Origin of the sequence: Microbacterium sp. 1.5R (assembly GCF_007667425.1) — a bacterium.
In the GTDB taxonomy this organism is placed as follows: domain Bacteria; phylum Actinomycetota; class Actinomycetes; order Actinomycetales; family Microbacteriaceae; genus Microbacterium.
Genome location: NZ_VDRC01000001.1, coordinates 281,226 through 337,389 on the forward strand (window position 1 = coordinate 281,226; position 56,164 = coordinate 337,389).

The 56,164-nt window shown below is 67.9% G+C and carries 54 protein-coding genes and 2 tRNA genes (2 of these 56 only partly in view); 14 read left to right on the forward strand and 42 right to left on the reverse strand.

Features of this window, described 5'->3' with window-relative positions; genetic code table 11:
* The 3 genes in view from FSY98_RS01430 to FSY98_RS01440 are tightly spaced (at most 37 nt apart) and all read right to left on the reverse strand, a layout consistent with a single transcriptional unit that may run on beyond the window.
* Positions 1-499, reverse strand: the 5' portion of a protein-coding gene (locus FSY98_RS01430; protein ID WP_144873147.1) for an ABC transporter permease. The gene continues 314 nt to the left of window position 1, outside the view; the window shows 499 of its 813 coding nt (coding positions 1-499); the start codon lies at positions 497-499; its stop codon lies off the left edge, out of view.
* On the reverse strand, positions 496-1,464 hold the full coding sequence (locus FSY98_RS01435; RefSeq protein ID WP_260857207.1) for an ABC transporter permease: 969 nt from the start codon (positions 1,462-1,464) through the stop codon (positions 496-498). Before FSY98_RS01435 ends, FSY98_RS01430 begins: the two co-directional genes overlap by 4 nt.
* Before the next feature lie 37 nt (positions 1,465-1,501).
* Positions 1,502-3,112, reverse strand: a complete 1,611-nt coding sequence (locus FSY98_RS01440; protein WP_144873153.1) for an ABC transporter substrate-binding protein — start codon at positions 3,110-3,112, stop codon at positions 1,502-1,504.
* A gap of 168 nt (positions 3,113-3,280) precedes the next feature.
* On the opposite strand from FSY98_RS01440, the gene valS reads away from it, so the two are divergent.
* Together valS and FSY98_RS01450 are read left to right on the forward strand one after the other, a co-directional pair.
* On the forward strand, positions 3,281-5,887 hold the full coding sequence (valS, locus tag FSY98_RS01445) for a valine--tRNA ligase (RefSeq protein WP_144873156.1): 2,607 nt from the start codon (positions 3,281-3,283) through the stop codon (positions 5,885-5,887).
* Entirely contained in the window at positions 5,887-6,102 is a 216-nt protein-coding gene (locus tag FSY98_RS01450; RefSeq protein WP_144873159.1) for a hypothetical protein, read from the forward strand. Before valS ends, FSY98_RS01450 begins: the two co-directional genes overlap by 1 nt.
* An 80-nt stretch (positions 6,103-6,182) precedes the next feature.
* Here the strand turns inward: FSY98_RS01450 and FSY98_RS01455 are convergent, their stop codons facing one another.
* Both FSY98_RS01455 and FSY98_RS01460 read right to left on the reverse strand, forming a co-directional pair.
* A complete protein-coding gene (locus FSY98_RS01455) occupies positions 6,183-6,401 on the reverse strand; it encodes a hypothetical protein (RefSeq protein ID WP_144873161.1) in 219 nt (72 codons plus the stop codon).
* Complete coding sequence (locus FSY98_RS01460) at positions 6,398-6,994, reverse strand: helix-turn-helix domain-containing protein (protein ID WP_144873163.1); 597 nt, start codon at positions 6,992-6,994, stop codon at positions 6,398-6,400. The genes FSY98_RS01455 and FSY98_RS01460 overlap by 4 nt, the downstream gene beginning before the upstream one ends.
* Before the next feature lie 128 nt (positions 6,995-7,122).
* Here FSY98_RS01460 and FSY98_RS01465 point away from each other — a divergent pair, with 128 nt between their 5' ends.
* Positions 7,123-9,171: a M3 family metallopeptidase gene (locus FSY98_RS01465; RefSeq protein ID WP_144873165.1), complete on the forward strand. Its 2,049-nt coding sequence runs from the start codon at positions 7,123-7,125 to the stop codon at positions 9,169-9,171.
* 88 nt (positions 9,172-9,259) lie between these two features.
* On the opposite strand, the gene FSY98_RS01470 is transcribed toward FSY98_RS01465, so the two are convergent.
* The 11 genes from FSY98_RS01470 to FSY98_RS01520 all read right to left on the reverse strand — a co-directional run bounded on the left by FSY98_RS01470 (position 9,260) and on the right by FSY98_RS01520 (position 19,203).
* A complete protein-coding gene (locus FSY98_RS01470; RefSeq protein WP_186307517.1) occupies positions 9,260-9,790 on the reverse strand; it encodes an NUDIX domain-containing protein in 531 nt (176 codons plus the stop codon).
* A gap of 2 nt (positions 9,791-9,792) precedes the next feature.
* Complete coding sequence (clpX, locus tag FSY98_RS01475; protein ID WP_144873169.1) at positions 9,793-11,061, reverse strand: ATP-dependent Clp protease ATP-binding subunit ClpX; 1,269 nt, start codon at positions 11,059-11,061, stop codon at positions 9,793-9,795.
* 232 nt (positions 11,062-11,293) lie between these two features.
* Positions 11,294-12,145, reverse strand: coding sequence for an aldehyde dehydrogenase family protein (locus FSY98_RS01480; RefSeq protein ID WP_144873171.1), 852 nt, complete (start codon positions 12,143-12,145; stop codon positions 11,294-11,296).
* A complete protein-coding gene (locus FSY98_RS01485; protein WP_144873173.1) occupies positions 12,142-13,584 on the reverse strand; it encodes an aldehyde dehydrogenase family protein in 1,443 nt (480 codons plus the stop codon). The genes FSY98_RS01480 and FSY98_RS01485 overlap by 4 nt, the downstream gene beginning before the upstream one ends.
* A gap of 9 nt (positions 13,585-13,593) precedes the next feature.
* A complete protein-coding gene (gene deoC / locus FSY98_RS01490) occupies positions 13,594-14,595 on the reverse strand; it encodes a deoxyribose-phosphate aldolase (protein ID WP_144873176.1) in 1,002 nt (333 codons plus the stop codon).
* Positions 14,592-15,527, reverse strand: coding sequence for a sugar-binding transcriptional regulator (locus FSY98_RS01495; RefSeq protein ID WP_260857208.1), 936 nt, complete (start codon positions 15,525-15,527; stop codon positions 14,592-14,594). Before FSY98_RS01495 ends, deoC begins: the two co-directional genes overlap by 4 nt.
* A 153-nt stretch (positions 15,528-15,680) precedes the next feature.
* On the reverse strand, positions 15,681-16,322 hold the full coding sequence (locus FSY98_RS01500) for an ATP-dependent Clp protease proteolytic subunit (protein ID WP_144873180.1): 642 nt from the start codon (positions 16,320-16,322) through the stop codon (positions 15,681-15,683).
* 19 nt (positions 16,323-16,341) lie between these two features.
* The gene (locus FSY98_RS01505) at positions 16,342-16,932 is read right to left on the reverse strand and encodes an ATP-dependent Clp protease proteolytic subunit (RefSeq protein ID WP_144873183.1); all 591 of its coding nucleotides are present in this window, start codon (positions 16,930-16,932) and stop codon (positions 16,342-16,344) included.
* An 81-nt stretch (positions 16,933-17,013) separates the two neighbouring features.
* Positions 17,014-17,508, reverse strand: coding sequence for a tetratricopeptide repeat protein (locus FSY98_RS01510; RefSeq protein WP_144873187.1), 495 nt, complete (start codon positions 17,506-17,508; stop codon positions 17,014-17,016).
* 77 nt (positions 17,509-17,585) lie between these two features.
* Positions 17,586-19,067, reverse strand: a complete 1,482-nt coding sequence (tig, locus tag FSY98_RS01515; RefSeq protein WP_144873190.1) for a trigger factor — start codon at positions 19,065-19,067, stop codon at positions 17,586-17,588.
* Between the two features lie 62 nt (positions 19,068-19,129).
* Positions 19,130-19,203: transfer RNA gene (locus FSY98_RS01520), tRNA-Pro, on the reverse strand.
* Between the two features lie 120 nt (positions 19,204-19,323).
* Here FSY98_RS01520 and FSY98_RS01525 point away from each other — a divergent pair.
* Both FSY98_RS01525 and FSY98_RS01530 read left to right on the forward strand, forming a co-directional pair.
* Positions 19,324-19,394 (forward strand) — tRNA-Gly (locus FSY98_RS01525).
* A gap of 113 nt (positions 19,395-19,507) precedes the next feature.
* A complete protein-coding gene (locus tag FSY98_RS01530) occupies positions 19,508-20,713 on the forward strand; it encodes a hypothetical protein (RefSeq protein ID WP_144873193.1) in 1,206 nt (401 codons plus the stop codon).
* A gap of 88 nt (positions 20,714-20,801) precedes the next feature.
* Here the strand turns inward: FSY98_RS01530 and FSY98_RS01535 are convergent, their stop codons facing one another.
* From FSY98_RS01535 to FSY98_RS01585, 11 genes are all read right to left on the reverse strand, one after another.
* Complete coding sequence (locus tag FSY98_RS01535; protein WP_144873196.1) at positions 20,802-21,155, reverse strand: RNA polymerase-binding protein RbpA; 354 nt, start codon at positions 21,153-21,155, stop codon at positions 20,802-20,804.
* Positions 21,155-21,403, reverse strand: coding sequence for a preprotein translocase subunit SecG (gene secG, locus FSY98_RS01540; RefSeq protein ID WP_050723792.1), 249 nt, complete (start codon positions 21,401-21,403; stop codon positions 21,155-21,157). Before secG ends, FSY98_RS01535 begins: the two co-directional genes overlap by 1 nt.
* Positions 21,404-21,488: 85 nt before the next feature.
* Complete coding sequence (gene tpiA / locus FSY98_RS01545) at positions 21,489-22,280, reverse strand: triose-phosphate isomerase (RefSeq protein WP_144873199.1); 792 nt, start codon at positions 22,278-22,280, stop codon at positions 21,489-21,491.
* Complete coding sequence (locus tag FSY98_RS01550; RefSeq protein ID WP_144873202.1) at positions 22,271-23,485, reverse strand: phosphoglycerate kinase; 1,215 nt, start codon at positions 23,483-23,485, stop codon at positions 22,271-22,273. The genes tpiA and FSY98_RS01550 overlap by 10 nt, the downstream gene beginning before the upstream one ends.
* A gap of 10 nt (positions 23,486-23,495) precedes the next feature.
* The gene (gene gap, locus FSY98_RS01555; RefSeq protein ID WP_144873205.1) at positions 23,496-24,506 is read right to left on the reverse strand and encodes a type I glyceraldehyde-3-phosphate dehydrogenase; all 1,011 of its coding nucleotides are present in this window, start codon (positions 24,504-24,506) and stop codon (positions 23,496-23,498) included.
* Positions 24,507-24,621: 115 nt separating this feature from the next.
* Positions 24,622-25,248, reverse strand: a complete 627-nt coding sequence (locus FSY98_RS01560) for a superoxide dismutase (protein WP_144873208.1) — start codon at positions 25,246-25,248, stop codon at positions 24,622-24,624.
* 182 nt (positions 25,249-25,430) lie between these two features.
* On the reverse strand, positions 25,431-26,408 hold the full coding sequence (gene whiA / locus FSY98_RS01565) for a DNA-binding protein WhiA (RefSeq protein ID WP_144873211.1): 978 nt from the start codon (positions 26,406-26,408) through the stop codon (positions 25,431-25,433).
* Positions 26,409-26,476: 68 nt separating this feature from the next.
* Entirely contained in the window at positions 26,477-27,349 is an 873-nt protein-coding gene (gene rapZ, locus FSY98_RS01570; protein ID WP_144873214.1) for an RNase adapter RapZ, read from the reverse strand.
* 44 nt (positions 27,350-27,393) lie between these two features.
* Positions 27,394-29,298 (reverse strand): excinuclease ABC subunit UvrC, encoded by a 1,905-nt coding sequence (gene uvrC / locus FSY98_RS01575; RefSeq protein WP_144873217.1) that lies wholly within the window; start codon positions 29,296-29,298, stop codon positions 27,394-27,396.
* Positions 29,298-32,186 (reverse strand): excinuclease ABC subunit UvrA, encoded by a 2,889-nt coding sequence (uvrA, locus tag FSY98_RS01580; RefSeq protein ID WP_144873220.1) that lies wholly within the window; start codon positions 32,184-32,186, stop codon positions 29,298-29,300. Before uvrA ends, uvrC begins: the two co-directional genes overlap by 1 nt.
* Before the next feature lie 189 nt (positions 32,187-32,375).
* Positions 32,376-32,816 (reverse strand): MarR family winged helix-turn-helix transcriptional regulator, encoded by a 441-nt coding sequence (locus FSY98_RS01585; RefSeq protein ID WP_144873223.1) that lies wholly within the window; start codon positions 32,814-32,816, stop codon positions 32,376-32,378.
* Between the two features lie 44 nt (positions 32,817-32,860).
* Between FSY98_RS01585 and FSY98_RS01590 the strand changes: the two genes are divergently transcribed.
* Positions 32,861-33,100: a hypothetical protein gene (locus FSY98_RS01590; RefSeq protein WP_144873225.1), complete on the forward strand. Its 240-nt coding sequence runs from the start codon at positions 32,861-32,863 to the stop codon at positions 33,098-33,100.
* A 37-nt stretch (positions 33,101-33,137) separates the two neighbouring features.
* Here the strand turns inward: FSY98_RS01590 and FSY98_RS01595 are convergent, their stop codons facing one another.
* From FSY98_RS01595 to rpsA, 11 genes are all read right to left on the reverse strand, one after another.
* On the reverse strand, positions 33,138-33,473 hold the full coding sequence (locus tag FSY98_RS01595; protein ID WP_222119104.1) for a TfoX/Sxy family protein: 336 nt from the start codon (positions 33,471-33,473) through the stop codon (positions 33,138-33,140).
* A 13-nt stretch (positions 33,474-33,486) separates the two neighbouring features.
* On the reverse strand, positions 33,487-35,559 hold the full coding sequence (gene uvrB / locus FSY98_RS01600; protein WP_144873229.1) for an excinuclease ABC subunit UvrB: 2,073 nt from the start codon (positions 35,557-35,559) through the stop codon (positions 33,487-33,489).
* Positions 35,560-35,621: 62 nt separating this feature from the next.
* A complete protein-coding gene (locus tag FSY98_RS01605) occupies positions 35,622-36,851 on the reverse strand; it encodes an MFS transporter (protein ID WP_144873232.1) in 1,230 nt (409 codons plus the stop codon).
* The gene (gene coaE, locus FSY98_RS01610) at positions 36,848-37,447 is read right to left on the reverse strand and encodes a dephospho-CoA kinase (RefSeq protein WP_144873235.1); all 600 of its coding nucleotides are present in this window, start codon (positions 37,445-37,447) and stop codon (positions 36,848-36,850) included. Before coaE ends, FSY98_RS01605 begins: the two co-directional genes overlap by 4 nt.
* 30 nt (positions 37,448-37,477) lie before the next feature.
* Entirely contained in the window at positions 37,478-38,059 is a 582-nt protein-coding gene (locus FSY98_RS01615; protein ID WP_144873240.1) for a CoA-binding protein, read from the reverse strand.
* Entirely contained in the window at positions 38,056-39,360 is a 1,305-nt protein-coding gene (locus tag FSY98_RS01620; RefSeq protein WP_144873243.1) for an O-acetylhomoserine aminocarboxypropyltransferase/cysteine synthase family protein, read from the reverse strand. The genes FSY98_RS01615 and FSY98_RS01620 overlap by 4 nt, the downstream gene beginning before the upstream one ends.
* Complete coding sequence (acs, locus tag FSY98_RS01625) at positions 39,357-41,363, reverse strand: acetate--CoA ligase (RefSeq protein ID WP_144873246.1); 2,007 nt, start codon at positions 41,361-41,363, stop codon at positions 39,357-39,359. Before acs ends, FSY98_RS01620 begins: the two co-directional genes overlap by 4 nt.
* Positions 41,360-42,220 carry an ABC transporter permease gene (locus FSY98_RS01630; RefSeq protein WP_144873249.1) on the reverse strand — a complete coding sequence of 287 codons (861 nt, stop codon included), beginning with the start codon at positions 42,218-42,220 and terminating at the stop codon, positions 41,360-41,362. Before FSY98_RS01630 ends, acs begins: the two co-directional genes overlap by 4 nt.
* A complete protein-coding gene (locus tag FSY98_RS01635; protein WP_144873252.1) occupies positions 42,217-43,263 on the reverse strand; it encodes an aliphatic sulfonate ABC transporter substrate-binding protein in 1,047 nt (348 codons plus the stop codon). Before FSY98_RS01635 ends, FSY98_RS01630 begins: the two co-directional genes overlap by 4 nt.
* On the reverse strand, positions 43,260-44,114 hold the full coding sequence (locus FSY98_RS01640; RefSeq protein WP_144873255.1) for an ABC transporter ATP-binding protein: 855 nt from the start codon (positions 44,112-44,114) through the stop codon (positions 43,260-43,262). Before FSY98_RS01640 ends, FSY98_RS01635 begins: the two co-directional genes overlap by 4 nt.
* A gap of 147 nt (positions 44,115-44,261) precedes the next feature.
* The gene (gene rpsA / locus FSY98_RS01645) at positions 44,262-45,716 is read right to left on the reverse strand and encodes a 30S ribosomal protein S1 (RefSeq protein WP_144873258.1); all 1,455 of its coding nucleotides are present in this window, start codon (positions 45,714-45,716) and stop codon (positions 44,262-44,264) included.
* Between the two features lie 210 nt (positions 45,717-45,926).
* Between rpsA and FSY98_RS01650 the strand changes: the two genes are divergently transcribed.
* Complete coding sequence (locus FSY98_RS01650; protein ID WP_144873261.1) at positions 45,927-46,865, forward strand: 5'-3' exonuclease; 939 nt, start codon at positions 45,927-45,929, stop codon at positions 46,863-46,865.
* Positions 46,866-46,876: 11 nt separating this feature from the next.
* Here FSY98_RS01650 and FSY98_RS01655 read toward each other — a convergent pair whose 3' ends face one another.
* Together FSY98_RS01655 and trpD are read right to left on the reverse strand one after the other, a co-directional pair.
* Positions 46,877-47,863 (reverse strand): PHP domain-containing protein, encoded by a 987-nt coding sequence (locus FSY98_RS01655; RefSeq protein ID WP_144873265.1) that lies wholly within the window; start codon positions 47,861-47,863, stop codon positions 46,877-46,879.
* 8 nt (positions 47,864-47,871) lie between these two features.
* Positions 47,872-48,936 (reverse strand): anthranilate phosphoribosyltransferase, encoded by a 1,065-nt coding sequence (gene trpD / locus FSY98_RS01660; RefSeq protein WP_144873268.1) that lies wholly within the window; start codon positions 48,934-48,936, stop codon positions 47,872-47,874.
* Between the two features lie 191 nt (positions 48,937-49,127).
* Between trpD and FSY98_RS01665 the strand changes: the two genes are divergently transcribed.
* The 7 genes from FSY98_RS01665 to FSY98_RS01695 all read left to right on the forward strand — a co-directional run bounded on the left by FSY98_RS01665 (position 49,128) and on the right by FSY98_RS01695 (position 55,040).
* On the forward strand, positions 49,128-49,781 hold the full coding sequence (locus tag FSY98_RS01665) for a heme-copper oxidase subunit III (protein WP_091234540.1): 654 nt from the start codon (positions 49,128-49,130) through the stop codon (positions 49,779-49,781).
* A gap of 20 nt (positions 49,782-49,801) precedes the next feature.
* Positions 49,802-50,605 (forward strand): c-type cytochrome, encoded by an 804-nt coding sequence (locus FSY98_RS01670; protein ID WP_144873272.1) that lies wholly within the window; start codon positions 49,802-49,804, stop codon positions 50,603-50,605.
* Between the two features lie 36 nt (positions 50,606-50,641).
* The gene (locus tag FSY98_RS01675; protein ID WP_144873275.1) at positions 50,642-51,718 is read left to right on the forward strand and encodes a ubiquinol-cytochrome c reductase iron-sulfur subunit; all 1,077 of its coding nucleotides are present in this window, start codon (positions 50,642-50,644) and stop codon (positions 51,716-51,718) included.
* On the forward strand, positions 51,715-53,532 hold the full coding sequence (locus FSY98_RS01680; protein ID WP_144873278.1) for a cytochrome bc complex cytochrome b subunit: 1,818 nt from the start codon (positions 51,715-51,717) through the stop codon (positions 53,530-53,532). The genes FSY98_RS01675 and FSY98_RS01680 overlap by 4 nt, the downstream gene beginning before the upstream one ends.
* Positions 53,533-53,608: 76 nt before the next feature.
* Positions 53,609-54,022 carry a RidA family protein gene (locus FSY98_RS01685; RefSeq protein WP_144873281.1) on the forward strand — a complete coding sequence of 138 codons (414 nt, stop codon included), beginning with the start codon at positions 53,609-53,611 and terminating at the stop codon, positions 54,020-54,022.
* A 5-nt stretch (positions 54,023-54,027) separates the two neighbouring features.
* On the forward strand, positions 54,028-54,528 hold the full coding sequence (locus tag FSY98_RS01690; RefSeq protein WP_144876552.1) for a GNAT family N-acetyltransferase: 501 nt from the start codon (positions 54,028-54,030) through the stop codon (positions 54,526-54,528).
* 92 nt (positions 54,529-54,620) lie between these two features.
* Positions 54,621-55,040, forward strand: a complete 420-nt coding sequence (locus FSY98_RS01695) for a rhodanese-like domain-containing protein (RefSeq protein ID WP_144873284.1) — start codon at positions 54,621-54,623, stop codon at positions 55,038-55,040.
* 87 nt (positions 55,041-55,127) lie between these two features.
* Here the strand turns inward: FSY98_RS01695 and FSY98_RS01700 are convergent, their stop codons facing one another.
* Entirely contained in the window at positions 55,128-55,562 is a 435-nt protein-coding gene (locus FSY98_RS01700; protein WP_144873287.1) for a cytochrome c oxidase subunit 4, read from the reverse strand.
* Between the two features lie 3 nt (positions 55,563-55,565).
* Positions 55,566-56,164, reverse strand: the final stretch of a protein-coding gene (gene ctaD / locus FSY98_RS01705) for a cytochrome c oxidase subunit I (protein ID WP_186307518.1). The gene runs 1,135 nt beyond the window's last position; 599 of the gene's 1,734 nt are visible here — the last part of the coding sequence; its start codon lies beyond the right edge, outside the window; the stop codon is at positions 55,566-55,568.

Genomic DNA, 56,164 nt, shown 5'->3' on the forward strand with positions numbered 1-56,164 from the left:
CGGCCTCGACGTGTTCCGCACCGCGCAGCACGCGGGTCTGCACCCGGGCGAGACGGATGTACACGGGCACCGCGGCGAGCGTCACAGCGATGGCGATGTTGACCGCACCCGGTCCGAGGACCGCGATGACGACGAGCGCGACGAGGAACTCGGGGAAGGCCATGAGCACGTCGTTCACCCGCATCAATCCCGTGTCGACGGCACGAGGCGCCACCCCGGCGAGCGCTCCGAGGATCAGCCCCGCAGCGAGCGCGATGCCGGTGGCGAGCACTCCGATCCCGATGGAGCGCCCCGCGCCGAAGACGACCCGCGAATAGACGTCGCGGCCGCTCTGGTCGGTGCCGAAGAGGTGCGCGGCGCTCGGCGCCTGCAGCGCCGCTCTCACGTCGGTCTGCAGCGGATCATGGGTCGACAGCAGCCCGGGGAACAGCGCGGCGAAGGCCAGCGCCACGAGGACGGCGACCGCGCACCAGAGCAGCGCGGTCTGAGCACCCCTCACCGGAGAACCGCCGTCGCGGGGCGACGGGTCGCGCGCAGCCGCTGCGTCCGCAACCGCGGGTCGAGGAGCGGGTGCAGCAGCTCGACGATGAGGTTGACGACGACGAACACGACGGCGCTGAACAGGATGATGCCGGTGATCACGGGCAGATCGCGATTGCTGATCGCTGCGAGAGTGACCCGACCGAGGCCGGAGCGCGCGAAGACGGTCTCGACGAGCACCGCACCTCCGAGGACCGAGCCCGTGAGGTACGCGGCGAGCGTGATCGACCCGGCCGCCCCGTGGCGGAGTCCGTGCCGCAGCGTGAACCATCCGGGGCCTGCCCCGCGCGCACGGACGGTCTCGGCGAACGGCATCCGCTCCGCCTGCGCGAGTCCGTCACGCAGCACCTGACTGAGCAGCGCCGCGACCGGCAGTGCGAGCGTGATCGCCGGGAGCACGATCGTCGCGGGGTTGCGAGCACCCGACACGGGGAACCACCCGAGACCGAACGCGAAGACGCTGAGCAGGACCAAGCCGATCCAGAACACCGGCGACGACAGGATGACGAGTTCGATGCCGGCGGCGATGGACCGTGCCACCCGGCCGCGCACCAGCACGGCGACGGCGAGCGCGAGCAGCACGGCGATCAGCAGAGCCAGTGCCGACAGCTGCAGCGTGGCGCCGAGCTGCCGGCCGATCACCTCGGTCACCGGCATCCGGAGCTGGTACGACTCCCCCAGGTCTCCCCTCGCGAGCTGGCCGATGAAGGCGACGTACTGCTCGAGGGGCGGACGGTCGAGCCCGAGCTCCGCCCGGATGCCGTCCTTCACCGCCTCGCTCACCTGGGCCTGCGGCCCGAGCATCACCGACACAGGGTCGCCCGGGACCACTCTGAACGCGAGGAACGCGAGAGTCGCCGCTCCCCACAGCACCACCACGATGGATGCCGCGAGTCCCGCGATCCGGAACAGCGCAGCCTTCACGTTCGTCGTGCTCCGCTCGCTCAGCGACCGACCCAGCTCAGTCGACGCTCACATCGTAGAACAGGGGCCGCCCGTACAGGTCGTACTCCAGGCCGCTGACCCGGTCGCCGACTGCGGTGATCGCGGAGGGGACGTACAGCGGCACGATCGCCTGGTGGTTCGCGTTCCAGTTCTGCAACTGCATGTACAGCGTGTCGCGCTGGCCCTGATCGCTCGTCGCGACGGCCTGCTCGAGCAGGGAGTCGACCTCGGGGTCCGACACCTGGGAGGCGTTCTGGAAGCCGTCGGTGTGCAGATGGTTGCGCAGCAGATCGGGGTCGACGCCCGAGAAGCCCCAGTCCGTGAGGTCGAAGGTCTTGGGCCCGTACTGCTCGTTGTAGGCGCCGGGCTCGAGGACCTCGCGCACGACGTCGATGCCGATCGCCTTCAGGTCGGACTGGATCGCGTTGGCGAGAGCCGCGCGGTCGTCGGGAACGGGCGTATAGGCGATCCAGCGCACCGAGAGGGGCTGGCCGTCCTTCATGCGGATGCCGTCGGCGTCGCGCTCGGTCCATCCAGCTTGGTCGAGCAGAGCGTTCGCCGCCCCGGGATTGTAGAGCGAGCTGTTCTCCAGCGCCGCGTCATAGCCGGGCGTGGTCGGGCCGAGGATACTCCAGGCGCGCGGGAACTGGCCGAAGAAGATCTCCTCGACAGCGGCATCGATGTCGATACCCCAGGCGAATGCCTGGCGCACCCTCTGGTCGGCGAACACGCCGTACTTCTCGTTCAGGTACAGCGAGTACGGGAGACCGGGGTATTCGACGGAGTCGACCGTGACGTCACCGCCCAGGTCACCCGCGAGGTTCGGCGGGATGTTGCTCGCGATGTCGGCCTCGCCGCTCTGCACCACACCGGTGCGCACCGACGCCTCGGGCTGGATCTCGACGCGCAGCGTCTCGACCCCCGGTGCCTTCTCGCCGTGCGGACCCCAGGCATAGTCGTCGTTGCGGGTGTACACGATCTCCTGGTCGGGGGTGTACTCCGCGAGCTCGTAGGGCCCGGTGCCGACGGTGATCCCGGGGCCGCCCGCCTTGAGCTGTCCGGCCGACTCCTGCAGGACCGCCGGCGAGTAGAACCCGAGCTGCGGAGTGCTGGCTGCCTGCAGGAACGGGGCGTACGGCTGGGTGAACGACACCTTCACGGTGTGCTCGTCGACGACCTCGGTGCCGTCGTAGAAGTCGGCTCCGAGCATGCTCGCGGCCTGTGCCGACTCGGTCTCGGGATCGACGATGCGGTCGAAGTTCGCTTTGACCGCCTCGGCGTCGAAGGGCTCGCCGTCGGTGAACGTCACGTCGTCGCGCAGGACGAAGGTGTATTCGGTGCTGTCGGGAGACACCGTCCATTCCTTCGCGAGCCACGGCGTGAACGAGCCGTCCTCCTCCTGGAACACGAGGGAGTCGAGCACGGCGCGCTGCACCATTCCCGAGACGTCGAGCTGGCTCACTTGCGGGTCCATGTGGCCGGCGGCGAGGTTCGCTCCCTCGATCGACCAGACCAGCTCTCCTCCATCGGAGCCGGACGAGCCGGCGGAGCAGGCGCTGAGCGCGAGTGCGGCCACGGCGCTGAGCGCCACGAGGGGAAGGACGCGACGTGCGGGGTGTGCGGGCATGACTGTTCCTCGGAAGAGCGGGTCGGGATACTGCAAGTCTATGGCGGATTCTTGGACTCGGTCGATGTGTGCGCCGGGCGCCCGTGCGACCGCGGTCGGTACACTGGACCCACACCCACACTCAGGCACGCTCACACAGTGCCGCATACATCGCTCGAGGAGACCTCCATGTCCGAGTCCGCACCGTCTCAGATCCCTGACAAGCCCGTGCTCGAAGGCCTCGAAGCGAAGTGGGGTGACACGTGGTCGGAGCAGGGCACGTACCTGTTCGACCGCATCCGCGCCGCGCAGTCCGGCCGCGAGGGCGTCTTCTCGATCGACACTCCCCCGCCGACGGCCTCAGGCAGCCTGCACATCGGTCACGTGTTCTCGTACACCCACACCGACGTCAAGGCTCGCTACGAGCGCATGCGCGGCAAGACCGTGTTCTACCCGATGGGCTGGGACGACAACGGCCTGCCCACCGAGCGTCGCGTGCAGAACTACTACGGCGTGCGCTGCGACCCGTCACTCCCCTACGACGCCGACTTCACTCCCCCGTTCGAGGGAGGCGACAACAAGTCGAGCCGCGCCGCCGACCAGGTGCCCATCAGCCGCCGTAACTTCATCGAGCTGTGCGAGCGCCTGACCGTCGAGGACGAGAAGCAGTTCGAGGCGCTGTTCCGTCAGCTCGGCCTCAGCGTCGACTGGACCCAGACGTACCGCACGATCTCCGACGACACGATCCGTCAGAGCCAGCTCGCATTCCTCCGCAACCTGGAGCGCGGCGAGGCCTATCAGTCCCTCGCGCCCACGCTGTGGGACATCGACTTCCGCTCGGCGATCGCGCAGGCGGAGCTCGAGGACCGCGACCAGCAGGCCGCGTACCACACGATCGACTTCCCCTTCGCGGACGGCTCCGGCTCGATCACGATCGAGACCACCCGTCCTGAGCTGCTCCCCGCGTGCATCGCGATCGTGACGCACCCGGAGGGCCCGCACAAGCACCTGATCGGCACGAAGGTGCGGACGCCGTTCTTCGGCGCGGAGATCGAGATCCACGGCCACCACCTCGCCCAGCCCGACAAGGGCACCGGCGCCGCGATGGTCTGCACCTTCGGCGACGTGACCGACATCATCTGGTGGCGCGAGCTGCGCACGGCCGACGGACGCGACCTTCCCAACATGACGACGATCGGTCTCGACGGACGCTTCCTCCCGACCGCCCCGTCGATCGTCGCGAATGCGGAGGCCGCCGACTGGTACGCCGCCGAACTCGCCGGCAAGACCGTGTTCTCCGCGCGCAAGGCGATCGTCGAGAAGCTGCAGGAGACCGGCGACATGACCGCCGTCGGCAAGCCGTTCACGCACGCGGTGAAGTTCTTCGAGAAGGGTGACCGCCCGCTCGAGATCGTCTCGACGCGTCAGTGGTACATCCGCAACGGTGCTCGCGACGCCGAACTCCGCGACGAGCTGCTCGCCCATGGCACTGAGCTGTCGTGGCACCCCGACTTCATGCGCGTGCGCTACGAGAACTGGGTCGGCGGCCTCACCGGCGACTGGCTCGTGTCGCGCCAGCGCTTCTTCGGCGTGCCGATCCCGCTGTGGTACGGCCTCGATGAGAACGGCGAACGCGACTATGACCGGGTGCTCACGCCCGATCACGCCGCGCTGCCGATCGACCCGACCACCGACGTGCCGGCCGGCTACTCCGAGGACCAGCGCGGCGTTCCCGGAGGGTTCGAGGCCGAGGCCGACATCCTCGACACCTGGGCCACGTCGTCCCTGACGCCGCAGCTCGCCGGAGGATGGCAGCGCGACGAGGAGCTGTGGTCACTCACGGCGCCGTTCGACCTGCGCCCCCAGGGGCAGGACATCATCCGCACCTGGCTGTTCTCGACCATGCTGCGCTCGACCCTCGAGGACGCGCGCTCGCCGTGGCGCAACGCCGCGATCTCGGGGTTCATCGTCGACCCCGACCGCAAGAAGATGTCGAAGTCCAAGGGCAACGTGGTGACCCCGGCCGACATCCTCGACGCCCACGGATCGGATGCCGTGCGCTACTGGGCCGCGTCCAGTCGCCTCGGCATGGACGCGGCGTTCGACCCGCAGAACCCCACGCAGGTGAAGATCGGGCGCCGCCTGGCCATCAAGGTACTCAACGCGGCGAAGTTCGTGCTGTCCTTCCCCGTGCCGGAGGGCGCACAGGTGACGCACGCACTCGACGCGTCGATGCTGACGGCTCTCGACGCCGTGGTGGTCGAGGCGACCAAGGCGTTCGACAACTACGACCAGGCCAAGGCGCTCGAGGTCACCGAGGCCTTCTTCTGGACCTTCTGCGACGACTACCTCGAACTCGTCAAGGAGCGCGCCTACAACCAGGCCGATGTGGGACAGGCCTCGGCGGCGCTCGCGCTGCGTCTCGCCCTGTCGACGCTGCTGCGCCTGCTGGCGCCCGTCATCTCGTTCGCGACCGAAGAAGTGTGGTCGTGGTTCGAGGAGGGCTCCGTGCACACGGCCGCATGGCCGGAGCCGCTGCATATCGAGGGCGACACCGCGGTTCTCTCCGCTGCCAGCGAGGCGCTCATCGGCATCCGTCGGGCGAAGACCGAGGCGAAGGCCTCGCAGAAGACGCCGGTGTCTCGTGCCGAGATCGCGGCGCCCGCTGCGAAGCTCGACGCGCTCCGCGCCGCCGCAGACGATCTGCGAGCCGTGGGGCGGATCGCCGAACTCGAGTTCACCGATGCGGCGGACTTCGCCGTGACGATCGAGCTGGCACCGGTAGAGGGGCCGTGATGCAGCTGGGCACCCGCTGGTCCACCGGCTCGGAGCCACCGGCGTCCGTCCCCTCGGCGCTCCGTCCCGCGATCGCAGAGGTGGAGTCGCGGGGGCTCACCGGTCACTGGACGCTGACCTGGCTCGAAGGACGGGCGATCGCCGAGCTCGACGCCGGCTGGGAGGTCGTGCAGACGGCATCCGGCGACATCGTCGCGCGCCCGTTCGACGACTGACCCGCAGCCCGAAATGGCCCGCGCCACCCGCGGGTCGTCGAGCGCGCTCAACGGACGACACGCGCCGCCCCACCCGTGACTCAGCTCCCCGGCACACCCATCTGCGCCAGCAGGTGCTCGACGGCGCGAGAGTCGTGCCGGTGCGTCTGCCGCTGGTGCAGCAGGTCGAGCGCGATCTCTCGACGCTCCGCACGAGCCGCGATGCGGTGTTCGACGAGCGCCGTGAGGTGCCGGGCAAAAGTGAGGATGCGGCGCTCGACGACGGTCGGAGCCGAGAGGTGCAGGGCCGCGCTGGTCATGATTTCTCCGTTCGTGCGTCGGCGGGCAGGTCGAAGAGCTCCGTGCGGAGCGTCACGCGCCGCACATCCGGCCCCGACTGACCCTGGTATCGGTCGACTATCCGGTCGACGACGGCCGTCAACTCGGTCTTGAGTTCACTCATCTGCTCGGCCGTGAGGTCGAGGTAGGTCGTCATGATGACGCCGGCGTCTCTCCACTCCTCGGGAACGCCGATGTCGGAGCGATTGAGGTAGGCCATGAGGGTCTCATGCCGCAGCCGGAAGAACTCCGCCGTCACGATCTGAGCCGACGCGCGATTCGAGGGGGTCATCGAGTCGTCGGGACCCGGAAGGTCGATCCGTCCTTTCGGGCGCTCCCACCATCGTTCCCGCGCCGTGCCACGACCTTCCACCTCACGGATGAGATCGTGCGCGGCAAGCGCTCGGAGGTGATAGCTCATCGACCCGGAGGTCTCTCCGACGAGTGCGGCAAGGGTGCTCGCTGTCTGCGGTCCGCGCTCGCTGAGGAGGTCGAAGATGCGCACCCGGAGGGGATGCGCCAGCGCTTTGAGCGCGCCGGCATCCAGACTGCGGGTCTCTCGCTGCGTGGCCATAGTGCAAAGATAGCTTTGCAACACATTCTTTGCAAGCCTTTCTTTGCAATAGATCTCCCGCAAAACGGTGGGCCTGCTGGGGCGGCCCGCCGCCCGTGGCCGTGGGGCACGATGGCTAGGCTCAGGGGATGACCGAGGCCACGAACCCGCTGCTGCAGCCGTCGACACTCCCGTATGGACTCCCCGACTACGCCCGCATCCGGCCGGAGCACTATCTGCCGGCCTTCCGCGCCGCGTTCGACGACCATCGCCGGGAGATCTCCCGCATCACGATGGTCCGCTCGATGCCGACGTTCGAGAACACGGTCGAGGCACTCGAGCGGTCGGGCGAGCTGCTCGATCGCGTATCGCACGCGTTCTACACGGTGAGCTCGGCGGATGCGACGCCCGAGATCCAGGCCGTCGACGAGCAGCTCGCTCCGTTGATGTCGGCGCACCACGACGCCGTGACGCTCGACAGCGCCCTCTATTGGCGCGTGCAGCAGGTCCACTCGCAGCTCGACGAGCTCGACCTCGAGCCGGAGCAGCGGTACCTCGTGGATCGCCTCCACCGTGAGATGACGCACGCCGGTGCAGCGCTCGACGACGAAGCGAAGGCGAGGCTGACTCTTCTCAACCAGCAGCTGTCGACGCTCAGCAACACCTTCGAACGCAACCTGCTGAACGACACCAACGACCTGGCCGTGGTGTTCGAGAGCGCCGACGAGCTCGCCGGACTCGGCGCAGGCGAGCTGTCCGCCGCAGCGCGCTCCGCGGCAGATCGTGAACTCGACGGCTACCTCGTCTCACTTCCCCTCTTCACGGGGCACCCCTACTTGGCACAGCTCCAGAACCGTGATTCACGTCGACGCATCATGGACGCCTCTCGCAGCAGAGCCTCGCGGAGCAACGCGAACGACAATCGTCCCGTGCTCGTCGAGATCGCCCGGCTTCGCGCCGAGCGAGCGGCGCTGCTCGGCTATGCCTCGCATGCGGCGTACGTCACGGCCGACGAGACGGCCGGCACACCGGAAGCCGTGGAGCGGATGGTGCGCGAGCTCGCCGCCCCGTCGGCCCGCAACGCAACGACGGAACGCGATGCGCTCCAGGCGATCGTCGACGAACTCGAGCCCCAGCCCTTCCCTGTCGAGGCCCACGACTGGGCGTTCTACACCGAGAAGGTGCGCGCGGCGCGGTACGACATCGACACCGCCGCACTGCGGCCGTGGTTCGAGGCCGAGCGGGTGCTGCAGGACGGCGTGTTCTACGCCGCCACCCGGCTGTACGGCGTGACGTTCGCGGAACGTGCCGACCTGGTGGCGTATCACCCCGGCGCACGCGTGTTCGAAGTGCGAGATGCCGACGGCTCGGAGCTCGGGCTCTACGTGCTCGACCTGTACACGCGCGACTCGAAGCGGGGCGGCGCATGGATGAACCCCATCGTGAGTCAGTCACGACTCCGGGGCACGCGCCCGGTCGTCGTGAACAACCTCAACGTGCCGCAGCCGGCAGACGGCGAGCCGACACTGCTCACGCTCGACGAGGTCACCACGCTCTTCCACGAGTTCGGTCACGCCCTGCACGGGCTGTTCGCGGTGGTCACCTACCCGCACTTCGCCGGGACCAACGTGTTCCGCGACTTCGTGGAGTTCCCCAGCCAGGTGAACGAGATGTGGATCCTCTGGCCCGAGGTGCTCGACAACTATGCCCGCCATCACGTCACGGGAGAGCCGCTGGATGCGGCGATCGTCGAGCGCCTGCGCTCCGCCGAGACGTTCGATCAGGGACACGCGACGAGCGAGTACCTCGCCGCCGCGTGGCTCGACCAGGCCTGGCATCGGATCGGTCCGGACGAGAGTGTGACCGACGCGGCGGCATTCGAGGCATCCGCCCTCTCCGACATCGGTCTCGACGACCCCGCCGTACCCACCCGCTATTCGTCCGCCTATTTCGCGCACGTGTTCTCCGGCGGATACAGCGCCGGGTACTACTCGTACATCTGGAGCGAGGTGCTCGACGCCGACACTGTCGACTGGTTCCGGGAGAACGGCGGTCTCAGCCGAGAGAACGGCGACCGATTCCGACAGCGGCTGCTGGGCGTCGGTGGGTCGAAGGATCCACTCGACGCGTACCGGGACTTCCGGGGGCGGGATGCCGAGATCGCGCCGCTGCTGAAGCGCCGCGGCCTGGACGTGTGAGCGGAACGACCCATCCGTCCGCCCTCCGAGTGACGGCCAGCGGTGATCTCCCGCGCCTCGATGTCGCGCGGCTGGCGGCTGAGGGACCTCAGCCGTTCAGGTACTCCCTGGCCTTGAACCACGTCAGTTGGTGGTAGCTCTGCCGCAGCTGGGCGCCCACGGTCTCCATCGGCAGGATCTGCACGGCGATCGTCTCGTTCTCATCGGGTTCCGGTTCGCCGACCACTCGGCATCCGCGCGCGAGGAAGTGGTGCACCCGATTCGTGTGGCTGCCGAAGTTCGCCCAGGTCGCTCCGAGGTCGACGATCTCGGCGGCGGCGTAGCCGGTCTCTTCACGGAGCTCCCGAGCTGCCGCAGCGGCTGGGGCCTCCCCGACGGCGACTCCGCCCCCGATCGTGCCCAGCGCCACCACGCCGGCACCGTGCCGGTACTCGTCCACCACGATCGCTCCCCCGCTCTCGTGGAGCGCGAGGACGGAGACCCAATCGGCGTACTCGAGCACATAGTAGGGCGAGATCGAACGGCCGTCGGTCGCAAGACAGTCATCGGCGCGGAGGTGGATCCACTGATCCTCGACGAGCACGCGCCGGGACACGACCTCCCACGGCTCGGGTCGCACGGTCAGGCGCTCTTGCGCTTGCGCTCCATCACGATGGTGGGAGGTGCGCCCTCGTCGACCGCCGCGCGCGTGACGATGACCTTGGCGACGTCTTCGGCAGACGGGATCTCGAACATGATCGGTCCGAGGACGTCTTCGAGGATGGCTCGGAGACCGCGGGCGCCGGTCTTGCGCTCGACCGCGAGGTCGGCGATCGACCGGAGCGCGTCGTCCTCGAACTCCAGCTCCACGCCATCGAGCTCGAACATCCGCTGATACTGCTTGACCAGTGCGTTGCGAGGCCCGGTGAGAATGTCGATCAACGCATCCTGGTCGAGCGGCGACACGTTGGTGACGACCGGAAGACGACCGATGAACTCGGGGATCAGGCCGAACTTGTGCAGGTCCTCGGGCAGCACCTCGCTGAACAGATCGAGGTCCTTGCCCTTGTCATGCAGCGGGGCGCCGAAGCCGATGCCGTGCTTGCCGACGCGGGCCGACACGATGTCCTCGAGGCCGGCGAATGCCCCGGCGACGATGAACAGAACGTTCGAGGTGTCGATCTGCAGGAACTCCTGGTGCGGGTGCTTGCGGCCACCCTGCGGCGGGACGGAGGCGACGGTGCCCTCGATGATCTTGAGCAGCGCCTGCTGCACGCCCTCGCCCGAGACGTCGCGCGTGATCGACGGGTTCTCCGCTTTGCGCGCGATCTTGTCGACCTCGTCGATGTAGATGATGCCCTGCTCGGCGCGCTTGACGTCGTAGTCGGCGGCCTGGATGAGTTTGAGGAGGATGTTCTCGACGTCTTCGCCGACGTAACCCGCTTCGGTGAGCGCCGTCGCGTCAGCCACCGCGAACGGGACGTTCAGTCGCTTCGCGAGAGTCTGCGCGAGGTACGTCTTGCCGCAACCCGTCGGCCCGATGAGCAGGATGTTGCTCTTGGCGATCTCGACGCTCTCGGCCTTCTGCTCGGCCGGCTGCAGGGTGCCGTGCGCACGGATGCGCTTGTAGTGGTTGTAGACCGCGACGGCCAGGGCCTTCTTCGCCGGCTCCTGCCCGACGACGTACTCCTCGAGGAAGGAGAAGATCTCGCGGGGCTTGGGCAGCTCGAAATCGGCGGTCCCTTCGGCGGACGATTCCGCCATCCGCTCCTCGATGATCTCGTTGCACAGCTCGACGCATTCGTCGCAGATGTACACACCGGGGCCAGCGATGAGCTGCTGCACCTGCTTCTGGCTCTTTCCGCAGAACGAGCACTTGAACAGGTCAGCGCTTTCACCGATACGGGCCATGCGCGTCCTCCTCGAGGGATCCAGAGATCGTCTACTGAGCCTAACCGCTGCATCGGACACCGGGGCGTATTGGCGCGGTGTCCCGCGATCCCCGGCCTCTACGCAGCGTCCCCCGAACGCCGCCGACACGTGGGCGCCCCATCTGCGCGTCGACGCCCCATCGGAGACACATCCCTCAGATGGGGTGCGGACTCTCAGATGGGGCGTCGGCGGAGGCGCGGAGCGCGTCGGATCAGACCATGCTCTTCGTGTGCCAGACCGTCTTCACCTCGGTGAAGGCGGCGATGCGCTCGGGAGAGGCCGTCACAGCGCCGGGGGCGATGACGCGCTTGAGGGTCTCTGCGGCAGCCATCTGCATGTCGACCCAGTCGAGGTCGCCGGCACCGGCGAGGTCGAGAGCGTTGACATCCTGGTGCGATGCGAGCCACGGGGCGATCTCGGCCGGCGAACCGGTGAGCACGTTGACGACTCCGCCCGGTACGTCGCTTGTCGCGAGCACCTCGGCGAGGCTGATGGCGGAGAGCGGATGCCGCTCGCTCGCGATCACGACGACCGTGTTCCCGGCGACCAGCGCCGGTGCGACGACCGAGACGAGACCGAGCAGTGCGGAATCCTGCGGAGCGACGATCGCGACGACGCCCGTGGGCTCCGGCACCGAGATGTTGAAGTACGGCCCGGAGACGGGGTTCGCGTTGCCGGCGACCTGCGCGTACTTGTCGCACCAGCCCGCGTACCAGACCCAGAGATCGATCGCCTCGTCGACCTGAGCTGAAGCGGACGATGACGACACACCCTCCTGCGCGGAGATCTCGTCGATGAACTGGGCACGGCGACCCTCGAGCACCTCGGCGACGCGGTACAGCACCTGGCCGCGGTTGTACGCGGTGGCCCCGGACCAGCCCTTCACCGCCGCGCGGGCGGCGACGACGGCATCCCTCGCGTCCTTCCGCGACCCCTGGGCCGCGTTCGCGAGGAAGGCGCCCTTGGCCGACAGCACCTCGTAGGTGCGTCCGGATTCGCTGCGAGGGAAGGCGCCGCCGATGGCGAGCTTGTACGTCTTCGGAACGGTCAGTCGCTTGCTCATGCTGCGGCTCCCTTCAGGTACGCGGTGAGCCCCTGGCGTCCGCCTTCGCGGCCGTAGCCGGACTCCTTGTAGCCGCCGAACGGGCTCGACGGGTCGAATCGGTTGAACGTGTTGGCCCAGACGACGCCAGCGCGCAGGCGGTCGGCAACCGCGAGGATGCGCGAGCCCTTGTCCGACCAGATTCCGGCGGACAGGCCGTACGGCGTGTTGTTCGCCTTCGCGATCGCCTCTGCCGGAGTGCGGAATGTGAGCACCGAGAGGACCGGTCCGAAGACCTCGTCGCGGGCGATCCGGTGGGATGCCTCGACACCCGTGAAGATCGTCGGGGCGAACCAGAACCCCTTCTCGGGGATGGCGCAGTCCGCTGTCCACCGTTCTGCACCCTCCGCCTCGCCGATGTCGCTGAGTTCGCGGATGCGTGCGAGCTGGGCGGCCGAGTTGATCGCGCCGATGTCGGTGTTCTTGTCGAGCGGGTCTCCCAGGCGCAGGGTCGACAGGCGGTTCTTGAGCCGGTCGATCACCTCGTCATGGATCGACTCCTGCACGAGCAGACGGCTGCCGGCGCAGCACACGTGCCCCTGGTTGAAGAAGATGCCGTTGACGATGCCCTCGACCGCCTGGTCGATGGGGGCGTCGTCGAACACGATGTTCGCGGCCTTGCCGCCGAGCTCGAGCGTGAGCCTCTTGTTCGTGCCGGCGACGGCTCGGGCGATATCGCGCCCGACGCCCGTCGACCCGGTGAACGCGACCTTGTCGACGTCGGGGTGGCGCACGAGCGCCGCACCCGTGGGGCCTGCGCCGGTCACGATGTTGACGACGCCGGCGGGGAGATCGGCCTGCTGCAGGATCTCGGCGAAGATCAGCGCCGTGAGCGGCGTCGTCTCGGCGGGCTTGAGCACGACCGTGTTGCCGGCCGCGAGGGCCGGGGCGAGCTTCCACGCGAGCATGAGCAGCGGAAAGTTCCACGGGATGACCTGCCCGGCCACGCCGAGCGCGCGAGGGTTCGCACCGAGGCCCGCGTAGTCGAGCTTGTCGGCCCAGCCCGCGTAGTAGAAGAACCAGGACGCGACGAGTGGAACGTCGACGTCGCGGCTCTCCTTGATCGGCTTGCCGTTGTCGAGACTCTCCGCCACCGCGAGCTCGCGGGCGCGCTCCTGCACGAGGCGTGCGATGCGGAACAGGTACTTGCCCCGGTCCCGGCCGCTCATGCGCGACCATGTCCTGTCGTAGGCGCGACGGGCGGCGGCGACCGCCCTGTCGATGTCCTCGTCGGTGGCCGTGGCGATCTCCGCGATGCGGGTCTCGTCGGCCGGAGAGATCGTGGTGAAGCTCGCGCCGGAGCCGTCGACGAACTCGCCGTCGATGAACAGCCCGTAGCTGTCCTTGAGGTTCAGCACGGCCTTCGACTCCGGCGCCGGAGCGTATTCCAGGAATGACATATCTCGTCCTCAGTCGATCGTGACGTAGTCGGGGCCGGAGTAGTGGCCGGTGGTGAGCTTCTGTCGCTGCAGCAGCACGTCGTTGAGCAGGCTCGATGCGCCGAATCGGAACAGGTGCGGCTGCAGCCACTCCTCCCCCACGGTCTCGGCCACGGTGACGAGGTACTTCACCGCGTCCTTCGAGGCACGGATGCCGCCGGCCGGCTTCACGCCGATGCGCTCCCCCGTGCCGCGATACCAGTCGCGCACCGTCTCGAGCATGAGCAGCGTCGTCGGCAGCGTCGCGGCCGGCTGCACCTTTCCGGTGGACGTCTTGATGAAGTCGCCCCCGGCGAGGATGCCGAGCCACGAGGCTCGTTTGATGTTGTCGTAGGTGTTCAGCTCGCCCGTCTCGAGGATGACCTTGAGCGACGCGTACGAGCCGTCGTCGCGACGGCAGGCTTCCTTGACCTGTGCGATCTGGTCGAAGACGAGACCGTAGCGGCCGGAGAGGAACGCCCCGCGGTCGATGACCATGTCGATCTCGTCGGCGCCGGCGGCCACCGCTTCGGCGGTGTCGGCGAGCTTGATGGCGAGCGATGAGCGTCCGCTCGGGAAAGCGGTGGCGACGGCCGCGACCGAGATCAGTCCGTCGTCGGGGTCGCCGTGCAGCGCACCGAGCGCCTCGACCGCGTCCGGGACCATGTCGCCGTAGACGCAGACCGCGGCGACCCGGGGCGTGCTCGGGTCGGCGGCATCCGGGTTCTTCGCCTTCGCGACCAGCGAGCGGACCTTGCCCGCGGTGTCCGCGCCTTCCAGCGTGGTGAGGTCGATGAGCTTGATGATCGTGTCGAGCGCCCACGCCTTCGAGGTCGTCTTGATAGATCGGGTGCCGAGCCCCGCGGCGCGCTGCTCGAGTCCGACGGCATCGACGCCGGGGAGTCCGTGCAGGAAGCGACGGAGGGTCGCGTCGTCGGGCTCACCGCCGAGTACGTCCACCGCCGTTCTGCGGCTGAGTTCTTGGGTCGTCATCGTTCCTCCAACAATGCTCGTGCTGTGGTCTCGTCTGTCACCAGGACGCCGCACAGGCCGTTGGCCACGACCGTGCGTGCGATGTCGTGCTTGGCCGCGCCCGCGGTGACGAAGATGGCTCGCTCCGCGCCTCGCAGCCGCGCGAGGTCGACGCCGACCGTGCGCGAGTCCAGCTGCGGGTCGACGATGTTGCCGTCGGCGTCGATGTATCGTCCGAGCAGGTCTCCCACGGCACCGCGACGCGCGAGTTCCTCGACGTCGGATGCCGTCAGGTAGCCGTTCTCCACGTGCGCCGACGTCGCGTCGCACGGGCCGGCGGTGAAGAGGAACGCCTGCGCCTGGCCCGCTTCTTCGAGCACGGCCGCGACGGTGCGGTCGGACTCGATGGCCTGCTTTGTCTCGACCCTCTCGAGGATCGCCGGGCTCGGCAGCAGCGACACGTGCCCCGAGGCGCGCTGGGCGATCGTCACGGCCAGGCCCGCTGCACCGCCCGAGCGGCGGTTGAGGCTGACGCCGCCGTTGAGCTGGATGACGGTGACCCCGGTGGCCCACCCGTCGGGCAGGGCTTCGGCCACCGCTCGCAGGGTGCGCCCCCAACTGACCCCCAGAGTGCGGGGCACCGGGCGCATGGCGCTGAGGTAGTCGGCGGCGGCCTGCGCTACGCGCTCCAGGGTGCCGTCGTCGCCGTCCGGCGCCGGAACCACCACGGCGGCGGTCAGTCCGTACTGCTCGACGAGCTGGCGCTCGAGTCCGAGCCGCCTGGCGCGAGGGTGGATGATCTCGATGCGGACGATGTCCCGCTCTCGGGCCTGAGTGAGCAGACGCCCGACCTTCCAGCGGGAGAGCTTGAGGAGGGCGCCGATCTCGTCCTGCGTCTTGTCCTCGTCGTAGTACAACTCGGCGACCCGGACCATCGTCACATCGTCTTCCACGGCATCCTCCTTCCCTCCCCAGGGTACGACGGGATCACCGTTCGCGCATCTCAATGCTCATATGAGCAATCACGCCGACGCCCGCCGCGCATCCGCCGGAACGACGAGAGGACGCCGACCCGAAGGTCGACGTCCTCTCTGAGAAGACCGGGGTCAGGCGCGCTTGCGCGAGCTGAGCACCTGGTCGACGATGCCGTATTCGTGAGCCTCGGTGGCCGACAGGATCTTGTCGCGGTCGATGTCGCGGTTCACCTGCTCCACCGGCTTGCCCGTGTGGCGGGCCATGGTCTCCTCGAGCCAGGTGCGCATACGGAGGATCTCCGCCGCCTGGATCTCGATGTCGGAGGCCTGACCGTGTCCTGCCTCGCCCATCGCCGGCTGGTGCATGAGCACGCGGGCGTTGGGGAGGGCGAGGCGCTTGCCCGGCGCTCCCGCGGCGAGGAGGACGGATGCCGCGGACGCGGCCTGCCCCAGCACGACCGTCTGGATCTGCGGCGCGACGTACTGCATCGTGTCGTAGATCGCGGTCATCGCGGTGAACGAACCACCGGGCGAGTTGATGTACATGGTGATGTCGCGCTCGGCATCCTGACTCTCGAGCACGAGCAGCTGCGCCATGACGTCGTCGGCCGACGCGTCGTCGACCTGCACGCCGAGGAAGATCACGCGGTCTTCGAACAGCTTGTTGTACGGGTCCTGACGCTTGAAACCGTACGCGGTGCGCTCCTCGAACTGCGGGAGCACGTAGCGGCTGGAGGGCAGGTCACCGGCGGAGCGGAAGGTGGGTGTGTACATGAAGATTCCTCTCGCTCTCTCAGTTGGCGTCCGTGCCGCCGCCGCCGACGACGTCGGTGGCGGACTCGCGGATGTGGTCGACGAAGCCGTATTCGAGGGCCTCGTCGGCGGTGAACCAGCGGTCGCGGTCACCGTCTTCGTTGATCTGCTCGACCGACTTCCCGGTCTGAGCGGCGGTGATCTCGGCGAGGCGGTTCTTCATCGAGACGATCAGCTGAGCCTGCGTCTGGACGTCGCTGGACGTCCCGCCGAATCCTCCGTGCGGCTGGTGCAGCAGCACGCGGGCGTTCGGGGTGATGTAGCGCTTGCCCTTGGTGCCGGCGGTCAGCAGCAGCTGCCCCATCGAGGCCGCCATGCCGATGCCCACAGTGACGATGTCGTTCGGCACGAACTGCATCGTGTCGTAGATCGCCATTCCCGCGGTGATGGAACCGCCGGGAGAGTTGATGTAGAGGTAGATGTCCTTTTCCGAGTCCTCTGCGGCGAGAAGAAGGATCTTCGCGCAGATCTCGTTGGCGTTGTCGTCACGCACCTCTGATCCCAGCCAGATGATGCGGTCCTTCAACAGCCTGTCGAAGACGCTCGTCGCGAGGAGGGGTTCTGCAGCCATGTCAGCTCCTGATTCCGTGTTTCAGTGATTCGAATCTACCGGCGGCGACCGGGCGCCCAGGCCGTGTTCGCCGTCGGCATATCAGGTGTCGAGATCGGCGATCTCGTGGGCGTACGCGGTCATCGAGCGGTGGTACCGCGGCAGGTGCGGCACGAGGGCGAGCAGCGCCACCGACAGGCCGGCGGCAGGCCTGCCCGCGCTCGCGAGGATGAGCGCGCGCACCGTTGCGACAGCATCCCGGTACGGCCCGTCGGCCGACAGCCGCTCCTCGGCCGTGATCACGTCGAGAGCGTGCTCGTACTCCCCCAGGTTGCGCAGCGAGCTCGCGAGCTGGATCACGCACTGCGGCCGGTGCTCGTCGTCGAGCCCGAGCTGCAGTGCCCTCCGATAGAGCGTTACCGCCTCTGCCGGTCTGCCGGCGGAATCCCGCGCCCCCGCTCGCTCGAACTCCGCCCGGGCGTCGTCGCTGCCCCGCTCTGCGGCGAGGGCGTCGATGCGGGCGATGGTGTCGTCACCGACCTCCTCGCCCGATGCGTTAGCCCAGACCTCGTCGATCCGCTCATCCCAGCTCTTCATGTCTTCTCCTCGCAACCGGTCCAGTACGAGAAAGGGGCGGATGCCGCAGCATCCGCCCCGCTCGGGATCGTGTTCGATCACTCGCCCTTGTCGGCAGCCTTCTTGGCCGGTGCCTTCTTGGCGGCGGTCTTCTTCGCGGGCTTCTCGTCGGCGTCGGCGTCGTCGTCCTTCTTGGCCGCGGTCTTCTTGGCCGGCGCCTTCTTGGCCGGAGCCTTCTTGGCCGGCTTCTCCTCAGCGGGGGCCTCAGCGACCTCGGCCTCGGTGTCATCGGCGGTCTCATCGTCCGTGACGACGAAGTCCGACAGATCGACGGCCTTGCCGTTGGTGTCGACGACCTTCACCTTGCCGAGCGCGATGGCGAGAGCCTTGTTGCGCGCGACCTCGCCGACGAGGGCGGGGAGCTGGTTCGACGACTGCAGCGCCTCGACGAACTCCTGCGGAGCCATGCCGTACTGCGCAGCGGACTGGATGAGGTACTGCGAGAGCTCCTCCTGCGACACCTGCACGTCGGCCTGCTCGGCGATCGTGTCGAGCAGCACCTGGGTGCGGAACTGCTTCTCGCTCGCCTCGGTGACCTCTGCGCGGTGAACGTCGTCCTCGAGGCGGCCTTCGCCCTCGAGGTGGTTGTGCACCTCGTCCTCGATGAGCTGCGGCGGCACGGGGATCTCGATCTGCTCGAGCAGCGTCTCGACGAGCTTGTCGCGGGCAGCGGAGCCCTGCGTGAAGACGCCCTGCTGCGCGACGCGCTCGGCCAGGCTCTCACGGAGCTCGGCGATCGTGTCGAACTCGCTCGCGATCTGTGCGAAGTCGTCGTCGGCCTCGGGGAGCTCGCGCTCCTTGACCGCCTTGACCGAGACGGCGACCTCGGCCTCGGAGCCGGCGTGGTCGCCACCGACGAGGGTCGAACGGAACGTGGTGTCCTCACCGGCGGTCAGCGACTCGATGGCGTCGTCGATGCCCTCGAGCAGCTCGCCCGAACCCACCTCGTACGAGACGCCCTCTGCGCGGTCGATCTCGGCGCCGTCGATGGTGGCGACGAGGTCGAGCTCGACGAAGTCGCCCTTGGCGGCCGGGCGGTCGACGGGAACGAGCGTGCCGAAACGGCCGCGCATGTTCTCGAGCTCGGCATCCAGCGCCGCCTCATCGGCCTCGACCGCGTCTACGGTGACCGTGATGCCCGAGTAGTCGGGGAGGTCGATGTCGGGACGGACGTCGACCTCGACATCGACGAGCAGGTCGCCCGAGAAGTCCTTCTCGTTCGGCCACTGCGTGATGTCGGCCGAGGGGCGGCCGACGACGCGGAGCTTGTGCTCGGCGGTCGCGTCGCGGAAGAAGCGGTCGAGGCCCTCGTTGACGGCGTGCTCGATGACCGCGCCGCGACCGATGCGCTGATCGATGATCGGAGCGGGAACCTTGCCCTTGCGGAAGCCGGGGATCTGCACGTCCTGCGCGATGTGCTCGTACGCGTGCGCGATGCTGGGCTTGAGGTCTTCGGGGGTGACCGTGATGCTGAGCTTGACCCGGGTCGGGGTCAGCTTCTCAACGGTGCTGTTCGCCATGCTGGTGTGTTCTCCTTCTGATTTCCGCGCTGAATCGCGGCTGCCAGGCTTGTCGAGCCGTGTCGGGGCGACAGGAGTTGAACCTGCGACCTCCCGCTCCCAAAGCGGGCGCTCTACCAAACTGAGCTACGCCCCGGGGAATCCGCACGCAGATTCAGCCCCATCGAGTCTAACGGACGGGAGCACCCTCGACCGTCCGCTATGATCGAACAGTCGGCGCACGTCGCCGACCGGCCCCGATCACCACGGCGGGTCCGGGGGTGTAGCTCAATGGTAGAGTCTCAGTCTTCCAAACTGATTGCGCGGGTTCGATTCCCGTCACCCCCTCTCTCTCGAAGGCCTCCGCAGACATGCGGGGGCCTTTCGCTTTTCTTCCGGACGCTCGACGTTTCTCTGGCAGAGTCGATGTACGCAGCATCCTCGACCGGAGGTCCCACGGAATGTCAGCTCCCCTCGGCGCCCCCGTCTCTTCCTGGGGCGGTCATGAGCTTCCGAAGCATATCGTCGGAACGTCCCCGCAGCGACGGTCTCGCCGGAAGCCGCGCCCGGGACTGTGGATCGGTCTCGCGGCGGGCATCCTGGCGATCGGCTCCGTCACCGCGCTGCAGACCACCGCGAACCTCGGCTACGACGACGCGGAGGCGAACTTCGACTCAGCGCGCGACAGCGCCCAGGTGTCTGTCACGAACCTGCAGCGGTCGACCGACGACCTCGAGGCCGCGTCCGGCATCGCGGACCAGCTTCTGCAGAGTGACACCGGGATCCTGTCCGATCCGACCGCGAAGGAGTCGCTGGGAGCAGTGGTCGCTGAAGCGGGCGACCTCGCGACAGACGCCTCGGACCGCGCCGCGATCTCGCTGCCGGACGCGGACTCGAAACCGTCCTTCTTCTGGGAGCTCTTCGGGGCGGCGGACGCCCTGAACGAGGACGCCGATGCCCTGGACGAGCTCGTCGGCGAGTGGGACGCGGAGGTACCCGGCCTGACCGATGCCGGAGCGGCCGTGCAAGAAGCGGGACTCGGGTTCCTCGGGTCCGCCGCGGCCGGTGCATCCGCATTCGAAGCAGCGCACATCTCGGCAGCGAACGACGCCATGATCGCACTGCGCGATGCCGCTTCGGAGGTCTCCGCCAGCGCGATCCTCGATCAGTACACGGTCGACTCCTTCGTGGCGCTCCAGGACGCCGCTGCACAGGTCGTCGTTTCCGAACAGGCCGAACTCGCCGCGAAGGCCGGACCGCTGCAGGGCTCCCGACTCGAGGTCGAAGCCTTCGCTCGCTCGCTCGCCCCCGGTGTGCTGCTGGAGTTCGACTGGAACCCGATCGTCAACAACGCCGGCGCCAACGGCAGCATGGGCGGACTGACCACCTGGTGGTGGGACGAACCGGACCGCGCGGTCATCGAGCTGTCGAACTCGGTCGCCGAGCAGTGGCCCGCCGACCGCAGCAAGGCGCTCGTCGCGCATGAGGTCGGTCACGCCATCAGCGTCAAGTGCGAGGACGCGTACGACTCCTCGACACAGGACAGCATCGAGAAGTGGGCGACCGCCTGGGCGATCGGCATGGGGTTCACCGACGACGCGAACGGCGTATGGGCCTACGGGTACCCACCTCAGTCGTACATCGACGCGTCGTACGCCTGCCGCTGAGCGCACACGACCACCGAGGCATGCCGCCGCGCACGACAGAGGCCGCCGCGAACGCATCGCGGCGGCCCCTGTGCACGTCAGGCGGAGGTCACTGCCCCCGACGCTCGCGCAGCTGAGAGAGCGCGTCGTCGAGGAGCTGCACGGCTTCCTCGTCAGTGCGACGCTCCTTCACGTAGGCGAGGTGCGTCTTGTAGGGCTCTGCCTTGGCGAGAGCCGGAGGGTTCGCCTTGTCGCGTCCGGCGGGAAGGCCGGACTGCGGGTGGTCGATGGTCTCGGGGATCTCCTCTTCCGGGAGACCTGCGGCGAAGTAGCGGACCGTCTCATTGCCGAGGCCATCCCAGTACGAGACGGCGATGCGGTCGGCATGGTAGCCGTGGTCCTGCTCGCCCATCGGTCCGGAACCCACACGGGTTCCACGGATCGCGTTGCCACCGGTAGCCATCAGATCACCTCGAACTTCGTGATGAGTCCGAGCGCGACGATCGCCACGAACCACGCCAGGGCGAGGATCACGGTGAAGCGGTTGAGGTTGCGCTCGGCGAGGCCGGACGAGCCGACCGCCGTCGACATGCCGCCGCCGAACATGTCGGACAGGCCGCCGCCGCGCCCCTTGTGGAGCAGGATGAGGAGGGTCAGCAGGACGCTGGTGATACCCAGCACGACCTGCAGGACGAACTCGAGAATTTCCACGAGGAAGAGCCTTTCGCTGGGGCACGACTGCCCCCGTAACGGTCAAGTATACGGTGCGGCGGGACCGGAGCCCCGCCGCACGCGCTCATACTCCGACGTGCTTCTCGAAGCGGATGATCGCCGCGAACTCGTCGACCACGAGGCTCGCGCCTCCGACGAGGGCGCCGTCGACATCGGGCTCGCGCATGAAGCTGGCGATGTTCGCCGCCTTCACAGATCCTCCGTAGAGGATGCGGGTCCGAGCGGCTGCCTCGTCACCGAGCTTCGCCGCGATGACGGCGCGAAGAGCGGAGCACACTTCCTGCGCCTGGTCCGGCGAGGCGACCTGACCGGTTCCGATCGCCCAGACCGGCTCGTAGGCCACCACGATGTCATCCGAGGCGGAAACCGCGCCGAGCGCGATCTCGAGCTGAGCGACCGAGACCGCGGTGGGCCCGGACTCCTCGCGCTGAGCCAGCGTCTCGCCCACGCAGATGACGGGGACGAGCCCGTGCTTCAGCGCCGCCTTGGTCTTCGCCGCCACGACATCGTCGGACTCGGCGTGGTACTCACGACGCTCCGAGTGGCCGATGATCACGTACTTCGCGTCGAGCTTCGACAGGAACGCGCCGGACACCTCGCCGGTGTAGGCACCGGAGTCGTGCGCCGAGAGGTCCTGCGCGCCGAGGGCGAACGGGATCTTGTCCGCGTCGATGAGCGTCTGCACGCTGCGGATGTCGGTGAAGGGCGGGAAGACCGCCACCTCGACCGAGCCGTTCTCGTGCTTCGCGTCCTTGAGCGTCCAGTGCAGCTTCTGCACGAATGCGACCGCCTGCAGGTGGTCGAGGTTCATCTTCCAGTTGCCCGCGATCAGCGGGGTACGGTTGTTCAGGCCCATCCGAGCACCTCCAGGCCGGGTAGTTTCTTGCCCTCGAGGAACTCGAGGCTGGCGCCGCCGCCGGTCGAGATGTGACCGAACCGGTCGTCGGCGAATCCGAGCTGGCGCACGGCGGCTGCCGAGTCGCCACCGCCGACGACGCTCAGGCCATCGACCTCGGTGAGCGCCTGCGCGACGGTCTTGGTCCCGCTCGCGAAGGCGGGGAATTCGAACACGCCCATGGGGCCGTTCCAGAACACGGTCTTCGAGCTGCGGATGACCTCGGCGAAGCGCGCGGCCGTCTCGGGTCCGATGTCGAGTCCGATGCCGGACCCGCCGAACGCCGTGTCCTCGATCGCGTCGGCCGGGGCGACCTCGTGATCGGCGTCGGCCGAGAATGCGGACGCCACCACGACGTCGGTGGGGAGCACGAGTTCGACGCCGCGCTCCTTCGCCTCGGCGATGTAACCGCGGACCGTGTCGAGCTGATCCTCCTCCAGGAGGCTGGATGCCACGGCGTGACCCTGCGCCTTGAGGAAGGTGAACAGCATCCCGCCGCCGACGAGGATGCGATCGACGCGCGGGAGCAGGTGCGAGATTACGCCGAGCTTGTCGCTGACCTTCGAACCGCCGAGCACCACGGCGTACGGACGCTCGGGGTTCTCGGTGAGACGGTCGAGCACGTCGAGTTCTGCGGCGATGAGCAGGCCGGCTGCCGAGGGGATCCGCTCAGCGAGGTCGTAGACGCTCGCCTGCTTGCGGTGCACGACGCCGAAGCCGTCGGAGACGAGCACGTCACCGAGCTCGGCGAGCTGCGCCGCGAAAGCGCTGCGCTCGGCGTCGTCCTTCGAGGTCTCCCCCGGATTGAACCGCAGGTTCTCGATGACGACGACTCCGCCGTCTTCCAGAGAGGAGACGGCGTCGTGGGCCGACTCGCCCACGGTGTCGCGGGCGAACGCGACCGCCTTGCCGAGCAGCTCCGAGAGTCGCTGGGCGACCGGCTCGAGGCTGTACTGCGGGTCGGGCGAGCCGTCGGGGCGACCGAGGTGCGAGCACACGACGACACGGGCGCCCGCATTGATGAGGGCGTTGAGGGTCGGCAGCGAGGCGCGTACACGGCCATCGTCCGTTATGACCCCGTCCCGCAGGGGGACGTTGAGATCACAACGGACGATGACGCGCTTGCCCTCGAGCGAACCCAGTGAATCCAGGGTGCGCAGAGTCATGGGAGATGTCTCAGAGACGCTCGGCCACGTACTCGGTCAGGTCGACGAGACGGTTGGAGTAGCCCCACTCGTTGTCGTACCAGCTGGACACCTTGACCAGGTTGCCGCTGACGTTGGTCAGGGTCGAGTCGAAGATCGACGAGTGCGGGTTGTGCACGATGTCGCTCGACACGATCGGGTCGACGTTGTACTGCAGGTAGCCGGCCAGGCGACCGTCGGCCGCTGCCTTCTTGTACGCCTCGTTGATCTCCTCGACCGTGATGTTCTCGCGGTCGGTGATCAGGGTGAGGTCGACGATCGAGCCGGTGGGGACCGGAACGCGGTACGACGAGCCGCTGAGCTTGCCGTTGAGCTCCGGCAGGACCTCGCCGATCGCCTTGGCCGCGCCGGTCGACGCGGGGGTGATGTTGATCGCCGCGGCGCGAGCACGACGCAGGTCGCTGTGCGGGCCGTCCTGCAGGTTCTGGTCGGCCGTGTAGGCGTGCGCGGTCATCATGAAGCCGCGGTCGATGCCGAACTCGTCGTTGAACACCTTCGCCAGCGGGGCGAGGCAGTTCGTGGTGCACGAGGCGTTCGAGATGATGTGGTGCGCGGCGGGGTCGTACGAGTCCTCGTTCACACCCATGACGAACGTCGCGTCGACGCCCGTTCCGGGAGCGGAGATGAGCACCTTCTTGGCGCCGGCGTCGATGTGCTTCTTGGCGGCCTCGGCCTTGGTGAAGAAGCCGGTCGACTCGATGACGATGTCGACACCCAGCTCACCCCACGGGAGGTTGGCGGGGTCGCGCTCGGCGAACGCCTTGATGGCCTTGCCGTTGACGGTGATGCTGTCATCGTCGTAGCTGATCTCGGCGTCGAGGACGCCGCCGACCGAGTCGTACTTCAGCAGGTGCGCCAGGGTCTTGTTGTCGGTGAGGTCGTTGACCGCGACGATTTCGAGGTCAGCGCCCTGCGCGAGAGCCGCGCGGAAGTAATTGCGTCCGATACGGCCGAAGCCGTTGATACCGATCTTGACAGACACTCAGGTCTCCCTGTTTCTCGTGCGCTGTGCGCAGCATTCGTGCATGCGCGATGCGCGGGGGTTTTTGGCTGAGATGGCGTCCCGACGAGACCAGGCCCGTCGGGACGCGACCCGATTACGACAGTACCAGCAGGCCGTTCGTCTTCTCGCGGGCCACCTCGAGGCGCTGGGCGACGTTCTCCCAGTTGGCGATGTTCCACGCTGCCTTCACGTAATCGGCCTTCACGTTGAGGTAGTCGAGGTAGAAGGCGTGCTCCCACATGTCGAGCTGGAAGAGCGGGATCGTACCCTGCGCCGTGTTCGCCTGCTGGTCGAACAGCTGCTGGATGATGAGGCGCTGGCCGATGGAGTCCCAGCTGAGCACTGCCCAGCCGGAGCCCTGGATGCCGGTCGCCGCGGCGGTGAAGTGGGCCTGGAACTTCTCGAACGAGCCGAAGTACTCGTCGATGGCGGCCTTCAGCTCGCCCTCGGGCTGACCGCCGCCGTTCGGCGAGAGGTTGGTCCAGAAGATGGAGTGGTTGACGTGACCGCCGAGGTTGAACGCGAGGTCCTTCTCGAGCTTGTTGACGTTCGCCAGGTTGCCGCTGTCGCGCGCCTCGGCGAGCTGCTCGAGCGCGGTGTTCGCACCCGCGACATAGGTGGCGTGGTGCTTGTCGTGGTGCAGCTCCATGATCTTGCCGCTGATGTGCGGCTCGAGGGCTGCGAAGTCGTAAGGAAGGTCGGGGAGCGTGTAGGTCGCCATGTCGCTTTCATCCAATCCGCGCCGCGCCGCGGCGCTTGCCGATCCTCCGCGTCGCCGAATGCGGTGCGGAGCAGACGTAACTCATCCTAGTGAGGACAACACATCGTCACCCTCGATCCTTCCGCCGAATGACGAAGAAAGGCGACCCCTTGACAGGGATCGCCTCTCCTGCGGTTCTCGGGTCAGACGTCGAGACCGGCGGGCACGGCGGCTTCGGTGCCGGGGATGCCTTCCTGCTGGGCGCGCTTGTCGGCCATGGCGAGCAGACGGCGGATACGCCCCGCGACGGCATCCTTCGTCATCGGCGGGTCGGCGTGGTGGCCGAGCTCGTCGAGGCTCGCGTCGCGGTGCGCGAGGCGCAGCTCCCCCGCGACCTTGAGGTGATCGGGCACCTCGTCGGCGAGGATCTCGAGCGCGCGCTCGACCCGTGCGCACGCGGCGACGGCGGCCTGTGCCGAGCGGCGCAGGTTCGCGTCGTCGAAGTTGACGAGGCGATTCACACCGGCGCGCACCTCGCGGCGCTGACGCATCTCCTCCCAGGCGACGGCGGTCTTCTGCGCGCCCATCTCGGCGAGGATGGTGCGGATCGCCTCACCCTCCCTGACGACGACGCGGGGCATACCCCGGACCTCGCGGGCCTTCGCCGCGACGCCGAGACGATGCGCGGCGCCGACGAGCGCCATCGCCGCCTCCGAAGACGGGCAGGCGATCTCGAGCATGGCGGATCGACCCGGCTCGCTCAACGTTCCCGCAGCGAGGAAGGCTCCGCGCCAGAGGCCAGCGACCTCGGCGCGCGAACCCGTGGTCAGACGGTTCGGAAGACCGCGTACGGGACGCCGACGCTGGTCGAGCAGACCCGTCTGCCGCGCGAGGGTCTCCCCCGCCGCGATCACACGCACGGCCCACCTGGCCCCGTCGTTCGCGGTACTGGACTGCACCTGGGCGATCTCGGGCCGAACGCCGTAGATCTCGGCGAGGTCGCGGGCGACGCGTTGCGCCAGCACCTCGGCATCCACCTCCGCCTCGACGGCGACCCGTCCGGCGATCGAATGCAGTCCGCCCGCGAACCGCAGGATGGAAGTCACCTCCGCGACACGCACCGTGGGGGGTGCATTGCGGATGCTGACCAGCTCAGCCTTGACGTCGGTGGTTAGTGCCACGACACTCCTCTACGCTCACGCGCCGGATCGCGACGCAAACCTCCAGCCTACTCTGGCGGAGCCCTCTGCTATTCCCTGCCGAGGTCGCGATGGCGGACGTTGACCGCCACGCCGGGCACCGCCGAGATCCGGCGAGCCAGCTCCTCCACCATCGCCACGGACCGGTGCTTGCCGCCGGTGCAGCCGATGGCCACCGTCGAGTGGCTCTTGTTCTCCCGCTGATACCCCTCGAGCACAGGAGTCAGCGCAGCCGTGTAGGCGTCGAGGAACTCGGCGGCTCCTTCGCGCGACAGCACGAAGTCCCTGACCTCTTCGTCCTTGCCGGTCAGGCCCCGCAGCTCCTCGTTCCAGAAGGGGTTCGGAAGAAAGCGCATGTCCGCGACCAGGTCGACGTCGGTCGGGAGACCGTACTTGAAGCCGAAGCTCATCAGCGTCACACGATGACGCGGCGCGCCCTCCTCGGCGAACAGCTCCGACACCTGCGTTGCGAGCTGATGGATGTTCAGCGAGGACGTGTCGACCACGATGTCGGCGGCTTCGCGGATGGGTGCGAGACGCGCCCGCTCGACGCGGATGCCGTCGAGCAGCGTTCCGTCGTCCTGCAGCGGGTGCGGGCGGCGTACAGCCTCGAATCGGCGCACCAGCACGTCGTCCGACGCGTCGAGGAACAGCACACGCACCGACCCGCGCGAACGGAGCGCCCTGGCGACGCCGGGAAAGTCGTCGAAGAGATTGCGGCCGCGCACGTCGACGACGGCCGCGACCTTCGGCAGCGCGTTGCCGCCCATGTCGGTGAGGTCGAGCAGGGGTCGCAGGATCTGGGGCGGCAGGTTGTCGACCACGTACCAGCCGAGGTCCTCCAGCGCGTTGGCCACCGTCGTCCGCCCGGCGCCTGACATGCCCGTGACGATGAGGAACTCGCCCTTGTCCCCGTCAGTCATCTCCACCCCTTCTGCCCACCGCTCCCACCCTACCGAGAACGGGCCTAGCGGGTGGCGAGATGAGTGTGGATGTTCTGCGCGAGGACCGGCCCGATGCCCTGCACCTGCTCGATCTCGCCGGGCTGGGCGGCGCGGAGCGCTGTCACGGAGCCGAAGTGCTTGAGGAGAACCTTGATGCGCGAAGCGCCGAGGCCGGGCACCTCGGCGAGAATCGTGGTGATGTCGTTCTTGCGGCGCTTGCGCTGATGCGTGATCGCGAACCGGTGCGCTTCGTCGCGGAGACGCTGCAGCAGATACAGCGCCTCGCTCGTGCGGGGCAGGATCACGGGGAAATCGTCGCCGGGCAGCCAGATCTCTTCGAGCCGCTTGGCGATACCGCAGACGGTTATCTCGGTGTGCCCGGCGTCCCGCAACGCACGTGCGGCTGCCTCGACCTGCGGCTGGCCTCCGTCGACGAGCAGCAGCTGGGGCGGGTAGGCGAAGCGCGGCCGACGCTTGACGGTCGCCTCCCCGATGTCCTCGCCGACGATGTCGTCGGTGGTCGGATCGATGACCTCGGTCTCGTCGGGTCTGTCGAGGTGAGCGAGCCGGCGCCGCAGCACCTGGTACATCGAGTCGGTGTCGTCGGTCGTCTCGGCGATGTTGAAGGAGCGGTACTGATCCTTCCGGGGAAGGCCGTCTTCGAAGACGACCATCGAGGCGACGACGTTCGTGCCGCCGAGGTGCGAGATGTCGAAGCACTCGATGCGCAGCGGCGCCTCGGACATCCCGAGCGCCTCCTGCAGATCGGTCAGCGCCTGCGTCCGTGCGACATAGTCACTCGTCCGTCGGGTCTTGTGCCTGATGAGCGCCTGCTGGGCGTTGATCGTGGCGGTGCGCATCAGGTCGGCTCGCTGACCGCGGTGCGCGACCGCGATCTCGACCTTGCGACCTCGCCGCTCGCGCAGCCATTCCTCGAGCTCAGCCGCGTCATCGGGCAGGGTAGGCACGAGGATGCGGCGAGGCACGTCCTGCGCATCGCCGTAGGCGCGCTGCAGAACCTGGTCGACGAGGTCGGCCGAGGAGATGTCGATCTCCTTCTCGATCGTGAGCGCGCGCACACCGCGCACGCGCCCACCGCGGATGACGAAGTGCTGCACCGCGGCGGCGAGCTCGTCTTCGGCGATGCCGAACAGATCGGCGTCCTCGTCAGCGGCGAGGACGAGCGCGCTCTTGCCCAGGACCGCTTCGATCGCCGACAGTTTGTCGCGGAACCGCGCGGCGGCCTCGTAGTCCATCGCCGCCGATGCCGCCAGCATCCGCTTTCGCAGATCACGGGTGAACCGCTCGTCTCCTCCGGCCATGAAGGCGACGAAGTCGTCGACCATCGCCCGGTGCTCCTCGATAGTGACCGTCATCGAGCAGGGTCCGCCGCACTTGCCGATCTGCCCGGGGAAGCACGGCCGCCCCGTCTGCATGGCGCGCTTGTAGCTCGCATCGCTGCAGGTGCGGATCGGGAACGCCTTGACCATCAGGTCGATGGTCTCGTGGACCGCCCAGACCTTCGGATATGGCCCGAAGTAGCGCGCGCCGGGGATCTTGCGATTTCGCGTCACGATGACGCGCGGAGCCTCGTCACCGAGGGTCACCGCCATGAAGGGATAGGACTTGTCGTCGCGATAGCGGACGTTGAAGGGCGGATCGAACTCTTTGATCCACATGTACTCGAGCTGGAGCGAGTCGACATCGGTCGGGACGACCGTCCACTCGACGGAGGCCGCGGTCGTGACCATCCGCCGGGTGCGTTCATGGAGCGTGCGCAGCGGCGCGAAGTAGTTCGACAGCCGCTGTCGCAGGTTCTTGGCTTTGCCGACGTACAGCACTCGTCCGTCGGCGTCGCGGAAGCGGTACACGCCGGGATCGGTGGGGATCTCACCGGTCCTCGGCTTGTACGGGAGGACATCCGCCATCAGCTGGCCTTCCGCGCAGAGCGCCCCTCATCCAGGATCTCGGCGAGGAACTGTCCGGTGTGGCTCTCCGCGACACGAGCGATCTGCTCGGGGGTGCCCGTAGCGAGGATCTCTCCACCGCCTGAACCGCCCTCGGGACCGAGGTCGATCACCCAGTCAGCCGACTTGATCACGTCGAGGTTGTGCTCGATGACGATCACGGTGTTGCCCTTGTCGACCAGTCCGCCCAGCACCTCGAGCAGCTTGCGCACGTCCTCGAAGTGCAGGCCGGTGGTCGGCTCGTCGAGCACGTAGATGCTGCGTCCGTTGCTGCGGCGCTGGAGCTCGGTGGCCAGCTTGACGCGCTGCGCCTCACCGCCGGAGAGCGTCGTGGCCGACTGACCGAGCCGCACGTAGCCCAGACCGACGTCGACGAGCGTCTTCATGTAGCGGTGGATCGCCTGGATGGGCTCGAAGAACTCCGCGGCCTCCGCGATCGGCATCTCGAGGACCTCGGCGATGTTCTTGCCCTTGTAGTGCACGGCCAGAGTGTCGCGGTTGTACCGCTTGCCGTGGCAGACCTCGCAGTCCACATACACGTCGGGCAGGAAGTTCATCTCGATCTTGATCGTGCCGTCGCCGGAGCACGCCTCGCATCGACCGCCCTTGACGTTGAAGCTGAAGCGGCCGGGCTGATAACCGCGCACCTTCGCCTCCGGCGTCTCGCTGAACAGCGAGCGGATGCGGTCGAAGACGCCCGTGTAGGTGGCCGGGTTCGACCTCGGCGTACGGCCGATCGGCGCCTGGTCGACGTGCACGACCTTGTCGAGGTTGTCGAGTCCGGACACGCGCGTGTGCTTGCCCGGGACCGTCCTCGCTCCGTTGAGACGCGACGCGAGCACCTGATACAGGATGTCGTTCACGAGCGAGGACTTGCCCGAGCCGCTCACGCCGGTGACAGCGGTGAGCACGCCGAGCGGGAAGTCGACGCTCACGTTCTTCAGATTGTTCTCGCGCGCGCCGACGACGCTGACCTTGCGCTTCTTGTCGATCTTGCGGCGCTTCGTGGGCGTCGGTATCTCGCGCGCGCCTGACAGGTACTCGCCCGTCATCGAGTCGGACTCGTTCAACAGAGCGGAGTACGGACCGGAGTGCACCACCTCGCCGCCGTTCACACCGGCACCCGGGCCGATGTCGACGACCCAGTCGGCGGCCTCGATCGTCTCCTCGTCGTGCTCGACGACGATGAGGGTGTTGCCGAGGTCCCTGAGCTTGAGGAGCGTGTTGATGAGTCGACGGTTGTCGCGCTGGTGGAGTCCGATCGAGGGCTCGTCTAGCACGTACAGCACGCCGGTGAGACCGGAGCCGATCTGCGTGGCGAGTCGGATGCGCTGTGCTTCTCCGCCGGAGAGCGACCCTGCCGAACGGCTGAGGTTCAGGTACGACAGGCCGACCTGCAGCAGGAAGTCGAGACGGAGACGGATCTCGCGGAGAACCTGTGCCGCGATCTTCGCCTCGCGGTCGGTGAGCGTGAGGGTCTCCATGAAGCCGCGCGCGTCGGCGAGGCTCAGATGCGACACCTCGGCGATCGAGTGTCCGTGCACCTGCACAGCGAGCACCTCGGGCTTGAGGCGGTCACCGTTGCAGACGGGGCACGGAACCTCGCGGAGGTACTCCCCCCACCGTGCCCGCTGCGTGTCGGACTCGGCCTGGGCGTACTGGCGCTCGATGTACGGCACGACGCCCTCGAACCCCGAGGCGTAGCGCATCTCACGCCCGTAGCGGTTCTTCCACTTGACGGTCACCTTGTAGTTGTCGCCACGGAGGATCGCGTCCTGCACATCGACCCTGAGGTCCTGCCACGGGGTGTCGAGCGAGAACTTCAGATCCGCCGCGAGCCCCTCGAGCAGGCGCTCGTAGTACTGGAAGAGTCCCTTGCCCTGGGTCGTCCAGGGGATGATCGCGCCCTCGCGGATGGAGAGCTCCTCGTCGCCGAGCATGAGGTCGACGTCCACCGACATGCGCGTGCCCAGCCCCGAGCAGGCCGGACAGGCCCCGAACGGTGCGTTGAACGAGAACGTCCGCGGCTCGATCTCGGTGAGGCTGAGCGGGTGGCCGTTGGGGCACGCCAGCTTCTCGGAGAACGACTGCCATGCGGCGTCGCCCTCTTCGTCGACGTAGTTGACCTGGACGACGCCGCCGGCGAGCCCGAGTGCGGTCTCGACGGAGTCGGTCACGCGGCTGAGGATGTCGTCGGAGGCCACGAGGCGGTCCACGACCACGGCGATGTCGTGCTTGTAGCTCTTCTTCAGCGTCGGCGGCTCGGCCAGCTGGATGAGATCGCCGTCGACGATCGCGCGGGAATATCCCTTCGCACCGAGCTCGCGGAACAGGTCGACGAACTCGCCCTTCTTCTGCGAGACGATCGGTGCGACGATCTGGTAGCGCGTGCGCTCGGGCAGAGTCATGAGCTGATCGGCGATCTGCTGCACGGTCTGGCGCTGGATCCGCTCCCCGCACTCAGGGCAGTGCGGGATGCCGATGCGCGCCCAGAGCAGTCGCATGTAGTCGTAGATCTCGGTGATCGTGCCGACGGTCGACCGCGGGTTGCGGTTGGTCGACTTCTGGTCGATCGACACCGCGGGGCTGAGGCCCTCGATGAAATCGACGTCAGGACGGTCGACCTGACCGAGGAACTGACGCGCGTACGCGCTCAGCGATTCGACGTAGCGCCGCTGACCTTCGGCGAAGATCGTGTCGAACGCCAGGCTCGACTTGCCCGATCCGGACAGACCGGTGAACACGACGAGCGAATCACGCGGGATGTCGATGTCGACGTTCTTCAGATTGTGGACGCGGGCACCGCGAACACTGAGTTTTCCTGGGGATGCGACGGGGACGATTGGCACTGGTCAAGTCTACGAGGGGCCACGGACATTGGCTCCGCCGAGGGGGTCCGCGGGCCTGGGAACCGGCCGTGACTCCGCATCCGCCCGTCGCAGCGTCGCCGGCATCACCGCCACGCCGGCGACGAGCGGGGCAGCCGCGGCGGGTGCGATGCGGACCGGGCGAGAGGCTGGCCGCGGATCAGGTCTCCGTCAGGCGTCGGCCCTGCGTCCGGCGAACGGCACGAGACCGTCGCGGAGACGGGCGATGCCCGCTGCGTCCATGCCGACCGCCTTCATCACCCGACGTGGCACGTCGAGGGCGCGCTCACGCAGGGCCTGGCCTGCGTCGGTCAGGGTGATCTCGAGCCGCCGCTCGTCCTCCGCGTTGCGGATTCGCGCGATGAGCCCGTCGGCTTCGAGGCGTTTGACCAAGGGTGAGGCACTGGCCGGCTCGAGTGCGAGGTCCGACGCGAGATCGCTCAGGGATCGCGGCGCTCGCTCCCAGAGAGCCAGCATGACCAGGTACTGCGGATGGGTGAGACCGAGGGGTTCGAGGATCGGGCGGTAGATCGCGACGACGTTGCGCGCCGCGGTGACGAGTGCGAAGCACAGCTGGTTCTCGAGTCGCAGGAGGTCGTCGGAGGTCGCCATCCCGTCACTATACAAGAACACTAATAGTTAGTACACTAAGGAACATGACCTCCCCCGATCGTCCTCCGCTCCGCGAGCGCATCCGCGCCGCCGGCGGCCTCTACTCGTGGGTGAACTTGACTCTGATCCGCTTCGCCGGGCCCGCCTCGGTCGGCCCGTACGAGAAGACACCCCCGCCGAGTCCCGCGGAGCGCGCCGAGCGAGCGTGTCCGTTGTGCGGCGCTCCGATGAGTGCTCACGAGATCGATCGATCCGGACCGAAGACCCTGGTCCACTGCCCGTGACCTGAGAGCGGGGCTGCCGGCATCGATGGCCGGCGGGTCAGTCCCGCTGTGCGGCGTCTTCCCGCGCGACGTCCAGCCAGAACGCCAGCGCCTCGTCGTCCGCGGTCGCCTCCGGCGCCACATCCAACCAGCCGGTCCCCATGGTGCGCGGCCCCATGACCGCTGTGCTCACGCCTGGTCGCGCGATCAAGGCCGCACCGGTCTCCTCGTGGACGCGGACGAGGAGCACCCCCGCCGGTCGCACGCCGACGAGGATGTGACCGTCGACGAGGAACGCCCGCGTGCCGAACATGCGCTTCTCCTCGACGTCCCCGCCGAGGGTCACCAGCGCCCGCACCCGGTCGGCGAGTTCTTCCCCGGCGGCATCCATCATGCTGTCCCCACGGTCACGCGTGCCCGGCGCGCTCCATCGCGCGCAGTTCCTTCTTCAGATCCTGTACTTCGTCGCGCAGTCGCCCCGCGAGCTCGAACTTGAGTTCGGCTGCTGCCGCGAGCATCTGGTTGGAGAGATCCTCGATCGTGGACTCGAGCTGCTGAGCGCCCTCTGCCGCGATGCCGGTCCGACGCAGATTTGGCGTCGGGGACTTGCCCTTGCCCGACGCCTTGCCGCGTCCGGCGAGCATGTCGGCCGTATCAGCTCCCTCGCGGGCGAGGACCTCGGTGATGTCGGCGATGCGCTTGCGGAGAGGCTGAGGATCGATGTCGTGTTCCTTGTTGTAGGCGATCTGCTTGTCCCGGCGACGGTCGGTCTCCTCGATCGCCTTGGCCATCGAATCGGTGATCTTGTCGGCGTACATATGGACCTCGCCCGACACGTTTCGCGCGGCACGCCCGATGGTCTGGATGAGTGACGTGCCCGACCGCAGGAAGCCCTCCTTGTCGGCGTCGAGGATCGAGACGAGGGACACCTCCGGCAGGTCGAGTCCCTCGCGGAGGAGGTTGATGCCGACGAGGACGTCGTACACACCGGCGCGCAATTCACTGAGGAGTTCGACGCGACGAAGCGTATCGACGTCGGAGTGCAGGTAGCGCACCCGCACGCCGTGCTCGCCGAGGAAGTCGGTGAGTTCCTCCGACATCTTCTTCGTCAGCGTCGTGACGAGGACGCGCTCGTCGCGCTCGACGCGCAGCCGGATCTCCTCGAGGAGATCGTCGATCTGCCCCTTCGACGGCTTGACGACGATGTGCGGGTCGACGAGGCCCGTCGGGCGGATGATCTGCTCCACCACACCGTCGGCGATGCCCATCTCGTACTTGCCGGGGGTGGCCGAGAGGTACACGGTCTGCCCCACGCGGTTCTTGAATTCATCCCAGCGCAGCGGCCGATTGTCCATCGCGCTCGGGAGCCGGAACCCGTGGTCGACGAGCGTGCGCTTGCGTGACGCGTCACCCTCGTACATCGCCCCGATCTGCGGAACGGTGACATGCGACTCGTCGATCACGAGCAGGAAGTCGTCGGGGAAGAAGTCCAGCAGGGTGTGCGGCGGCTCGCCCGGCATCCGTCCGTCCATGTGGCGCGAGTAGTTCTCGATGCCCGAGCAGAAGCCCAGCTGCTGCAGCATCTCGAGGTCGAATGTCGTCCGCATGCGAAGTCGCTGGGCCTCGAGCAGCTTGCCCTGTCTCTCGAACTCCGCCAGACGCTCCTCGAGCTCGTGTTCGATCGTGCCGATGGAGCGCTGGATCACGTCCGTGCCGGCGACGTAGTGCGACGCGGGGAAGATCGGCACGGAGTCCATCTTCTCGATCACCTCGCCCGTCAGCGGGTGCAGGGAATACAGGGCCTCGATCTCGTCGCCGAACAGCTCGATGCGGATGGCGTGCTCCTCGTAGACCGGGATGATCTCGATGGTGTCGCCGCGCACGCGGAAGTTGCCCCGCGAGAAGTCGACGTCGTTCCGGTTGTACTGCATCGCGATGAACTGGCGGATGAGGGCATCGCGGTCATACCGCTCCCCCACCTGCAGCGCGACCATGGCGCGCAGGTACTCCTCCGGAGCCCCGAGTCCGTAGATGCAGGACACGGTCGACACGACGACCACGTCGCGTCTGCTCAGCAGCGAATTCGTCGTCGAGTGGCGGAGGCGCTCGACCTCGGCGTTGATCGACGAGTCCTTCTCGATGAAGGTGTCGGTCTGCGGGACGTACGCCTCGGGCTGGTAGTAGTCGTAGTACGAGACGAAGTATTCGACGGCGTTGTTCGGCATGAGCTCGCGGAACTCGTTCGCCAGCTGCGCCGCGAGGGTCTTGTTGTGGGCGAGGACGAGCGTCGGGCGCTGCACCTGCTCGACGAGCCACGCCGTCGTCGCCGACTTGCCGGTACCGGTGGCGCCGAGCAGCACGATGTCGGTCTCGCCGGCGTTGATGCGCGAGGCGAGCTCGGCGATCGCCTGAGGCTGATCGCCGGCCGGGGCGTACTCGCTGATGACCTCGAACGGTCGGACGCTGCGGGTGGTCTGCATACTTCAAGCGTAGGCGGGGCCACCGACATCGGGGTCGCCGCTGTCGAGCCGACCTCTCGCGGTCAACCGACGCCCTCGAGAGGTCGTGCGCCGGGCGTGCCCCGCAGCGCTGCAGACGCGAGGGCGGCGGCGACCGCGCAGAGCGCGACGACGGCGATGACGAACCACGTCCAATCGAGCGATCCGAAGACGATGCCGAGAGCCCACCCGAACAGGCTCGAGCCGGCGTAATAGCCGAAGTAGTACAGCGACGAGGCCTGCGCCCGGGTCGTCGGACCGGCCGCGACAGGCGCCCAGCCCGACGCGACGGCGTGCGCCGCGAAGAAGCCGGCGGTGAACAGCAGGAGACCGATCAGGACGACCGACGCGACAGCCGCCAGCATCGTCAGAGCGCCCACCGCCATCAGCGCCGTCGCGCAGAGCAGCACCGGATACCGTCCGATCCGCGAAGCCGTCGTTCCCGCCCACGGCGACGAGAAGGTGCCGGCCAGATAAGCGAGGAACAGCAGCGTCACGAGCCACGCGGGCAGCGCGAACGGAGGCGCAGCGAGGTGGAACCCCAGATAGTTGTACACCGCCACGAACGCGCCCATGAGCAGGAATCCCTGCGCATACAGTGCGAGCTGCGCCCGTGAGCGCAGGGGCGTGACCAGCCGAGCCAGGATGCCCGTCCTCTCCCCGCCGGGGCGAAGACGTCCCGGCACGAACCCCTGCGCTCTCGGCGTGAGCCAGAGGAAGAGGACGGCGGCCACGACGCAGACGCCGGCGACGACCCACATCCCCGCTCGCCATCCCGCCAGCTCGCCGACGATCCCCGACAGCACTCGTCCGAGCAGTCCGCCCACCGTCGTGCCTGCGATGTAGCTGCCTGCTGCCGCCGCCGCGCTGCGCGCCGTGACCTCCTCGCTCAGGAACGCCAGGGCGACCGCGGGGATCGCACCCAGCGCGATGCCCTCGAGCAGCCGCAGGAGGAGCAGCATCTCGAGGGCGGAGCTCAGCGGGGCGAGCAGTCCGAAGACCGTCGCCGCGATCACGCCGATCGCCATGGCCTGCACCCGTCCGATGCGGTCGGCGACGAGCGACCACGGGATCACCGCTGCGGCGAGTCCCAGCGTCGCCGCCGACACCGTGAGCGCCGCGGTCGCCGGCGAGACGACGAGGTCGGCCGCCAGTTGCGGGAGCACGGCCTGCGGTGAGTACAGCTGGGCGAAGGTGGCGATCCCCGCGAAGAACAGTCCGACGATCAGTCGGCGGTAAGGGGACGAGCCTGGCGCGTGACCGGTGAAGCTCACCGCGCCAGGATCCGCTGCCAGAGAGCATCCGTCTGGGCGACGGTCTCGTCCAGTGTGCCGGAGGTGTCGATCACCTCGTCGGCGATCGCGAGCCGCCGCTCATCCGACACCTGGGCATGGATCCGGTCCTGCGCCGCCGCGCGCTCCATCCCGCGGAGTTCGACGAGTCGTTCGAGACGGATGTCGGCGGGGGCATGCGCCACGACGATCAGGTCCCAGGGGTCGTCGACGCGAGCCTCGACGAGGAGCGGCACGTCGTACACGACGACCGAGTCGGGGTCGTCCGAGGATGCCGCGTCGAATCGCCTCTGCGACTCCGCGCGGACGGCCGGATGCACGATCGCGTTCAGTCGCGCGAGCAGATCGGCGTCCGCGAAGACCCGCGCACCGAGAACCGCCCTGTCGAGCGAACCGTCGGGGGCGATGACCTCGGCTCCGAAGACCTCGGCGATCTCCGTCAGCACGGGGCTGCCCGGCGCCTGCACGTCGCGGACGATCTGGTCCGCATCGACGATCGTCGCGCCGTGCTCCGCGAGCCTGCGGGCGATGGTCGACTTGCCAGAGGCGATGCCGCCGGTCAGCGCGATGAGAGGCATGCCGCCAGTCTAGGCTTCGCGCGTCGAGACTCAGCGCGCCAGCAGCTGCCGTCGCGAGCTGATCACTCCGGTGTCGAAGCCGGCGAGGTGGAGTCCGCCGTGGAACCGCGCGTGCTCGATCTTGACGCACCGATCCATCACGACGGACAGACCGGCGCCCTGGGCGAGCGCCGCGGCATCCTCGTTCCACGATCCGAGCTGCAGCCACAGCGCCTTCGCGCCGACATCGATCGCCTCCTGGGCGACGCCGGGGAGGTCCTCATGGCGTCGGAAGACGTCGACGAGGTCGGGCACGACCGGCAGGTCGGCGAGCGACGCGTACACCGGCTGCCCGAGGATCTCCTTCTCACGCGGATTCACCAGATACACGTCGTACGGCGTGCTCGACAGGAGGTAGGTCGCGACGAAGTACGACGCGCGGGCGGGGTTGTTCGACGCGCCGACGATCGCGATGGACTTGGTACGACGGAGGATGGTGAACCGCTCCTGCTGCCCGGGGCCGACCCATGTGTGCCCGGTGGACTCGGATACGGTGCCGGGCAGTGCGCAGGCCGCGGCATCCTGCGGCGTCGGGACGGCGCAGCTGTCGCCCGCCGAGGTGGTATCGCTCATCGGTTCTCCCCCGTCGCGGTGGTCAGGGCCTGATCCAGGTCCCAGATGATGTCCTCGGCGTCTTCGAGACCGACCGAGATGCGGATGAGGTCCGAGCGTACGCCCGCTCCGACCAGTTGCTCGTCGGAGAGCTGCCTGTGCGTGGTCGATGCCGGGTGGATGACGAGGGTTCGCGCGTCTCCGATGTTCGCGAGGTGCGAAGCGAGCTGCAGGTTCTCGATGAGCTTCTCCCCCGCCGCTCGTCCGTCGTCGGATTTCACTCCGAAGGCGAACACCGACCCGGGGCCGAGCGGCAGGTACTTGGCCGCGCGCTCGTGGTGCGGGTGGCCCTCCAGCCCCGCCCAGGTGACGTAGGCGACCCGCGGGTCCGCAGCGAGCCATTCCGCGACGACGCGTGCGTTCGCGAGATGCCCGTCGATGCGCTGCGGCAGGGTCTCGATTCCCTGGAGCAGGTTGAACGCCGACTGCGGGCTCAGTGCAGGACCGATGTCGCGCAGCTGCTCCGTGCGCAGCTTGGTGAGGAACCCGTATTCGCCGAAGTTGTCCCACCACTTGATGCCGCCGTAGGACGCGACGGGTTCGGTCATCTCGGGGAAGCGACCGTTGCCCCAGTCGAAGGTGCCCTTCTCGATGACGATCCCACCGAGGGTCGTTCCGTGACCGCCCAGGAACTTGGTGACGGAGTGGATGACGATGTCCGCGCCGTGCTCGAGCGGGCGAGCGAGGTAGGGCGTCGCGAGCGTCGCGTCGACCACGAGCGGGACGCCCGCCGCGTGCGCGACCTCGGCGAGGCCCTCGATGTCGGCGATCTCGCCGGAGGGATTGCCGATCATCTCGACGTAGACGACCTTGGTCTCTGGTCGGATGGCCGCCGCGTAATCCGCCGGATCGGTCGATGCCACGAACGTGGTCTCGACACCGAACCGCCGCAGCGTCACGTCCAGCTGCGTCACGGTGCCGCCGTACAGCTGGGCGGCCGCGACGACGTGGTCGCCGGCCCCCACGAGTGCGGCGAACGTGATGAACTCGGCGCTCATGCCGGATGCCGTCGCCACAGCGCCGATCCCGCCCTCGAGCGACGCGAGTCGCTCCTCCAGTGCGGCGACCGTCGGGTTGCCGATACGGGAGTAGATGTTCCCGTACTTCTGCAGTGCGAAGAGGTTGCCGGCATCGGCCGCGTCGTCGAAGACGAACGACGTGGTCTGGTAGATCGGCACCGCGCGGGCGCCGGTCGACGCGTCTGGCGTGCCCCCGGCGTGCAGCGCTCTGGTGCGGAATCCGAAGCGGTGTTCTTCCGTCATGATGTCCTCAGTTCGGCGTCGGCGAGCACGGCGGCGATGTCGTCGACGGCCCAGGGGTTCTGCAATGATGTCGTATCGCCGAGCGGCGCCGCGTCGCGGCCCGCCCGACGGTCCTGCTCTGCCTCCCACAGCTGCGCGAGAAGCCGGCGCATGATCTTGCCCGAGCGGGTCTTGGGGAGGTCGGGCACGACGACGACGTGCTTCGGCTTGGCGACGGGTCCGATCGCACGGGCCACCTCGCCGCGCAGATCGGCGGCCGATACGTGGGACCGACCGGACGGCGTGACGAAGGCGACGACGGCCTGCCCGGTCACAGGATCGGAGACGCCGGCGGTGCCAGCCTCCCCCACCGTGTCATGGGCCACCAGGGCCGACTCGATCTCGATCGTCGAGAGGCGGTGGCCGGAGACGTTCACGACGTCATCCAGGCGCCCGAGGATCCAGATGTAGCCGTCGGCGTCGCGCGTGGCGCCGTCTCCGGCGACGTAGAATCCGCCCCACTCCCCGTGCCCGGCGTACGACGCCCAGTAGGCGGACCGGTAGCGGTCGGGATCGCCCCACACGGTTCTGGCCATCCCCGGCCACGGCCGGCGCACGACGAGGGTGCCCGAGCGCCCCGGGGCGACCTCGGCGCCGTGCTCGTCGACGACCGTCGCGTCGATCCCGGGGAGCGGGATCGACGCGGAGCCGGGCTTGAGGGTGGTCGCACCGGGAAGCGGGGCGATCATCGCCGCCCCCGTCTCCGACTGCCACCACGTGTCGACCACCGGAAGCTCGTCGCGCCCGAAGTTGCGACGGAACCAGACCCACGCCTCGGGATTGATCGCCTCGCCGACCGTGCCGAGCAGGCGCAGGGTGGAGAGGTCGTGGCCGTGCGGGAGGTCGGCACCGAACCAGGTCATGAACGTGCGGATGAGGGTCGGCGCCGTGTAGTACACGGTGACCCCGTAACGCTCGATGATCTCGAGGTGGCGCTCGCGGTGCGGAGTGTCCGGCGTGCCCTCGTAGATCACCTGCGTGAGTCCGTTGCTGAGCGGGCCGTAGATCTCGTAGGTGTGCGCTGTGACCCAGGCGAGGTCGGCGGTGCACCAGTGCACATCGTCGGGCTTGGCGTCGAAGTGCGCCCAGTGCGCCCAGCTCGCGTGCGTGAGGTAGCCGCCCGACGTGTGGACGAGGCCCTTCGGCTTCCCTGTCGTGCCCGAGGTGTAGATGATGAAGAGCGGATGCTCGGCGTCGAACGCCTCGGCCTCGTGGTGGGTCGACGCCGTGTCGACCGCATCGTGCCACCACACGTCGCGTCCGTCGGTCCACGGGACGTCTTGTCCGGTGCGCCGGAGGACGAGGACGTGCTCGAGGTCGGGAAGATCGGCGGCCGCGGCGTCGGCCGTGGACTTGACCTCGGTCGCCGACCCCCGGCGGAACTGGCCGTCGCTCGTGACGAGGAGTCTGGCTCCGGTGTCGGCGAGCCGGAAGCGGACGGCCTCGGCCGAGAATCCGCCGAAGACCAGAGAGTGCACGGCGCCGATGCGCGCGCACGCCAGTGTGATGACGACCGTCTCGACGAGCACGGGCAGATAGACCACCACGCGGTCGCCTGCGCGGATGCCGAGCGCGATGAGGGCATTGGCGGCCTGCGCCACGCGGCCCTGCAGGTCGGCGTAGGTCACGGTCGTGCGATCGCCCGGCTCGCCCTCGAAGTGCAGCGCGACCTTATCGCCGCGTCCGGCAAGAACATGACGGTCGACGCAGTTGACGGCAACGTTCAACCTGCCGCCGCTGAACCACCGAGCCGAGGGTCCGGCCGCCTCCGTCGGGGGCTGCCACTCGAGCGGCGTCTCCCAGGGCTGCGCCCAGTCGAGACGCTGCGCCGCTCGCTCCCAGAACGCGATGGGATCCTTCTCCGCCTCGCCATAGGCCTCGCCCGTCACGTTCGCGGTCGCGGCGAACCCGGCGGGAACGGGATAGCTCCGCTGCTCGACGAGACGCGCTTCTGCGGCGGTCATGCCCACCGCCTGAGCAGGTACTTCTCGACGAGAGCGAGCACCCCGTTCGTGATCGTTCCGAGGAGCGCGAGCAGGATGATCGAGAGGATGATGCGGTCGACGCGTCCGTTGCTCTGCGAGTCGGTCAGGAGGAAGCCGAGACCCATCGACGATGCGATGAGCTCTGCTGCGACGAGGAACAGCCAGGCCTGCGCGAGCGCCAGTCGGAGCCCCGCGACCACGGAAGGAACGACGGCGGGAAGCTGCACCGTACGGAACAGCGACCACCCGCGCAGGCTGAAGGATCGACCGGCTTCGACGAGCTGGGGGTCCACGTGCCGCAGCGCCGACGCGACCGTCGTGTACACGGGGAAGAACGCGCCGATCGCGATCAACGTGACCTTCGAGGACTCGCCGATCTGCATCCACAGGATCAGCAGCGGCACCCAGGCCAGCGAGGGCACGGCGCGGATCGCCGCGAGCGTCGGGCTGAGAAGGATGTCGCCGAGGCGAGAGAGACCGACGAGGCCCGCGGCGGCGAGGCCGATGGCCGAGCCGATCGCGAATCCGAGCAGCACGCGCTGCACGGAGATCGCGATGTGGGTGTAGAGCGCGCCGCCCTCGGCGAGCTCGGCGCCGGCGGCGAAGACGGATGCCGGGGTGGGGAGTCGGTAGGGCTCGACCATTCCGCTGGTCGTCGAGATCTGCCAGGCCGCGACGATCAGAACGGGGAGCAGCAGCCCTCCGGCGATGCGCACGGCGGGGCGATCCCACCCGCGGCGGGCTCGTCGTAGGGAGGGACGATAGCGACCCTTCGCGGCGTCGAGCGCGTCGCGCGCGTCTGCGGGGACGACCACGCGCTGGTCGGGGCCGATCACTTCCCGTCGACCGCCTTCGTGGCGAACGTGTCGTTGACGATCGAGTCGAGCGCCTTGTCGACGGATTCCTTGCCGCCCTGGACATCGCCCGAGTCGACGAGCACGGGTGCGATCTTCTCGAGAACCGCGATCTGGTCGTCGCCGGGGACGCCGCTCACGTCGAGGTTCGAGCGATCCTCGATCACGGTCTTCGCCACGGCAGGGTCGATGCCCGCCACCTCGGCGAGCAGCTCCGCGGTCTCCTCGGGGTTCTCGAGCGCCCACTCCCGGGCCTGCTCGTACGCATCCACGACCGCCTGGGCCAGGTCGGCATGGTTCTCGATGAAGTCCTCGGTCGCGTTCAGGAATCCGTAGGAGTTGAAATCGACGTTGCGGTAGATCAGCTTGTCGCCGGATTCGACCTCGGCGGCGGCCATGATGGGATCGAGCCCCGACCACGCCGCCACGGATCCTCCGTCGAGCGCAGCGCGTCCGTCGGCGTGCTGCAGGTTCTGCACCTCGACGTCGTCGACCGACAGCCCGGCCTCTTCCAGCGCCTGCAGGAGGAAGAAGTAGGGGTCGGTACCCTTGGTCGCTGCCACGGACTTGCCTGCGAGGTCCTCGACCGAGTTGATGTCGCTGTCCGGTCCGACGACGATCGCCGCCCACTCGGGCTGCGAGTAGATGTCGATGACCTGGATCGGCGAGCCGTTGGCCCGCGCGAGGAGGGCGGCGGAGCCGGCGGTCGATCCGACGTCGATCGATCCGGAGCGCAGCAGCTCGTTGGCCTTGTTGGAGCCGGCGGACTGCACCCACTCGACGGTCACGTCGTCCCCGAGGATCTCTTCGAGAAGCCCCTGATCCTTGACCACGAGGCTGAGCGGGTTGTAGGTGGCGAAGTCGAGCGACAGCGTGTCGGATGACCATTCGCCGGAGGCGGCGGCATCCGCTGTGTCGGCCGCGTCGGCGGAAGCGTCCTCCCCCGCGACGCATCCGGTGGCGACGAGCATCATCGTGCCCGCGATCGCGATCGCAGGGATGATTCGGCGGGTGATGGTGCTCATCGGTTCTCCTCGGGGGACATGCGGTGGTGGGTGTCGACGCCGAGTCCTTCGAGGAGCTCGGCGCGGAGGTCGGCGAGGCCGCGGTCGGCGCGGTCTCTGGGTCGTGCTCCTGGCACGCTGACGGTGCGTGCGATCGACGATGCCGCCGTATCCTCGTCGTCTGCGAGGGTGCGCAGCAGCAGCACGCGATCCGCCAGGTAGAGCGCCTCCTCCACGTCGTGCGTGACGAGGAGGACGGTGGTCGGCTCTGCGGCATGGATCTTCAGGAGCAGGTCGTGCATCCGCAGCCGGGTGAGGGCGTCGAGCGCGCCGAACGGCTCGTCGAGCAGCAGGACACCGGGGTTCCGGGCGAGGGCTCGCGCGAGCGAGGCGCGCTGCGCCATACCGCCGGAGACCTCGCGGGGGCGCTGGCCGGCCGCGTGCTCGAGGCCGACCAGGTGCAACAGCTCCTCGACGCGCTCACGGCCCTCCCGTCGAGGGGTTCGCCGTGGCAGACCGAGTTCGACGTTCTGCGCGAGGGTGCGCCACGGGAGCAGCCGCGGCTCCTGAAAGGCGACGGCCGTGCGCTCGTCGGCATCGGCGACCGCTGCGCCACCGAGCTCGATGCCTCCGCGGCTCGGCGCGTCGAGCCCGCCGATGAGACGGAGGAGTGTGGACTTGCCGCACCCCGATGGGCCGACGACGGCGACGATCTCGCCGGCTGACACCTCGACATCCACGCCGCGCAGCACCGTGCGAGTTCCCTGTCCGAGGGCGAACGTGCGCTCGACGGCATCGAGCCGCACCGATGCTGCGGCACCCGCAGATCCCGCAGCGCGCGACGACGCGGGCGCATTCAGGAGGGAGGTCATGCATTCATGCTGTCCGAGACCGGCGGAATGTTACGAACCGATGCGTAATGATCGGTCACGGAAGGCGCGGCCGGCCTGGCCCGTATACCCGCAGACGCGGAACGGGCCGTCACTCCGAGGAGTGACGGCCCGTTCTGACAGAGCTGCTTAGGAGTTGCCGCCCGAGAGCTTCTCCCGGAGAGCCGCGAGAGCCTCATCGTCAGCGAGCGTGCCCGCACCGGCGGTCTCGCTCGAGAAGGCCTGGCCGCCGAAGTCGGCACCGGCCTCGGCCTCGGCCTCTGCGGCCTTGATGACCTGAGCCTTGTGGGCCTCCCAGCGAGCCTGGGCTGCAGCGTACTCCTGTTCCCATGCCTCGCGCTGGGCGTCGAAGCCCTCCTTCCAGGCACCCGTCTCGGCGTCGAAGCCCTCGGGGTACTTGTACTCGCCGTTCTCGTCGTACTCCGCGACCATGCCGTAGAGGGCCGGGTCGAACTCGGTGCCGTTGGGGTCGACAGACTCGTTGGCCTGCTTCAGCGACAGCGAGATGCGGCGACGCTCGAGGTCGATGTCGATGACCTTGACGAAGACCTCTTCGCCGACCGACACGACCTGCTCGGCGAGCTCGACGTGCTTGCTCGAGAGCTCGGAGATGTGGACGAGGCCCTCGATGCCGTCTGCGACGCGCACGAACGCGCCGAACGGAACGAGCTTCGTGACCTTACCCGGCGTGACCTGTCCGATCGCGTGGGTGCGGGCGAAGACCTGCCACGGGTCCTCCTGCGTCGCCTTGAGCGACAGCGAGACGCGCTCGCGGTCGAGGTCGACCTCGAGGATCTCGACGGTGACCTCCTGGCCCACCTCGACGACCTCGGAGGCGTGCTCGATGTGCTTCCAGGACAGCTCGGAGACGTGCACGAGGCCGTCGACGCCGCCGAGGTCGACGAACGCACCGAAGTTGACGATCGACGAGACGACGCCCTTGCGGACCTGGCCCTTGTGCAGGTTGTTGAGGAACGTGGTGCGCGACTCGGACTGCGTCTGCTCGAGCAGGGCACGGCGCGAGAGCACGACGTTGTTGCGGTTCTTGTCGAGCTCGAGGATCTTGGCCTCGATCTCCTGGCCGAGGTACGGCGTGAGGTCGCGGACGCGGCGCAGCTCGATGAGCGACGCGGGCAGGAAGCCGCGGAGGCCGATGTCGACGATGAGTCCACCCTTGACGACCTCGATGACCGTACCGGTGACGACGCCGTCGTTCTCCTTGATCTTCTCGACGTCTCCCCAGGCACGCTCGTACTGTGCGCGCTTCTTGGAGAGGATCAGACGGCCTTCCTTGTCCTCCTTCTGGAGGACGAGAGCCTCGACCTCGTCGCCGACCTTGACGACCTCGTTGGGGTCGACGTCGTGCTTGATGGAGAGCTCGCGCGAGGGGATGACACCCTCGGTCTTGTAGCCGACGTCGAGCAGAACCTCATCGCGGTCGATCTTGACGATCGTGCCTTCGATGATGTCGCCGTCGTTGAAGAACTTCAGGGTCTTCTCGACCGCGGCCAGGAAGTCCTCAGCAGATCCGATGTCGTTGATGGCGACCTGCTTGGTGGCCGGGGCGGTCGTTGCGGTAGTCATGTAGTGGGTTGTCCTTGTTGAATGGGAACTCGGGCCGGAAGATGCGACCGCGCACGGTCGTACTGCATGCTTCTCAGCGGTTGGATTGTGATTTCTGTCACGAGGGCATGCGAGACACGCCACGAGTGACGTTTAAGGCTATCAGATCGGAGGCTTCGCCGCCTCCTCGGAATACCGGCCGGCGCCGGTCTGCCCTGCCAGACTGTCCCCATGCCAGATCGCGCCGACAAGCTGCTCCTCCTCGACACCGCCAGCCTCTACTTCCGCGCCTTCTACGGGGTCCCCGACAAGGTCACGGCCCCCGACGGCTCGCCCATCAACGCGGCGCGGGGACTGCTCGACATCATCGCGAAGCTGATCACGCTCTACGAGCCGACCCACGTGGTGGCCTGCTGGGACGACGACTGGCGTCCGCAGTGGCGCGTCGACCTCATCCCCAGCTACAAGGCGCACCGCGTCGTGGAAGTCGTCCCCGCCGGCCCCGACGTCGAAGAGGTGCCCGACCCGCTCGAGGCGCAGATCCCGCTCATCCGCGAGACTCTCGCAGCCCTTCGCATCCCGATCGTGGGTGTCGCCGAGCATGAGGCGGACGATGTGATCGGGACATTGGCGACCCACGCGACGATTCCGGTGGACATCGTGACGGGCGACCGCGACCTCTTCCAGCTCGTCGACGACGATCGAGCGGTGCGCGTCATCTACACGGCGCGCGGCATGAGCAATCTCGAGATCGTGACGGATGCCGTCGTCGTCGCCAAGTACGGAGTGCTGCCCTCGCAGTACGCGGACTTCGCGACCATGCGCGGCGATGCGTCCGACGGTCTGCCCGGTGTACCGGGAGTCGGCGAGAAGACGGCCGCGACGCTGCTGAAGGAGCACGGTGATCTCGCCGGCATCCGCTCGGCCGCGGAAGCAGGGGAGGGCATGAGCGCCGGAGTGCGCGCGAAGGTGCTCGCCGCTTCCGCCTACCTCGACGTGGCCCCGACCGTGGTCGAGGTGGCGAGGGATCTCGAGATCACCGCGCCGACCGAGCCTCTGCTCCCCCTGGGCCCCGACGAGGTCGACGCCGCCCTCGCACTGGCCGAGTCCTGGAACCTCGGCGGCTCCATGGCGCGCGCCATCGCCGCCGTCGGCACGACCGCCGACTGACCCGGCGGCGGTCACCCGGCCCAGGCGAGCAGCCGCTCGAGTCCCCAGGTCGTCACGATGCGGGATGCCGGCACGCCCGCTCTCTCGGCCCGCTGCGCTCCGTGATCGAGGAGCGAGAGCTGCCCGGGCGCGTGCGCGTCGGAGTCGATGGAGAACAGGCACCCCGCCTCCAGCGCGATCGCGATGAGCTCGTCCGGTGGATCCTGACGTTCGGGTCGGGAGTTGATCTCCACGGCCACACCGTTCTCGGCGCACGCCGCGAACACGGCCTCGGCGTCGAACTGCGACTGGGGCCGCGTTCCCCGTTCGCCCTGCACGAGTCGGCCGGTGCAGTGTCCGAGGACGTTCACCCTGGGGTGCGCCACGGCCGCCAGCATCCGCGCGGTCATGGGTCGTGCGTCCATCCGCAGTTTCGAATGCACCGACGCGACCACGATGTCGAGATCGGACAGCAACCCGTCCTCCTGATCGAGCGCGCCGTCCTCCAGGATGTCGACCTCGATGCCGGCGAGGAGGGTGAAGCCATCACCGGACTCCGCCCGCACCTGGGGCATCTGCTCGCGCAGACGTTCGGCGGACAGCCCTCGCGCGACTCGGAGGCGCGGCGAGTGATCGGTGATGGCCTGGTACTCGTGTCCGAGGGATCTGGCTGCGGCGGCCATCACCGCGATCGGCGTCGTCCCGTCCGACCACTCGGTGTGCGCATGCAGGTCGCCGCGGAGCTTCGCGCGCAGATCTGAGATGATCTCCGGCTCGACCTCTCCCCGCAGCTCGACGAGGTAGTCGGGCACCTCTCCCGCCTGCGCCTGGCGGATCACCGCGAAGGTCGACTCCCCGATGCCCTTAGCCGCCCTCAGCCGCGTGGGATCCGTACGCACCTCGTCCGGGAGGCCCTGCAAGCTCGCCGCCGCCTGACGGAACGCCTTGGCCCGGTATCGCGAGGCGCGTTCACGCTCGAGCAGGGAGGCGATCTCGAGCAGTGCAGCGATCGGGTCCATGACTCCCCTTAGGCCGTGGCCAATTCCCGGCTGACGCCGATCCACTCGTCGAGCTTCGCGGCCGCGCGTCCGTCGTCGACCGCGGCGGCCGCCTTCTCGTATCCCGCCTTGAGCCGCTCGACGATCGGGCGGCTGGCCTGGCTGGGGTCCTGCGAGAGTTCGAACGCGACGATGCCGGCCGCCGCGTTGAGCAGCACGATGTCTCGCACAGGCCCCTGCTCCCCCGCGAGGGTGCGACGCAGCACCTCGGCGTTGTGCGCGGGCGTGCCGCCGATGAGGTCGGCGAGATCCGCGATCGGGATGCCGAGATCGCGGGGATCCAGGTCGTGCTCGTGGATGTCGCCGCGCGTCACCTCCCAGATCCGGCTGTGCCCGGTGGTGGTCAGCTCGTCGAGCCCGTCGTCGCCCCGGAACACCAGTGCCGTGGCTCCGCGGGTGCGGAAGACGCCGGTGATGAGGGGCACGCGCTCGATCTGCGCGACGCCGACGGCGTTGGCCTCCGCACGCGCCGGATTGCAGAGCGGGCCGAGCATGTTGAACACCGTCGGCACGCCGAGCTCTGCGCGCACGCCTCCGGCGTGCTTGAAGCCCGGGTGGAAGGCGCCGGCCCAGGCGAACGTGATGCCGGTGCGATCCAGGATCGACGACACCGCCGCGGGGTCGAGGGTCAGCTCGAGACCGAGCGCGCTCAGCACGTCGGAGGATCCGGATGCGGAGCTCGCCGCACGGTTCCCGTGCTTGACGACGGGGATGCCCGCGGCCCCGATGATGATGGCCGCCGTGGTCGAGACGTTGACGGTGCCGACCCGGTCGCCGCCGGTGCCGACGATGTCGAGCACGTTCGGTGACACCGGCAGCGGCACCGCGGCTTCCAGGATCGCATCGCGGAACCCGACGATCTCATCGATCGTCTCCCCCTTCGCGCGCAGCGCCACGAGGAAGCCGGCCAGTTGCGCCTCCGTGACGTCGCCCCGCATGATCTGACGCATCGCCCAGGTGGACTCCCACACGCTGAGGTCGCGGCGCTCCAGAAGGGTGGTGAGCACATCGGACCAGGTGAGCGTTTCGAGCATGAGGCGATCCTATCGGCGCGTATGGAGGGCTCAGATTGTTCGCGGATGCCGTCCCGCGCTTCGGCATCCCCTGTTTCCCGCGGATTCACCGACGATTCGCAGTGTCTTCTTAGGGTCACCTAAGCTGAAAGTCAGTGATCTGCGCCCGCCTGGTGCGAGAATCATGCCCGCGGATCGGCCATAATGGAAGGGTGACGACCTCAGCGACGTATGCCCCGGCAGCGAGAACCATCAAGCGGCCCAACCCGGTAGCTGTCGGCACCATTGTGTGGCTCGGCAGCGAGGTGATGTTCTTCGCGGGACTCTTCGCGATCTACTTCACGCTCCGCAGCACCTCACCCGAGCTGTGGGCCGACCGCACCGAGCTCCTCAACGTGCCGTTCGCGTTCGTCAACACCGCGATTCTCGTGCTGTCGTCGTTCACCTGCCAGATGGGTGTCTTCGCCGCCGAGGACCTGCAGCCCTATCGCATCGCAAAGGGCCAGAAGAACGGTGCCGGTCGTCGCCGCCTGTTCGGCTGGGGCATGGTCGAATGGTTCTTCCTCACCTTCGCGCTCGGCGCCATCTTCGTCTCCGGCCAGGTCTGGGAGTACGCCCAGCTGGTCGCCGAGGGCATGCCGATCAGCGCCGACTCCTACGCGTCGGCCTTCTACATCACCACGGGCTTCCACGCCCTGCACGTCACCGGCGGTCTCATCGCGTTCCTGCTCGTCATCGGACGCGCATACGCGGTCAAGAACTTCCGGCACAAGGAGGCGACCTCCTCGATCGTGGTGTCCTACTACTGGCACTTCGTCGACGTCGTCTGGATCGTGCTGTTCGTCGTTATCTACTTCCTGAAATAAGAGCGGAGCTGATCCCCGAGATGGCACGAGAGAAGAAGCGCCGTTCGAACGGCCGCCGGAGCCCACTGGCTGCCGCGGCCCTCATCGGAGCAGGCCTCATGATCACCGGCGCGGTGTACGCCGGAGCGTCCGCGGCATTCGCCGCGACCGACACCCAGACGGCGGCATCGAGCACGCTGACGGTCGAGGACGGCGAGAAGCTTTTCCAGGCGAACTGCGCCACTTGCCACGGCCTGGACCTGCAGGGCACGCCCAACGGACCCAGCCTGTACGGCGTGGGCGAGCTGGCGGTCGAGTTCCAGATGTCGACCGGTCGCATGCCGCTGCAGATGCAGGGCCCTCAGGCCCCGCAGAAGCACCCGCAGTTCACGGAGGACCAGATCCTCGCGATCTCGTCGTACGTGCAGGAGACGGCTCCCGGCCCGACCTTCCCGGAGAAGGAGATCCTGGACGGCGAAGGCGATGTGTCGCACGGAGCCGAGCTCTTCCGCGTCAACTGCGCCATGTGCCACAACGTGGCCGCCGCGGGTGGCGCTCTCACCGAGGGCAAGTACGCTCCCGCCCTGACCGAGACCAGCGCGCTGCACATCTACGCCGCCATGGTCACCGGCCCCCAGAACATGCCCGTCTTCGGTGACCTGAACCTCTCCGACGAGGACAAGCGCGACATCATCTCGGCTCTGCTCTTCCAGCAGCAGTCGGTGCAGGTGGGCGGCTTCTCGCTGGGCTCGCTCGGTCCGGTGTCCGAGGGCCTGTTCGCCTGGATCTTCGGCATCGGCGCGCTCGTCGCCATCACCGTGTGGATCACGGCGAAGTCCAACTGACGCTTATTCATCGAAGAGGAACGTACGAGGATCACCATGGCACACGACGACGACTCGCAGGCTCTCGACAGGGCCTACCAGCCCTCTCCGGGGCTGGGTGTCGCAGTCAACGACCCCGTGCAGAACCCGGGGCTGCCGCCGCACCGCGAGCGGATGACCGACAAGGACCCGCGCGCCGAGAAGACGGCGGAGCGGACCGTCTACACCCTGTTCTACCTCTCGCTGGCCGGAAGCATCTGGGCGGTCGCCGCCTACATGCTCTTCCCGATCGAGAGCGGCGCTCTCATCGACATCCGCCAGAACAACCTCTTCATCGGTCTCGGCATCGCGCTCGCGCTCCTCGCTCTCGGCATCGGCGCCATCCACTGGTCCAAGGCGCTGATGAGCGACAAGGAGCACATCGAGCTCCGCCACCCCACCCGCGGCAAGGACTCCACCCGCGAGGCGACCATCCAGGCCTTCGCAACGGCCAACGAGGAGTCGGGCTTCGGCCGTCGGACCATGATCCGCAACTCGCTGTTCGCAGCGATCGTCGCCTCGATCATCCCCGGCGTGACGCTCTTCCGCGGGCTCGCACCGCACAGCACGCCGGATGACCCGACTGCGGGCGATCCGGTCGCGCTGCTGCAGCACACCATGTGGGAGAAGGGTGCCCGGCTCGTCCGCGATCCCGACGGCACGCCGATCCGGGCGTCCGATGTCACCCTCGGGTCCGCCTTCCACGTGATCCCGGAGGAGCTCGCCACGCTGAGCCACCACGACGGGTACCTCGAGGAGAAGGCCAAGGCCATCGTGCTGATGATGCGGCTCCGCCCGGAGCAGCTCATCGAGGCCGAAGACCGCAAGGACTGGTCGTACGACGGCATCGTCGCGTACTCGAAGGTCTGCACGCACGTCGGATGCCCGGTCGCCCTGTACGAGCAGCAGACGCACCACCTCCTCTGCCCCTGCCACCAGTCGCAGTTCGACGTCACGGATCACGCCAAGGTCATCTTCGGCCCGGCCGCGCGTCCTCTGCCGCAGCTGCCTATCACCGTCGACGACGAGGGCTACCTCGTCGCACGCAGTGACTTCACCGAGCCCGTCGGCCCGAGCTTCTGGGAGCGCCATTGAGCACCGCAACGCTGTCCAAAGAGGACAAGGACAACAAGGCGCCTCTCGGCGGCCGCTTCGTCGGCGCCGCGTCGAACTACCTCGACGAGCGCACCAGCCTCTCCGGTCTGGTCAAGGAGCTCGGTCGCAAGATCTTCCCTGACCACTGGTCGTTCATGCTCGGCGAGATCGCTCTCTGGAGCTTCGTCGTCGTGTTCCTCTCCGGAACGTTCCTGACGTTCTTCTTCGAGGCCTCCATGGTCGAGACGCACTACACGGGCGCCTATGCTCCGATGCGCGGCATCGAGATGTCGGCAGCGCTGGAGTCGTCGCTGAACATCTCGTTCGACATCCGCGGCGGACTCCTCGTCCGCCAGATCCACCACTGGGCCGCGCTCGTCTTCATCGCCGGCATCGGCGTGCACATGCTGCGCGTGTACTTCACCGGCGCTTTCCGCAAGCCCCGCGAGCTCAACTGGGTCATCGGCTTCGTCCTGTTCATCCTCGCGATGGCCGAGGGCTTCACCGGCTACTCGCTCCCCGACGACCTGCTCTCGGGTAACGGCCTCCGGATCATCGACGGGATGATCAAGGGCCTCCCCCTGATCGGCACATGGACGTCGTTCATGCTGTTCGGCGGCGAATTCCCCGGAACCGCCATCGTCGGCCGTCTGTACACACTGCACATCCTGCTGCTGCCGATGATCATCATCGCCCTGATCGCGGTGCACCTGATGCTGATGATCATCAACAAGCACACGCAGTTCGCGGGCCCTGGCCGCACGAACGACAACGTCGTCGGTTACCCGATGATGCCGGTGTACATGTCGAAGATGGGCGGCTTCCTGTTCATCGTCTTCGGTGCCATCGTGCTGATCGCGACGTTCTTCCAGATCAACCCGATCTGGAACTACGGCCCGTACGACCCGTCCCCCGTCTCCGCCGGTACTCAGCCGGACTGGTACATCGGCTTCGCCGACGGCGCGCTGCGACTCGCCCCGTCCAACTGGGACATCGTCTTCCTCAACCACACGTGGTCGTTCGGCATCCTCGCGCCGGTGGCGGTCCTCGGGCTGTTCATCGTCGTCGTGGCGATCTACCCGTTCCTCGAGGCGTGGATCACCGGCGACAAGCGCGAGCACCACATCGCCCAGCGCCCCCGCAACGCCGCCACCCGCACCGCGATCGGTGTCGCCGGAGTCGTGTTCTACGCGGTCCTCTGGGCTGCGGCATCCTCCGACCTCATCGCGACGCACTTCATGCTCACCATGGAGGGCGTGATCCACACGCTGCAGGCGGCGCTGTTCCTCGCCCCGATCCTCGCCTACTTCGTCTCCAAGCGCATCGCGCTCGCGCTGCAGAAGAAGGATCGCGAGATCGTCCTGCACGGCTTCGAGTCCGGTCGCATCGTCCGCCTTCCCGGTGGCGAGTTCATCGAGGTTCACGAGCCGGTCGACAAGTACGACCGCTGGAAGCTCATCGACGTCGACGGCTACGAGCCCCTCGTGGTGCGACCGAACGAGAAGGGCCGCATCCCCTGGAGCGAGAACCTGCGCTCCTCGATCTCCCGGTGGTTCTTCGAAGACCGTCTGGCTCCGCTCACGCAGGCCGAGGTCGAAGAGGCCGACGCTCACCAACATCACGTGACGGCGAGCAACGCCGAGGCCGAGGCCGCGGAGATCCAGGAATCGCACGAGCGTGCAGGGTTCCCTGACGCTCCTCTCACGGTCGAGGAGAACCACGTCGATGAGACGGCGAACACTCCGAGCACCGTGATCGCGACGGATCCGCCCAAGCACCCTCGCGACAAGAAGTCGGAGGAGGACGCGGAGTAGACTCCGCCACTCCCCCACCAGGGCCCTGTCCGTTCGCGGACAGGGCCCTTTCATCTGCCCGTGGAAGGATCGGATGATGAGTTCCGTCGTCCGTCTCATCCGCTCCGATTCTCTGCCCGCGGCTCCCTACGCGCACGCGGCCACCGCCCCGGCAGGTGCGCACCTGATCTTCCTCGCCGGCGCCTGCCCGCTCGCCGACGACGGAACGACCGTCGGGCCAGGCGACTACGCCGCCCAGGCCACTCGATGCATGGAGACTCTGCGCATGGCTCTCGAGGCCAGCGGTGCCGAGCTGACTGACGTCATCAGCACGCGGGCCCTCGTCGCCTCCACGGAGCGGAAGGACCTCGTCGCAGCATGGGACGTCATCCATGCCGCTTTCGAATCCCATGACGTCCCGAGCACGCTTCTCGGCGTCACCGCGCTAGGCTACGACGACCAGCTCGTCGAGATCGAAGCGATGGCCGCCGTCTCAGGAGAGCCGCGGTGACCTCGATGATCCGCGAGGCGATCGCCGCGGACGCCGAAGTCATCCAGAGGATCGAAACCGTGGCCGACGCGCTCCTCATCGAAGCACTCGGCGCACCCGCTCCGGAGTGGCCGTCTGCGGCAGACGCGACCGAGAGGATCGGGCATCCGGGATACGTTCTCCTCCTCGAGGAGGACTCGGACTCCTCGCCGGTCGGGTTCGTGCACGTGCTCGATGCTGACGGCGCTGCGCACCTGGAACAGCTCTCGGTTCTGCCGGAGCACGGACGCCGAGGCCATGGACGACGCCTCGTGGAGGCGGCGCTGGACGAGGCCCGTCGCCGAGGGTATTCCCGCATGACGCTCCGCACATATGCGGACATTCCCTGGAACGCCCCCTTCTACGCATCATGCGGATTCAAGGAGAGCATTCCCGAATCCGGATTCCACCGCCATCTCGCGGACGCAGAGACGCGCCTCGGTCTGGACCGGTACGGACGCAGACTGCAGATGACCGTTCCGCTCTGACGCAGGCGTTGCCGCCCACCATGGCGCGATTCGCACCCACGAACGTCCGGATCCGAGCGGCACACCGCATCGGCCGTCCCTAGGCTGTGATCATGATGGATCGAGGATCGTACTACGCCGCCAAACTCGCCGCCGAGACGGATGCGAGTGATGCCTACGCCGCGCAGCGTCGCGGAGAGGACATCGTCATCGTCGACGTCCGGTCGGACGAGGCGTGGGCCCAGGGCCGCGTCGCCGGGGCCGTGCACATGCCGTACAGCGAGATCGCCACCCGAGCGCCACAGGCGATCACGAAGGGTGCGACGGTGGTGGTCTACTGCTGGAGTCCCGGATGCAACGCCGGAGCGAAGGGCGCGCGGGAGTTCGCGGCGATCGGCTACGACGTCAAGGAGATGATCGGGGGGTTCGAGTACTGGGTGCGAGAAGGGTATCCCGTCGAAGACGCTGATGGGGTCCACCGGCGCCCCGTGGACCCGCTCACCGGTATCGCACGCATCCGCACCCACGTCTGAGACGCCTGCGACGACCGCTCCGCGTATCCGAGCGAGATACGAGAGAAGGGCCCCGAGGAGAGATCCTCGGGGCCCTTCTTCGAACACTCAGCGCGCGAAGTTGCCGCGATAGTACTCGTACACCCAGCCGACGATCGCGACCACGAAGATCGACAGACCGATCGGCAGCAGGAAGTGTCCGACCGCGAGTCCGACGACGAAGACGCCGGCCGACGCAGCGAGCACGAGCGGCCACCAGGACCAAGGGCTGAACTCGCCCAGCTCAGGGTCGCCGTCGTCGATGTCGCTCGTCAGGATGTCTTCGGGGAGCTCACCCTGCTGAGCCTTGTGCGTACGGTCGAGGTAGAACGCGACCATCGCGCCCATGAAGGCTGCGAAGAACAGGGCGACGGTGCCGACCCACTCGATCCGCATGGCGAAGTTGTCGTTCGGTGTCGCCAGGATGTGCCAGCCGGTGTAGACGACCCCCATCAGTGCGAAGAACGCGGTGAGGATCCACCAGAGGATGACGTTGTCGCGCATGGGTCAGTGGCCCTCTCGCTCGCCCGGGGCGGTGGTTGCGAACTCCGCTGCCTCCGGGTGGTTCAGGTCGAATGCGGGCCGCTCGCTGCGGATACGCGGGATCGAAGTGAAGTTGTGGCGGGGCGGCGGGCACGAGGTCGCCCACTCGAGCGAGGCGCCGTAACCCCACGGGTCGTTGACGGTGACCTTGGGAGCCTTGCGCGCCGTGATCCAGACGTTGAGGAAGAACGGCAGCATGGATGCCCCGAGGATGATCGCACCGATCGTGGAGACCTGGTTGCCCCAGGTCCACCCGTCGGCCTCGGAGTAGTCCGCGTAGCGACGCACCATGCCGTCGACGCCCAGCCAGTGCTGGATGAGGAAGGTCATGTGGAAGCCGATGAACAGCATCCAGAAGTGCACGTAGCCGAGACGCTCGTTCAGCATGCGTCCGGTCCACTTGGGCCACCAGAAGTAGAAGCCCGAGAACATCGCGAACACGACGGTTCCGAACACCACGTAGTGGAAGTGCGCGACGACGAAGTACGAGTCGCTCAGGTGGAAGTCGAGCGGCGGAGCGGCGAGGATGACGCCGGTGAGGCCACCGAAGACGAACGACACGA

What these genes read in the sequence shown, in the direction of transcription:
- tpiA (WP_144873199.1), bottom strand. Translation starts at nt 22,280, where the DNA reads ATGGGCCTGAACAACCGTACCCCGCTGATCGCGGGCAACTGGAAGATG.
- FSY98_RS01530 (WP_144873193.1), top strand. Translation starts at nt 19,508, where the DNA reads ATGTCAGCTCCCCTCGGCGCCCCCGTCTCTTCCTGGGGCGGTCATGAG.
- uvrB (WP_144873229.1), bottom strand. Translation starts at nt 35,559, where the DNA reads ATGCAGACCACCCGCAGCGTCCGACCGTTCGAGGTCATCAGCGAGTAC.
- FSY98_RS01700 (WP_144873287.1), bottom strand. Translation starts at nt 55,562, where the DNA reads ATGCGCGACAACGTCATCCTCTGGTGGATCCTCACCGCGTTCTTCGCA.
- FSY98_RS01670 (WP_144873272.1), top strand. Translation starts at nt 49,802, where the DNA reads ATGGCACGAGAGAAGAAGCGCCGTTCGAACGGCCGCCGGAGCCCACTG.
- FSY98_RS01485 (WP_144873173.1), bottom strand. Translation starts at nt 13,584, where the DNA reads ATGTCATTCCTGGAATACGCTCCGGCGCCGGAGTCGAAGGCCGTGCTG.
- FSY98_RS01465 (WP_144873165.1), top strand. Translation starts at nt 7,123, where the DNA reads ATGACCGAGGCCACGAACCCGCTGCTGCAGCCGTCGACACTCCCGTAT.
- FSY98_RS01690 (WP_144876552.1), top strand. Translation starts at nt 54,028, where the DNA reads ATGATCCGCGAGGCGATCGCCGCGGACGCCGAAGTCATCCAGAGGATC.
- rpsA (WP_144873258.1), bottom strand. Translation starts at nt 45,716, where the DNA reads ATGACTACCGCAACGACCGCCCCGGCCACCAAGCAGGTCGCCATCAAC.
- FSY98_RS01695 (WP_144873284.1), top strand. Translation starts at nt 54,621, where the DNA reads ATGATGGATCGAGGATCGTACTACGCCGCCAAACTCGCCGCCGAGACG.
- FSY98_RS01550 (WP_144873202.1), bottom strand. Translation starts at nt 23,485, where the DNA reads ATGACTCTGCGCACCCTGGATTCACTGGGTTCGCTCGAGGGCAAGCGC.
- FSY98_RS01450 (WP_144873159.1), top strand. Translation starts at nt 5,887, where the DNA reads ATGCAGCTGGGCACCCGCTGGTCCACCGGCTCGGAGCCACCGGCGTCC.
- uvrC (WP_144873217.1), bottom strand. Translation starts at nt 29,298, where the DNA reads ATGGCGGATGTCCTCCCGTACAAGCCGAGGACCGGTGAGATCCCCACC.
- FSY98_RS01675 (WP_144873275.1), top strand. Translation starts at nt 50,642, where the DNA reads ATGGCACACGACGACGACTCGCAGGCTCTCGACAGGGCCTACCAGCCC.
- FSY98_RS01650 (WP_144873261.1), top strand. Translation starts at nt 45,927, where the DNA reads ATGCCAGATCGCGCCGACAAGCTGCTCCTCCTCGACACCGCCAGCCTC.
- FSY98_RS01500 (WP_144873180.1), bottom strand. Translation starts at nt 16,322, where the DNA reads ATGTACACACCCACCTTCCGCTCCGCCGGTGACCTGCCCTCCAGCCGC.
- acs (WP_144873246.1), bottom strand. Translation starts at nt 41,363, where the DNA reads ATGACCGCCGCAGAAGCGCGTCTCGTCGAGCAGCGGAGCTATCCCGTT.
- deoC (WP_144873176.1), bottom strand. Translation starts at nt 14,595, where the DNA reads ATGACGACCCAAGAACTCAGCCGCAGAACGGCGGTGGACGTACTCGGC.
- FSY98_RS01505 (WP_144873183.1), bottom strand. Translation starts at nt 16,932, where the DNA reads ATGGCTGCAGAACCCCTCCTCGCGACGAGCGTCTTCGACAGGCTGTTG.
- FSY98_RS01590 (WP_144873225.1), top strand. Translation starts at nt 32,861, where the DNA reads ATGACCTCCCCCGATCGTCCTCCGCTCCGCGAGCGCATCCGCGCCGCC.
- rapZ (WP_144873214.1), bottom strand. Translation starts at nt 27,349, where the DNA reads ATGACTGACGGGGACAAGGGCGAGTTCCTCATCGTCACGGGCATGTCA.
- clpX (WP_144873169.1), bottom strand. Translation starts at nt 11,061, where the DNA reads ATGGCCCGTATCGGTGAAAGCGCTGACCTGTTCAAGTGCTCGTTCTGC.
- FSY98_RS01480 (WP_144873171.1), bottom strand. Translation starts at nt 12,145, where the DNA reads ATGAGCAAGCGACTGACCGTTCCGAAGACGTACAAGCTCGCCATCGGC.
- FSY98_RS01595 (WP_222119104.1), bottom strand. Translation starts at nt 33,473, where the DNA reads ATGATGGATGCCGCCGGGGAAGAACTCGCCGACCGGGTGCGGGCGCTG.
- FSY98_RS01620 (WP_144873243.1), bottom strand. Translation starts at nt 39,360, where the DNA reads ATGACGGAAGAACACCGCTTCGGATTCCGCACCAGAGCGCTGCACGCC.
- FSY98_RS01510 (WP_144873187.1), bottom strand. Translation starts at nt 17,508, where the DNA reads ATGAAGAGCTGGGATGAGCGGATCGACGAGGTCTGGGCTAACGCATCG.
- tig (WP_144873190.1), bottom strand. Translation starts at nt 19,067, where the DNA reads ATGGCGAACAGCACCGTTGAGAAGCTGACCCCGACCCGGGTCAAGCTC.
- FSY98_RS01585 (WP_144873223.1), bottom strand. Translation starts at nt 32,816, where the DNA reads ATGGCGACCTCCGACGACCTCCTGCGACTCGAGAACCAGCTGTGCTTC.
- FSY98_RS01685 (WP_144873281.1), top strand. Translation starts at nt 53,609, where the DNA reads ATGAGTTCCGTCGTCCGTCTCATCCGCTCCGATTCTCTGCCCGCGGCT.
- FSY98_RS01460 (WP_144873163.1), bottom strand. Translation starts at nt 6,994, where the DNA reads ATGGCCACGCAGCGAGAGACCCGCAGTCTGGATGCCGGCGCGCTCAAA.
- FSY98_RS01440 (WP_144873153.1), bottom strand. Translation starts at nt 3,112, where the DNA reads ATGCCCGCACACCCCGCACGTCGCGTCCTTCCCCTCGTGGCGCTCAGC.
- FSY98_RS01535 (WP_144873196.1), bottom strand. Translation starts at nt 21,155, where the DNA reads ATGGCTACCGGTGGCAACGCGATCCGTGGAACCCGTGTGGGTTCCGGA.
- FSY98_RS01655 (WP_144873265.1), bottom strand. Translation starts at nt 47,863, where the DNA reads ATGGACCCGATCGCTGCACTGCTCGAGATCGCCTCCCTGCTCGAGCGT.
- FSY98_RS01615 (WP_144873240.1), bottom strand. Translation starts at nt 38,059, where the DNA reads ATGAGCGATACCACCTCGGCGGGCGACAGCTGCGCCGTCCCGACGCCG.
- FSY98_RS01640 (WP_144873255.1), bottom strand. Translation starts at nt 44,114, where the DNA reads ATGACCTCCCTCCTGAATGCGCCCGCGTCGTCGCGCGCTGCGGGATCT.
- FSY98_RS01635 (WP_144873252.1), bottom strand. Translation starts at nt 43,263, where the DNA reads ATGAGCACCATCACCCGCCGAATCATCCCTGCGATCGCGATCGCGGGC.
- FSY98_RS01560 (WP_144873208.1), bottom strand. Translation starts at nt 25,248, where the DNA reads ATGGCGACCTACACGCTCCCCGACCTTCCTTACGACTTCGCAGCCCTC.
- FSY98_RS01455 (WP_144873161.1), bottom strand. Translation starts at nt 6,401, where the DNA reads ATGACCAGCGCGGCCCTGCACCTCTCGGCTCCGACCGTCGTCGAGCGC.
- trpD (WP_144873268.1), bottom strand. Translation starts at nt 48,936, where the DNA reads ATGCTCGAAACGCTCACCTGGTCCGATGTGCTCACCACCCTTCTGGAG.
- valS (WP_144873156.1), top strand. Translation starts at nt 3,281, where the DNA reads ATGTCCGAGTCCGCACCGTCTCAGATCCCTGACAAGCCCGTGCTCGAA.
- coaE (WP_144873235.1), bottom strand. Translation starts at nt 37,447, where the DNA reads ATGCCTCTCATCGCGCTGACCGGCGGCATCGCCTCTGGCAAGTCGACC.